This window comes from Staphylococcus simulans, from assembly GCF_047037175.1.
GTDB lineage: Bacteria > Bacillota > Bacilli > Staphylococcales > Staphylococcaceae > Staphylococcus > Staphylococcus simulans_C.
Genome location: NZ_CP178241.1, coordinates 1,034,737 through 1,092,407, shown reverse-complemented (window position 1 = coordinate 1,092,407; position 57,671 = coordinate 1,034,737). Strand labels below are relative to the sequence as shown.

General features: G+C 35.8%; 60 protein-coding genes (1 of these 60 running past the window's edge). 45 read left to right on the top strand and 15 right to left on the bottom strand.

Annotation, left to right across the window (positions count from 1 at the left end; all coding sequences use genetic code 11):
• Positions 1 to 84: 84 nt before the first annotated feature.
• Positions 85 to 1,380 carry an aminotransferase class I/II-fold pyridoxal phosphate-dependent enzyme gene (locus ACFCT9_RS05490; protein WP_412521423.1) on the bottom strand — a complete coding sequence of 432 codons (1,296 nt, stop codon included), beginning with the start codon at positions 1,378 to 1,380 and terminating at the stop codon, positions 85 to 87.
• Positions 1,381 to 1,572: 192 nt separating this feature from the next.
• On the opposite strand from ACFCT9_RS05490, the gene ACFCT9_RS05485 reads away from it, so the two are divergent.
• The 6 genes from ACFCT9_RS05485 to pmtD all read left to right on the top strand — a co-directional run bounded on the left by ACFCT9_RS05485 (position 1,573) and on the right by pmtD (position 5,509).
• Positions 1,573 to 1,764: an SE1626 family protein gene (locus ACFCT9_RS05485; protein WP_412521422.1), complete on the top strand. Its 192-nt coding sequence runs from the start codon at positions 1,573 to 1,575 to the stop codon at positions 1,762 to 1,764.
• A 164-nt stretch (positions 1,765 to 1,928) separates the two neighbouring features.
• Entirely contained in the window at positions 1,929 to 2,309 is a 381-nt protein-coding gene (pmtR, locus tag ACFCT9_RS05480; RefSeq protein ID WP_002481711.1) for a PSM export ABC transporter transcriptional regulator PmtR, read from the top strand.
• Positions 2,306 to 3,196, top strand: a complete 891-nt coding sequence (pmtA, locus tag ACFCT9_RS05475; protein WP_412521421.1) for a phenol-soluble modulin export ABC transporter ATP-binding protein PmtA — start codon at positions 2,306 to 2,308, stop codon at positions 3,194 to 3,196. The genes pmtR and pmtA overlap by 4 nt, the downstream gene beginning before the upstream one ends.
• Positions 3,193 to 3,882 carry a phenol-soluble modulin export ABC transporter permease subunit PmtB gene (pmtB, locus tag ACFCT9_RS05470; RefSeq protein WP_412521420.1) on the top strand — a complete coding sequence of 230 codons (690 nt, stop codon included), beginning with the start codon at positions 3,193 to 3,195 and terminating at the stop codon, positions 3,880 to 3,882. Before pmtA ends, pmtB begins: the two co-directional genes overlap by 4 nt.
• Positions 3,883 to 3,896: 14 nt before the next feature.
• A complete protein-coding gene (gene pmtC, locus ACFCT9_RS05465; RefSeq protein ID WP_412521419.1) occupies positions 3,897 to 4,784 on the top strand; it encodes a phenol-soluble modulin export ABC transporter ATP-binding protein PmtC in 888 nt (295 codons plus the stop codon).
• Positions 4,781 to 5,509 (top strand): phenol-soluble modulin export ABC transporter permease subunit PmtD, encoded by a 729-nt coding sequence (pmtD, locus tag ACFCT9_RS05460; RefSeq protein WP_412521418.1) that lies wholly within the window; start codon positions 4,781 to 4,783, stop codon positions 5,507 to 5,509. The genes pmtC and pmtD overlap by 4 nt, the downstream gene beginning before the upstream one ends.
• A gap of 49 nt (positions 5,510 to 5,558) precedes the next feature.
• On the opposite strand, the gene ACFCT9_RS05455 is transcribed toward pmtD, so the two are convergent.
• Positions 5,559 to 6,122, bottom strand: a complete 564-nt coding sequence (locus ACFCT9_RS05455) for a thioredoxin family protein (protein WP_412521417.1) — start codon at positions 6,120 to 6,122, stop codon at positions 5,559 to 5,561.
• 227 nt (positions 6,123 to 6,349) lie between these two features.
• Here ACFCT9_RS05455 and ACFCT9_RS05450 point away from each other — a divergent pair, with 227 nt between their 5' ends.
• The 3 genes from ACFCT9_RS05450 (at position 6,350) to ACFCT9_RS05440 (ending at position 8,351) form a co-directional block, all read left to right on the top strand.
• Positions 6,350 to 6,826, top strand: a complete 477-nt coding sequence (locus ACFCT9_RS05450; RefSeq protein ID WP_412521416.1) for a hypothetical protein — start codon at positions 6,350 to 6,352, stop codon at positions 6,824 to 6,826.
• A gap of 131 nt (positions 6,827 to 6,957) precedes the next feature.
• Complete coding sequence (locus ACFCT9_RS05445) at positions 6,958 to 7,518, top strand: HAAS signaling domain-containing protein (protein ID WP_412521415.1); 561 nt, start codon at positions 6,958 to 6,960, stop codon at positions 7,516 to 7,518.
• Positions 7,515 to 8,351, top strand: a complete 837-nt coding sequence (locus tag ACFCT9_RS05440) for a DUF4097 family beta strand repeat-containing protein (protein ID WP_412521414.1) — start codon at positions 7,515 to 7,517, stop codon at positions 8,349 to 8,351. Before ACFCT9_RS05445 ends, ACFCT9_RS05440 begins: the two co-directional genes overlap by 4 nt.
• A 390-nt stretch (positions 8,352 to 8,741) precedes the next feature.
• On the opposite strand, the gene ACFCT9_RS05435 is transcribed toward ACFCT9_RS05440, so the two are convergent.
• Entirely contained in the window at positions 8,742 to 9,785 is a 1,044-nt protein-coding gene (locus tag ACFCT9_RS05435) for a C45 family autoproteolytic acyltransferase/hydolase (protein ID WP_412521413.1), read from the bottom strand.
• A 404-nt stretch (positions 9,786 to 10,189) separates the two neighbouring features.
• Between ACFCT9_RS05435 and ACFCT9_RS05430 the strand changes: the two genes are divergently transcribed.
• On the top strand, positions 10,190 to 10,366 hold the full coding sequence (locus ACFCT9_RS05430) for a hypothetical protein (protein WP_096754678.1): 177 nt from the start codon (positions 10,190 to 10,192) through the stop codon (positions 10,364 to 10,366).
• A gap of 64 nt (positions 10,367 to 10,430) precedes the next feature.
• Here the strand turns inward: ACFCT9_RS05430 and ACFCT9_RS05425 are convergent, their stop codons facing one another.
• A complete protein-coding gene (locus ACFCT9_RS05425; protein WP_412521412.1) occupies positions 10,431 to 10,847 on the bottom strand; it encodes a YolD-like family protein in 417 nt (138 codons plus the stop codon).
• 167 nt (positions 10,848 to 11,014) lie between these two features.
• Between ACFCT9_RS05425 and ACFCT9_RS05420 the strand changes: the two genes are divergently transcribed.
• Positions 11,015 to 12,049, top strand: coding sequence for a lactonase family protein (locus ACFCT9_RS05420; RefSeq protein WP_412521411.1), 1,035 nt, complete (start codon positions 11,015 to 11,017; stop codon positions 12,047 to 12,049).
• Positions 12,050 to 12,304: 255 nt separating this feature from the next.
• The gene (locus ACFCT9_RS05415) at positions 12,305 to 13,867 is read left to right on the top strand and encodes an SLC13 family permease (protein ID WP_412521410.1); all 1,563 of its coding nucleotides are present in this window, start codon (positions 12,305 to 12,307) and stop codon (positions 13,865 to 13,867) included.
• Between the two features lie 83 nt (positions 13,868 to 13,950).
• Here the strand turns inward: ACFCT9_RS05415 and ACFCT9_RS05410 are convergent, their stop codons facing one another.
• A complete protein-coding gene (locus tag ACFCT9_RS05410; protein WP_412521409.1) occupies positions 13,951 to 15,069 on the bottom strand; it encodes a glycosyl hydrolase family 28-related protein in 1,119 nt (372 codons plus the stop codon).
• Between the two features lie 119 nt (positions 15,070 to 15,188).
• Here ACFCT9_RS05410 and ACFCT9_RS05405 point away from each other — a divergent pair, with 119 nt between their 5' ends.
• The 3 genes from ACFCT9_RS05405 to ACFCT9_RS05395 all read left to right on the top strand — a co-directional run bounded on the left by ACFCT9_RS05405 (position 15,189) and on the right by ACFCT9_RS05395 (position 18,325).
• Positions 15,189 to 15,740: a cysteine hydrolase family protein gene (locus ACFCT9_RS05405; RefSeq protein ID WP_412521408.1), complete on the top strand. Its 552-nt coding sequence runs from the start codon at positions 15,189 to 15,191 to the stop codon at positions 15,738 to 15,740.
• Between the two features lie 75 nt (positions 15,741 to 15,815).
• The gene (locus ACFCT9_RS05400; protein ID WP_412521407.1) at positions 15,816 to 16,742 is read left to right on the top strand and encodes a manganese-dependent inorganic pyrophosphatase; all 927 of its coding nucleotides are present in this window, start codon (positions 15,816 to 15,818) and stop codon (positions 16,740 to 16,742) included.
• Between the two features lie 206 nt (positions 16,743 to 16,948).
• Positions 16,949 to 18,325: an aldehyde dehydrogenase gene (locus tag ACFCT9_RS05395; RefSeq protein ID WP_412521406.1), complete on the top strand. Its 1,377-nt coding sequence runs from the start codon at positions 16,949 to 16,951 to the stop codon at positions 18,323 to 18,325.
• A 62-nt stretch (positions 18,326 to 18,387) separates the two neighbouring features.
• On the opposite strand, the gene ACFCT9_RS05390 is transcribed toward ACFCT9_RS05395, so the two are convergent.
• Both ACFCT9_RS05390 and ACFCT9_RS05385 read right to left on the bottom strand, forming a co-directional pair.
• A complete protein-coding gene (locus ACFCT9_RS05390; protein WP_412521405.1) occupies positions 18,388 to 19,197 on the bottom strand; it encodes a prephenate dehydratase in 810 nt (269 codons plus the stop codon).
• Between the two features lie 31 nt (positions 19,198 to 19,228).
• Positions 19,229 to 20,308 (bottom strand): nitric oxide synthase oxygenase, encoded by a 1,080-nt coding sequence (locus ACFCT9_RS05385; protein WP_412521404.1) that lies wholly within the window; start codon positions 20,306 to 20,308, stop codon positions 19,229 to 19,231.
• A gap of 249 nt (positions 20,309 to 20,557) precedes the next feature.
• On the opposite strand from ACFCT9_RS05385, the gene ACFCT9_RS05380 reads away from it, so the two are divergent.
• The 10 genes from ACFCT9_RS05380 to ACFCT9_RS05335 all read left to right on the top strand — a co-directional run bounded on the left by ACFCT9_RS05380 (position 20,558) and on the right by ACFCT9_RS05335 (position 31,828).
• Positions 20,558 to 22,027, top strand: coding sequence for a nicotinate phosphoribosyltransferase (locus ACFCT9_RS05380; RefSeq protein WP_412521403.1), 1,470 nt, complete (start codon positions 20,558 to 20,560; stop codon positions 22,025 to 22,027).
• The gene (gene nadE / locus ACFCT9_RS05375; RefSeq protein WP_412521402.1) at positions 22,020 to 22,865 is read left to right on the top strand and encodes an ammonia-dependent NAD(+) synthetase; all 846 of its coding nucleotides are present in this window, start codon (positions 22,020 to 22,022) and stop codon (positions 22,863 to 22,865) included. Before ACFCT9_RS05380 ends, nadE begins: the two co-directional genes overlap by 8 nt.
• A gap of 90 nt (positions 22,866 to 22,955) precedes the next feature.
• Positions 22,956 to 23,495, top strand: a complete 540-nt coding sequence (locus tag ACFCT9_RS05370) for a DUF2179 domain-containing protein (protein ID WP_412521621.1) — start codon at positions 22,956 to 22,958, stop codon at positions 23,493 to 23,495.
• On the top strand, positions 23,485 to 23,658 hold the full coding sequence (locus tag ACFCT9_RS05365; RefSeq protein WP_412521401.1) for an NETI motif-containing protein: 174 nt from the start codon (positions 23,485 to 23,487) through the stop codon (positions 23,656 to 23,658). The genes ACFCT9_RS05370 and ACFCT9_RS05365 overlap by 11 nt, the downstream gene beginning before the upstream one ends.
• 212 nt (positions 23,659 to 23,870) lie before the next feature.
• The gene (gene purB / locus ACFCT9_RS05360; protein WP_412521400.1) at positions 23,871 to 25,169 is read left to right on the top strand and encodes an adenylosuccinate lyase; all 1,299 of its coding nucleotides are present in this window, start codon (positions 23,871 to 23,873) and stop codon (positions 25,167 to 25,169) included.
• 114 nt (positions 25,170 to 25,283) lie between these two features.
• The gene (locus tag ACFCT9_RS05355) at positions 25,284 to 25,586 is read left to right on the top strand and encodes a YerC/YecD family TrpR-related protein (protein WP_023015874.1); all 303 of its coding nucleotides are present in this window, start codon (positions 25,284 to 25,286) and stop codon (positions 25,584 to 25,586) included.
• A 129-nt stretch (positions 25,587 to 25,715) separates the two neighbouring features.
• Positions 25,716 to 26,405 (top strand): heptaprenylglyceryl phosphate synthase, encoded by a 690-nt coding sequence (locus ACFCT9_RS05350; RefSeq protein ID WP_412521399.1) that lies wholly within the window; start codon positions 25,716 to 25,718, stop codon positions 26,403 to 26,405.
• 1 nt (position 26,406) lies between these two features.
• Positions 26,407 to 28,602, top strand: a complete 2,196-nt coding sequence (gene pcrA, locus ACFCT9_RS05345) for a DNA helicase PcrA (RefSeq protein ID WP_412521398.1) — start codon at positions 26,407 to 26,409, stop codon at positions 28,600 to 28,602.
• 3 nt (positions 28,603 to 28,605) lie between these two features.
• Positions 28,606 to 30,609, top strand: coding sequence for an NAD-dependent DNA ligase LigA (gene ligA, locus ACFCT9_RS05340; protein ID WP_412521397.1), 2,004 nt, complete (start codon positions 28,606 to 28,608; stop codon positions 30,607 to 30,609).
• A 19-nt stretch (positions 30,610 to 30,628) separates the two neighbouring features.
• Complete coding sequence (locus tag ACFCT9_RS05335; protein ID WP_412521396.1) at positions 30,629 to 31,828, top strand: CamS family sex pheromone protein; 1,200 nt, start codon at positions 30,629 to 30,631, stop codon at positions 31,826 to 31,828.
• Positions 31,829 to 31,901: 73 nt separating this feature from the next.
• On the opposite strand, the gene putP is transcribed toward ACFCT9_RS05335, so the two are convergent.
• A complete protein-coding gene (gene putP / locus ACFCT9_RS05330) occupies positions 31,902 to 33,440 on the bottom strand; it encodes a sodium/proline symporter PutP (RefSeq protein WP_412521395.1) in 1,539 nt (512 codons plus the stop codon).
• Positions 33,441 to 33,827: 387 nt separating this feature from the next.
• Between putP and gatC the strand changes: the two genes are divergently transcribed.
• From gatC to dinB, 6 genes are all read left to right on the top strand, one after another.
• Positions 33,828 to 34,130, top strand: a complete 303-nt coding sequence (gene gatC, locus ACFCT9_RS05325) for an Asp-tRNA(Asn)/Glu-tRNA(Gln) amidotransferase subunit GatC (RefSeq protein ID WP_412521394.1) — start codon at positions 33,828 to 33,830, stop codon at positions 34,128 to 34,130.
• The gene (gene gatA / locus ACFCT9_RS05320; RefSeq protein WP_412521393.1) at positions 34,130 to 35,587 is read left to right on the top strand and encodes an Asp-tRNA(Asn)/Glu-tRNA(Gln) amidotransferase subunit GatA; all 1,458 of its coding nucleotides are present in this window, start codon (positions 34,130 to 34,132) and stop codon (positions 35,585 to 35,587) included. The genes gatC and gatA overlap by 1 nt, the downstream gene beginning before the upstream one ends.
• Before the next feature lie 12 nt (positions 35,588 to 35,599).
• Positions 35,600 to 37,027: an Asp-tRNA(Asn)/Glu-tRNA(Gln) amidotransferase subunit GatB gene (gatB, locus tag ACFCT9_RS05315; RefSeq protein WP_412521392.1), complete on the top strand. Its 1,428-nt coding sequence runs from the start codon at positions 35,600 to 35,602 to the stop codon at positions 37,025 to 37,027.
• 177 nt (positions 37,028 to 37,204) lie between these two features.
• Positions 37,205 to 38,125 (top strand): diacylglycerol kinase, encoded by a 921-nt coding sequence (locus ACFCT9_RS05310; RefSeq protein WP_412521391.1) that lies wholly within the window; start codon positions 37,205 to 37,207, stop codon positions 38,123 to 38,125.
• Positions 38,126 to 38,192: 67 nt separating this feature from the next.
• The gene (gene rlmD / locus ACFCT9_RS05305; RefSeq protein WP_412521390.1) at positions 38,193 to 39,554 is read left to right on the top strand and encodes a 23S rRNA (uracil(1939)-C(5))-methyltransferase RlmD; all 1,362 of its coding nucleotides are present in this window, start codon (positions 38,193 to 38,195) and stop codon (positions 39,552 to 39,554) included.
• A 160-nt stretch (positions 39,555 to 39,714) separates the two neighbouring features.
• Positions 39,715 to 40,785 carry a DNA polymerase IV gene (gene dinB, locus ACFCT9_RS05300; RefSeq protein ID WP_412521389.1) on the top strand — a complete coding sequence of 357 codons (1,071 nt, stop codon included), beginning with the start codon at positions 39,715 to 39,717 and terminating at the stop codon, positions 40,783 to 40,785.
• A gap of 39 nt (positions 40,786 to 40,824) precedes the next feature.
• Here dinB and ACFCT9_RS05295 read toward each other — a convergent pair whose 3' ends face one another.
• Positions 40,825 to 41,382: a 3'-5' exonuclease gene (locus ACFCT9_RS05295; RefSeq protein ID WP_412521388.1), complete on the bottom strand. Its 558-nt coding sequence runs from the start codon at positions 41,380 to 41,382 to the stop codon at positions 40,825 to 40,827.
• Positions 41,383 to 41,545: 163 nt separating this feature from the next.
• Between ACFCT9_RS05295 and ACFCT9_RS05290 the strand changes: the two genes are divergently transcribed.
• Positions 41,546 to 42,862 carry a MurT ligase domain-containing protein gene (locus ACFCT9_RS05290; RefSeq protein WP_412521387.1) on the top strand — a complete coding sequence of 439 codons (1,317 nt, stop codon included), beginning with the start codon at positions 41,546 to 41,548 and terminating at the stop codon, positions 42,860 to 42,862.
• Positions 42,859 to 43,578 carry a type 1 glutamine amidotransferase gene (locus ACFCT9_RS05285; protein WP_412521386.1) on the top strand — a complete coding sequence of 240 codons (720 nt, stop codon included), beginning with the start codon at positions 42,859 to 42,861 and terminating at the stop codon, positions 43,576 to 43,578. Before ACFCT9_RS05290 ends, ACFCT9_RS05285 begins: the two co-directional genes overlap by 4 nt.
• 79 nt (positions 43,579 to 43,657) lie before the next feature.
• Here the strand turns inward: ACFCT9_RS05285 and ACFCT9_RS05280 are convergent, their stop codons facing one another.
• Positions 43,658 to 44,644 (bottom strand): FUSC family protein, encoded by a 987-nt coding sequence (locus tag ACFCT9_RS05280; RefSeq protein WP_412521385.1) that lies wholly within the window; start codon positions 44,642 to 44,644, stop codon positions 43,658 to 43,660.
• Positions 44,645 to 44,864: 220 nt separating this feature from the next.
• Between ACFCT9_RS05280 and map the strand changes: the two genes are divergently transcribed.
• The 5 genes from map to ACFCT9_RS05255 all read left to right on the top strand — a co-directional run bounded on the left by map (position 44,865) and on the right by ACFCT9_RS05255 (position 48,516).
• A complete protein-coding gene (map, locus tag ACFCT9_RS05275) occupies positions 44,865 to 45,629 on the top strand; it encodes a type I methionyl aminopeptidase (protein ID WP_412521384.1) in 765 nt (254 codons plus the stop codon).
• 115 nt (positions 45,630 to 45,744) lie between these two features.
• On the top strand, positions 45,745 to 46,140 hold the full coding sequence (locus ACFCT9_RS05270) for a hypothetical protein (RefSeq protein WP_412521383.1): 396 nt from the start codon (positions 45,745 to 45,747) through the stop codon (positions 46,138 to 46,140).
• A 15-nt stretch (positions 46,141 to 46,155) separates the two neighbouring features.
• Positions 46,156 to 46,857 carry a cell wall-active antibiotics response protein LiaF gene (liaF, locus tag ACFCT9_RS05265; RefSeq protein WP_412521382.1) on the top strand — a complete coding sequence of 234 codons (702 nt, stop codon included), beginning with the start codon at positions 46,156 to 46,158 and terminating at the stop codon, positions 46,855 to 46,857.
• Positions 46,854 to 47,897, top strand: coding sequence for a sensor histidine kinase (locus tag ACFCT9_RS05260; protein WP_412521381.1), 1,044 nt, complete (start codon positions 46,854 to 46,856; stop codon positions 47,895 to 47,897). Before liaF ends, ACFCT9_RS05260 begins: the two co-directional genes overlap by 4 nt.
• Entirely contained in the window at positions 47,887 to 48,516 is a 630-nt protein-coding gene (locus ACFCT9_RS05255; RefSeq protein WP_002481662.1) for a response regulator transcription factor, read from the top strand. Before ACFCT9_RS05260 ends, ACFCT9_RS05255 begins: the two co-directional genes overlap by 11 nt.
• Positions 48,517 to 48,587: 71 nt before the next feature.
• Here ACFCT9_RS05255 and ACFCT9_RS05250 read toward each other — a convergent pair whose 3' ends face one another.
• From ACFCT9_RS05250 to ACFCT9_RS05235, 4 genes are all read right to left on the bottom strand, one after another.
• On the bottom strand, positions 48,588 to 49,166 hold the full coding sequence (locus tag ACFCT9_RS05250) for a beta-class carbonic anhydrase (RefSeq protein ID WP_412521380.1): 579 nt from the start codon (positions 49,164 to 49,166) through the stop codon (positions 48,588 to 48,590).
• 207 nt (positions 49,167 to 49,373) lie between these two features.
• A complete protein-coding gene (locus ACFCT9_RS05245; RefSeq protein ID WP_412521379.1) occupies positions 49,374 to 50,453 on the bottom strand; it encodes a YihY/virulence factor BrkB family protein in 1,080 nt (359 codons plus the stop codon).
• Between the two features lie 128 nt (positions 50,454 to 50,581).
• On the bottom strand, positions 50,582 to 50,872 hold the full coding sequence (locus ACFCT9_RS05240) for a YtxH domain-containing protein (protein WP_412521378.1): 291 nt from the start codon (positions 50,870 to 50,872) through the stop codon (positions 50,582 to 50,584).
• 7 nt (positions 50,873 to 50,879) lie between these two features.
• The gene (locus ACFCT9_RS05235; RefSeq protein ID WP_412521377.1) at positions 50,880 to 51,344 is read right to left on the bottom strand and encodes a low molecular weight protein-tyrosine-phosphatase; all 465 of its coding nucleotides are present in this window, start codon (positions 51,342 to 51,344) and stop codon (positions 50,880 to 50,882) included.
• Between the two features lie 224 nt (positions 51,345 to 51,568).
• On the opposite strand from ACFCT9_RS05235, the gene ACFCT9_RS05230 reads away from it, so the two are divergent.
• The 3 genes from ACFCT9_RS05230 to ACFCT9_RS05220 are packed head-to-tail and all read left to right on the top strand — an operon-like array spanning position 51,569 to position 53,606.
• Entirely contained in the window at positions 51,569 to 51,775 is a 207-nt protein-coding gene (locus ACFCT9_RS05230) for a DUF1128 family protein (RefSeq protein WP_412521376.1), read from the top strand.
• Between the two features lie 36 nt (positions 51,776 to 51,811).
• Positions 51,812 to 53,050 (top strand): aminopeptidase, encoded by a 1,239-nt coding sequence (locus ACFCT9_RS05225; RefSeq protein ID WP_412521375.1) that lies wholly within the window; start codon positions 51,812 to 51,814, stop codon positions 53,048 to 53,050.
• Between the two features lie 58 nt (positions 53,051 to 53,108).
• The gene (locus ACFCT9_RS05220; RefSeq protein ID WP_412521620.1) at positions 53,109 to 53,606 is read left to right on the top strand and encodes an acyl-CoA thioesterase; all 498 of its coding nucleotides are present in this window, start codon (positions 53,109 to 53,111) and stop codon (positions 53,604 to 53,606) included.
• Between the two features lie 67 nt (positions 53,607 to 53,673).
• Here ACFCT9_RS05220 and yfkAB read toward each other — a convergent pair whose 3' ends face one another.
• Positions 53,674 to 54,825 carry a radical SAM/CxCxxxxC motif protein YfkAB gene (gene yfkAB, locus ACFCT9_RS05215; RefSeq protein WP_412521374.1) on the bottom strand — a complete coding sequence of 384 codons (1,152 nt, stop codon included), beginning with the start codon at positions 54,823 to 54,825 and terminating at the stop codon, positions 53,674 to 53,676.
• A gap of 172 nt (positions 54,826 to 54,997) precedes the next feature.
• Between yfkAB and ACFCT9_RS05210 the strand changes: the two genes are divergently transcribed.
• The 4 genes from ACFCT9_RS05210 to recX form a co-directional block, all read left to right on the top strand.
• Entirely contained in the window at positions 54,998 to 55,165 is a 168-nt protein-coding gene (locus tag ACFCT9_RS05210) for an SE1561 family protein (RefSeq protein ID WP_096754677.1), read from the top strand.
• A gap of 116 nt (positions 55,166 to 55,281) precedes the next feature.
• Entirely contained in the window at positions 55,282 to 55,809 is a 528-nt protein-coding gene (locus tag ACFCT9_RS05205) for a type 1 glutamine amidotransferase domain-containing protein (RefSeq protein WP_412521373.1), read from the top strand.
• A gap of 181 nt (positions 55,810 to 55,990) precedes the next feature.
• The gene (gene sgtB / locus ACFCT9_RS05200) at positions 55,991 to 56,803 is read left to right on the top strand and encodes a monofunctional peptidoglycan glycosyltransferase SgtB (RefSeq protein WP_412521372.1); all 813 of its coding nucleotides are present in this window, start codon (positions 55,991 to 55,993) and stop codon (positions 56,801 to 56,803) included.
• 172 nt (positions 56,804 to 56,975) lie between these two features.
• Positions 56,976 to 57,671 carry the 5' portion of a recombination regulator RecX gene (gene recX / locus ACFCT9_RS05195; RefSeq protein WP_412521371.1) on the top strand. The gene runs 108 nt beyond the window's last position, so only the first 696 of its 804 coding nucleotides appear in the window; the start codon lies at positions 56,976 to 56,978; the stop codon falls past the right edge of the window.

The following is a 57,671-nucleotide window of genomic DNA, read 5'->3' as shown; positions in this document are numbered from 1 at the left end:
ATAGAAAGAGGAAAGGCATGGGTGGTTTTAGATTAAAAAAACTCTGATTGACGCGAGCGCCGATCAGAGTTTGAACAGGTTTGATTATTTTTGTAAGTCTGCGATACCTTTTGCGATAGATTCGAAAACATGAGGAATATCTTCTTTTTCGATACAACTGAATGCAACACGGATATCTGTGCTGTTTAAAGCAATAGTACCAATTGAATAAGCATCAATTAAGTGTTTACGTAATGCTTCAGCATCTACGCCTTTAACTTGAACTGCCATGAAATAACCAGAGTTGAAGTCATAAGGTGTCCAATATGCTTGATATTGCTCATCATATACAACTGATTTTGTGACTTCATAACGTTCACGTAATGTATCAATATGACGTTGAACATCTGCTTCAAATGCTTCACGATGTTCAGGTTGTAATACATATTGCACAGCACTTTGCGATGGCATTGGACCACTTGAGATATTACTACGGATTAAGCCTTTAACTTTGGCTTCTAAGATTGCTTTTGTAACTTCATCTTTAATGCCGAATGTGATAAAGCCGACACGTAAGCCCCAAGCAAAGAACTCTTTTGTAGCACCATCTAATCTTACTGGCAGGATATTTTCAGATTCAATTTGCGTTAATTTTGAGAATAAAGATTGAGTATAAACATCTTCATAGAATAAACCGTAATATGCATCATCTACAATTGTGATGACTTTTGTACCGCGGTCTGCTAAGTCTTTAATCGCTTTTGCGATAACTTCAACTTGAGCTGCAGTTGGTGTATAACCAGTAGGGTTATTTGGGTAATTCAACAATAAGATGACTTTATCGTGATTGTAATTTTCTAACGCTTCAACAAAGCCGTCAGTTGTATAACGGTTATTTTCGTCAAAGATAGAATATGTTTGGATATCAGCACCGTGGCGTGTATTAAAGATTAATTTATAGTTGCCCCAGTTTTGAATAGGTAATAATAATGTGTCACCTGCATTCACAAATAAGTCAGCTAAAATAGATAGGCCATGTGTTAATGCATTCGTTACGATAGGTCTTGAAATTTGTTTTTGTTCTAAATCAGGATTTTCTTTCAAAATCTTTTCTTCCCATAACGCACGTAATGTTTCCAATCCTTGCGGTGGGGCATAAGGGAAAATTTCATCTGGATCTAAATGTTGGTATAGACCGTAGATTGTATCAGAGTAGAGTTTTCCATTATCGTCTGTTGCCATACCGATTGTTGCGTTATATTTTGTTGCTTTAGCTTCTGCTGATTGAGATAAAATGCCTTTAGGATAAAACATATGTTTACCTAAGTCAGACAGCATATCCAATATCACAGGGTTAGTTTGTGTAAGTTGCTCATTTAAATCAAGCGCTAATGGATTCATAATAATTCCGCCTCACTTTTTAATATCTTCATACATTACTATATTATCTTGTATGAGCTTAAATAGAAAGTGCGGAATGAAGATTTTCAGAAAATATAAGCAATTATTATAATCGAGCGCTCAAATTTGTAAAGTATAACCATGAAGGACGGATAATTATTTGATATACTGATTATATTTGAGGTGAAAATATTGAAACATTTGACTAAAATTTTTGTCATCATCGCAATCCTGACATTTTTAGCGGGTGCTTATTTTCAATTTATTGAAGATGAAGGTGCAAGCATAAAGGTGTTTTTAGCGGCCATCATGTTTATGATTTGTGCATTTATCAGTCGTAATAATGATAGGAAGAAACAAGAACGATATAAGAATAAGAAGTAACTGTACAAGGAGATTGTGCAGTTATTTTTTTGTTCCTTCTGTATATATACGATATATACAGATAATGGCGTTTTATTACTTTTTAAGTAAAGAATTTGTAAATTCAGTAGACAATGAGGTCACTTCTGTGTATACTGTGTATATACAGTTAGGGAGGAAGTTAGATGAAAATACTGCTTAAGAATAATAGTGAATATCCGATATATGAACAAATCAAGCAGCAGATAAAAGAGAATATACTGAAAGGCTACATTTCTCCCGGTGATCATCTTCCCTCTATGAGAGAACTTGCGAAGGATTTACGAGTGAGTTTAATCACAACGAAACGTGCTTATGAAGATTTGGAGAAAGATGGATTTGTGACCACGATTAGAGGAAAGGGTACTTATGTTAAAGAACAAGACAACGCGATTTTGAAAGAGAAACAGTTTATCGTCATCGAAGATTTAACAAAATCACTGGTGAAAGAAGCCAAGACAATCGGAATGCCGCTAGAAGAATTAAATGAAATCCTAGCATTAATCTATGAGGAGGAAAATGAATGATAGACAAAGCCGTAGATGTACAGTCACTTACATATCGTCATAAAAACTTCGCGCTCAAAGATATTTCATTTCATGTTCCAAAAGGTTATGTGACAGGTTTCATCGGCGCTAACGGTGCGGGTAAAACAACCATTATTCGCTTGTTGATGAATTTAATCCATCGAGAATCAGGTCATATTGAAATATTAGGACAAGAAATGCCGAAAGACGAAATGCAGATTAAAGAACAAATTGGTTTTATTTATTCAGAGTTGTATCTGAATGAAAAATGGACCGTTGAAAAAGTAGAGCGTTGTGTAGGACCGATGTATCAAAAATGGGATCATGCTATTTTTCAACGCTACATAGAACGCTTTAATTTACCAAGAAAGCGTAAGATTAAAACCTTCTCAACAGGAATGAAGATGAAACTTTCATTTGCGATTGCTTTTAGCCATCATGCGAAGTTGTTTATCTTAGATGAACCTACAGCAGGACTAGACCCTATTGCCAGAAATGAAGTGTTAGAAATCATTCAAGAAGAGTTAGTTAATGAAGATGTTTCAGTATTCTTTTCAACACATATCATTTCAGACATCGAGAAAATTGCGGATCATCTTGTTTACCTTAAAGATGGACAAATTATTTTCAATGAACCTAAACATGTGTTGTTAAATGATTATCAACTCATACGCGGCAGTGTTGAAGATTTAGATGAAGAAATGAAAAGTTATATTATCAACTTGAATATTAAACAAACTGGTTATGTTGGATTAACAAAAGAAGCGGATGCATTCAAAGAAATATTTGGTAATCGCGTAGAAATTTCTAAACCAACCATTGAAGAATTGATGGTTAATGTTGAAAAGGGCGGTCTAGATGAAACGAGGCTAGGTGAGACACTATGAAAACATTACTCAAAAGAAATTTGATGCTAAGGAAATATACATTAATTGTTTATGTTTTGATGGTTCTTGCTGCACCGATTGTATTGCCTTTGTTTCACGGGACGTCAGCATTGAACTTTATTCTTAAAAATATATTCACGACACTGATTATGTTTATTATGATGTTTGATAGTGGTCAAGTGTTCAGATTGCAATTTAAACTCGGTGGTAATAGGGCTTATTATTTCAATCACAGTTTGCCTTTTTCAGCACGGCAACAATTGAATGCACATTATTTAACGACACTTTTGTTAACGCTAGCCGGTGCGCTCGTTTTGATAGTTTTTAACGATGTACCGCAAGGGGCAGAAATTAACAGTATTGAATTGATGACACCTTTAACTTTTGTCGCAATTAACCTGTTTGGTCATGCCATTGCTTTTCCTAAAAGTTCAGAGGTCAGAAGGGATTTTATTCCTTATTGGGGTTATATTGTGGTAGCGAATATAGTTACCCCGATTTTAATTGTAACCTCGTTCTTTTTTGTTGCCTTTCTGACAAGGCAAATTGATAGGTTGTCTGACAAAGTGATAGAAGTATTCATTAATCATTTTGTATTTTGGACTTCATTGTTATGTATCGCGATATTTATAGGAACATATTTTTATCAGCTCAGAAAAATTAAATTAAATCAGCAGTCATTATAAAAGGAGGTCTTTTGATGAAACTCGAACACATTACGAAGCAATATGGTTCTAACAAGGTATTAAACGATATTGATTTCAATTTTGATCAAAGTCGCATTGTCGGCTTGATAGGTAAAAATGGTGTAGGTAAAACAACATTAATGAAAGTGATGAACGGTAATATTATCAACTATTCAGGTAAGGTTAATTTAGGACCTGATGAACGTGTCGGTTATTTAATTGAGCACCCTAAACTTTATGATAATAAATCAGGCTTATATAATTTAAAAATCTTTGCGCAAGTCTTAGGTAAAGGTTATGACAAAGCCTATGCTCAAAATATTATTGATGCATTCGGCATGGCACCTTATATCAAAAAGAAAGTCAAAAAATACTCAATGGGTATGAAACAAAAACTTGCGATAGCAGTGTCATTGATGAATAAGCCAAAATACTTAATTTTAGATGAACCGACCAACGGTATGGATCCAGATGGTTCAATTGATGTGCTTGAAACGATTCAACGTTTGGTTAAAGAATTCGATATGAAAATTTTAATTTCGAGTCATAAATTAGAAGATATCGAGTTGATTTGTGATAGAGCTGTTTTCTTAAGAGATGGTCATTTTGTACAAGATGTTGATATGGCCAAAGGCACGCCAACAGATGTCACTGTCCTTAATTTGGGCACTGATTTATCTGATGAGAAATTTAAAGCAGTGTTAGATTACTTATCAATTCATTTCAGTATTCTGCAAAGTCATAAAGAGTCTGGCGAAATCTCATTGAAATCGATTAAAGCATACAAAGAATTATTAAAAGGATTAGCTGGATTAGACGTTTTCCCTGAATACATTGAAACGCGTAAACAGTCATTACGTGATACGTACTTCGATATTAACCAAAGAGGTGAGAAAAAGTGAATCTATTCCAACTTGTAAAACATGATATTATCAGTATCTTAAGAAGTCCATTAACCTATTTAGCATTACTTTTAACGTTATTGCCAATTATCGGGATGACAGCTTTGATAAATCAACAAATGCATAAAGTGGATGGAGATATTATATTATCTATGGGCAGCTGGTTCTTCTCCATAGTGGGTCTATTATTTATGATTAAAACCATCACAAGAGATATTTCTCAAGGTACGATTCAGTTGTATTTAAATAAAACAAGCAACCGTATTAAGTATTTTATTGCGAAGGTATTGTCTATCACATTTATCGCAATTTTAATTACAGTACTTTTGGATGTCATTGTATTATTAATTCAAGCTGTCACAAAAGGGCCTGATGTGAAAGATGAGAAGATGATACAAATTTTATGGTTCTATTTCATTTTCTTATTGTTCTTTGGTCTCTTATTATTCTTAGTTGCGTTAGTCGTTCCAAAACCAGCATTAATTTATGCATTAGGTATTTTCTTAGTCTTGATTGTGCCATTTGCGGAACCTTTCTTACCGATGATTCCAAAAATCGGTGACGATATTCAAAAATCACTGAAGTATATTCCGTTCAGTTACTTAACTAACAAGACAACGACAGGCAACTACAAATTCAGTAATTGGCAGTGGTTTATTTCATCAGCTAGCATTGTGGTATTCTTTATTGCCAATGCGTTATATATTACAAAAAAAGATATTTAAACAAAAAAGCCGGAATGCTAGTGATGTACTCTAGCTTCCGGCATCTGTATTATGGATTTAATAATTTATTGATGATAGAATTATAAACTTCTTTCCAAAGATTTGAGTCTGTTTTGAAGCGATTGCTGATGACAACATGCGTTTGTTGTACGGCTTCATCATAATTTTCATCATCTTTATCTGGAAGTAATTTTTTTCGTGTTTCTTCTACGAAGACTTGTGCAGCTTTTGCACGAGGTCCCCATACATTTTCTTGTTCATATTGATCGTTTAAGAAAACGAAAATTGGAATTGCTCTTGCTTTACCATTCGTTAAATATTGATCAATCAAGTCTGTGTCTTGGTCTCTATGGAAGACACGTACTTCAAGGTTTAACAATTCGCTGATATGCTTTAGAATCGCAATGTTCATCATGGCATCCCCACACCAATCTTCAGAAATTGCGAGTACTTTTTGATATGACTTCTGTTTAACTTGTTCGATACGTGAATCGTCTTCAGGAACAATGAAATCTTCATAAATTTTAAGCAGTCCATCTTTGTTCTCTTTCATTTGAGAGATATACGTATCTAAATCTTGGCTGTTTTTGTAATATGTTTCTAACTTTGCCATCGATAAAACCCCCTTTGTTAATTGATAATATTATATCAACAATTGATTCAGAATTAAAAGGAAAGGTTGCGAAAATTCTAAAGATTATATAGTGTTGCAAATGTAGTTAATATTGTTTGAAGAAAAAGTAGTATATAAGTGGAATAACACCGTGCAAATTCTAAAATTAGTAGTATGATAAATATGTGCGAAATTACATATGAGAAAGTGAAAAGGAGGGATATCTTTTGAAATATAAATTAGTCGCAGTACTTGTATTTTCAACAATTAGTGTAATAACTTTATTGATTTCAGGGTATATGAGTAGTACAAAATCAGTTGATTTATCAGAGATGTCGATTAACGACATGAAGATGAATCAATCATTTAATCAAAAAGGGTTTAAAGAAAATCATAATATTCAAGTCGATCGATTTAAGTTTTATTATAATGATAAGCATCCTAATTTTGTCGTGAAAGTAGATAAAGCACATCATAAAATCAATGGTATGATTGTCATTAATGATAAAGCTATTGAAACCAACATGGGTTTTAAAGTAGGAGACGATATTAATGATGTCATTCAAGCACTAGGCAGCAGTTATCAGTTAACTGAAGGTAAAAAAGGCTATAAAACATTGAACTATGTTGATAAAGAACATCATTTGAAACTCAAAGTTTTATATCAAGATGACGAAATCAAACGAATTGAATATTTTAAATGATAATTTGGATTAAGGATGGCATACTTGAAAGATAATTTAAGCAGCCATCTTTTTACATAAAACCAAAGGAAATCATTTTAAAAGATAAACAAGATACAGTATAATTCAAGAAGATTTTGGAGGTGGCCATTGTGAATAAAATTACATTTTTAAACGATTTAGAAAGTGAATTGAGATGGTTGCCTAGAGATGAGAAAGATAAAATCATGTATGAATACGAAGACGTGTTCTATGAAGGTGAAAGAGAAGGGCGTTCAGAACATGAAATCTTAAATGGGATGGAAAGTCCTAAAAAGATAGCGAAAGAAATTTATGCGAAAAAAGCAATTAAAAACGCTGAATATGCACCGAACGCACAAAATGTTACTAAAGCCGTTTTAGCGACGCTAGGCTTAGGCCTTTTATCTTTAATCATCATATTAATCCCATTATTTTTTGTAGTGATTTTTATGATTATCTTATTGCTTGCGTCGTTGGTACTTTTATTATCACCTATCATTTTATTGGTAGCGAATGTGATGAGCGGATTTTCACAGTTTATTTTCAGCGATTTCTTATTTGCCTTTAGTTATACAGGACTTGGAATCATCTTTATTGTCTTTATCTTCAAATTGGTTGAATTAATTTATAAATTAATTCTGAAGTACCTACGCTGGAACCTAAAAATGATTAGAGGGAGCATAAGCGCATGAGAAAACTATTATTAATCGGTATGATCACGTTTGTTGCTTTCTTCTCATTAGGCACTTTAGTCTGGTTTGTTCATGATCAAAGTAATTTGCCAGAGGAGCGTGTTGAAAAGACATTTCATAATAAAGGCATTCAAGATATTTCAATCAGCGGCAATCGTGCAGATATTAAAATTGTACAAGGCAAGGAACTCAAGCTGAAATATAAAGGACAACGGCCTATTAATTTCTCTGAACACAATCATATCCTCAAAATTTCTGAAGATAAAAAAGATGAAATTGCGCCTAATATTAATCCATACAAAAGAACGAAACAACAATTGGTTGTTGAAGTACCAAAAAGAAAATTAAATGATATTAATATTTCGACAGACATTGGCGCAGTTGATCTTGATGGTGTACAAGCTTCAACCGCAACAATTTGGAATAATATTTCGGATGTACATATTAAAGATTCAGAGTTGAATAATGTTGATATGAAGTCAGAAAGCAGTAAGCTGACATTTGAAAACAGTACATTAAAAAAGGGCAATTTCAAAATTAAAACGGGTGCTATTCATGGTGATCATTCATTAGCCAAAGAGAGTATATTTATTTTAGGCAGCGGTCCTATTAACTTCTCGCAAATGGCCAATGCGTGTGATATCAAAGCATCAACTAAAAATGGCAATATTACGTTAAGTTATTTACATCCGCCTAAAGATACATTGTTGAGACTCAATCCTACAGAGGGTAAGAAAAATGTAAAAAATCCTCACTTTAAAAATGATAAAGTCGGCAATGGTGACAATGTGCTGGAATTCTACACGAATAACGGCAACATCACAATTGAATAAAGTGATTTCATGCGCTTAAGATGCAATGAGTTTGAGCGTATGTATAAGAAAAAACGATTTTCATCTGATTTAGACGAAAATCGTTTTTTTCATTTTATCTTTCTGTTTCAGCTATTATAGAGGCTCTGTTGTGTTGGATGATGTTTGTTTTAAAATGCCATCTCTGATTTCGTCCTCTTCGAATATTTAATTTTATAACTTGTGCTGATAATTTTTAGTTGAAATTTATCAAATTTATTCATTATCACTTTATAGCGTAACCTTAAAAACTAAAACAAAATGTATTAATAAAGCAAGCATAGCGTTATCTTTTTCTGTGAATTATATTCTACGTTGTATTTACAATAAAAGCGTCGAGACTTGAGAATAGGTCTTGACGCTTTCACGCTGTTATTCAGTTGCGAACGCAATATCTGTATCAATTTCTCCATGAAGTGATGTGATATCTAATTCATGATGGTTGAGCCATTGATTAAAATCAATACATATGGGTGTTTGATTTTCGCCTAAACTTATCCAAGCTTTCATTGTCTCTGGTTGATACATAGAGGTATGAATGGTGCCAGACCAGCTGTTGAAGAGCTTACTGTATATTTCATATTGCGGATCATTAAAAATTTCAAAAGCTTTCATTTTATCCATATGAATTGTTGTTTGTTTTAATGTTTTAGCTAATCGCGCTTTAGATTCTTTAGTGTAGTTACGATTTTCATGTGTAAGCAATTTAAAATGATTGGTACAAGTACGGTCATAACGTACATCTAAACCTCTGGGTGTAACTTCCACAATCGCATGTTGATTCGCTTTATCCATCATGATGTAACTGAATGAACTCCGATGAGGGATTTCTTTTAGTAAACGAATCGCATCATCTGTATCACGGCATAGTTCTAAAATTAAACGTCCAATCATATAACAGACAAAGCCGTCTTGCGGATGTTTACGATGCATAAAATTATAGCCCATTGAAAGACCTGCTGAATTTAGTCCGTCCATTCTTCCTGTGACACGAGAGGTTGGACCGATTTGGGCGAGTCCGCCATCATTGGGTTCATATAATAAATAACGCCCGTCATATGTAGTTGGGTGATAATCGTAGTTGCGTACTAAATAATTGTCGCCAAGAAAGACCGTGCAGCCGCTGTCTTTTTTGATAGGGGTAAAGCGGTAGTGTGCAAAATTAAAAATGATTTGTCTCATCGGTAATTCAAGCACTTCACGCATTCCCATTAATTCTTCCCATATTTGCGGTGCATATTGTTGGAAGATTGCATGTGTTTCATTGACGTCGATATCAAAACGCGGTAAGCGTTTTTTCCATTCTTTTTCTCTATTTTGCATCAATCGTGTGGATTGCATCCATTTACCTGTTTCAACACCTAAATCATAGTGTGAACCTCGAAAGGTCATAATATCTGAGTGTACTTTTTGCATTCAAAATAACCCCTTAATGTTTCTTTTGATAATGTTACAAGAATGTAATTATTTGTTAATAGACTTAAGAAATCAATCCATATTATAATATATATGTAGAGAAAAAACTGTAAATACGGTTTGTAAATGTCACTTGAAACGAAGGTAGATTACGTTTAGAGGTGATTCATATGGTACAAGATTATTATAATAAAGCATATGCCGCTGTTTACAGATGGTGGAGAGGCGCGTAATACTATTCTTGTGATTTTAAGAGGTTAACCTTTTTCGGTTAGCCTCTTTTTAGTATAATAGTTTTAGACATGCTTTAGCTTTTTAAATATAGGGTATATGTTTTAATGACCAAATTAAGTATGCTATGATTAGAGCATGCAGGCGATTATTTATATAGAGGTGAAATCAAAATGTTAGACTTTATTAAAGGCTTTTTTAAATTCTTCTTCAGTTTAGCACTTATCGTATCAGTTGTAGTTGGCGTAGGTGTAGCTGTATTTGCTTTCATCTTCAAAAAAGACTTTGAAGATATCGAAAGAAGAACAAAAGAAATCGTTGCTGATATTGAATCAGGCAACAGTAATTAATTGTAATAGAATTAATGTAAAAGCACTTGCTGAATTTTGTTTCAGCAAGTGCTTTTCTCGTTGATTAAAAGTTAGAAGTATGACGACAAAGTTTAATTTGAATAATATCGAGCAGAGACAATTGAATCTGCTGTTGTTGTTTCAAATTCGTACCGACTAAGACTTGGTCTAAGTAATTAATTTTTTCCGGCAGCATTTTGATTGTCTGAATCCAGCCAGCTTTAAAATAGCGTACACTGATTGGGCATCGCTCTTGAAATGCGATATGAATCTGCTGATTTAATTCATGAATTTGATCTTCAGATAAAATGGGGCGTTCTACCTTTGTTTGATCTACCGCATATTGATGCAGACGTTCAAATTGTTCAGGCAATGTCGCAAAGGGTGCCCATTTTACCATACCTCTGCCCATTGGAATATTGGCATCTAATTCTTCCCTTGGAATCTTCCGATAATCTGTTTCTTCTTGAGATGTATCCATCACTATCACCTGCTTAAGTAAGAGTTGATAGGTTTATTATACGAACAAATGTTCGTATTTTCAACTTTATTATCATATTCATATTAAGAAAACAGTTTCACAATAGAACTATTATCATTTTTCAGAATTATCCCGTACAATAGGAGGTAAGATGAGGAGGTAATAATATGACGAAATCAGGTTATATTGGATCTTACACAAAGAAAGAGGGTAAAGGCATTTATCGCTTTGAATTAGACGAAGACAAAGCTTTAGTGACAGAAGTTTCAACTGCATATGAAATCGAAGCATCTACGTTCATTGCACGCCACAATCAATTTTTATATGCGATTACAAAAGAAGGCGAACGTTGCGGTGTTGCAAGTTTCAGAGTTGAAAATGATGGTACGCTGACTTTATTGAATAAATGTTTAGACTCTGTTGAAGGAACAGGATGTTATATTTCTGTATCAGAAGATGGCAGTTATTTATTTGAAGCGGTTTATGGTGCAGGCTTATTACGTTTATATGAATTAGATGGAGCAACAGGTGAAGTGGTACGTTTAATTGAAGAGTTAGAACATACGTATCCAACAGGTCCGCATGAACGTCAAGAACATGCACATGTGCATTATATTCAACAAACACCAGACAAAAAATATGTAGCAGCATGTGACTTAGGAACAGATAGAGTGGTCAGCTACACATATGATGACGAAGGTTTTCATGAAGCAGCAGTATCACAATTTACTGCAGGTTACGGCCCACGTCATATCGCATTCCATGCAAATCAACCGTATGCCTATGTTGTACATGAACTTTCGAATAAGGTGAGTGTGACTAAGTATGAAGAGGGGCACTTTGAAGAAGTCGGTGCTTATTTAACGATTCCAGAAGATTTCACAGAAGCAACGAAACTTGCGGCGGTTCATTTATCACATGATCAACGTTTCTTATATGTCAGCAACCGTGGTCATGACAGTATCGCAGTCTTTGAAGTCAGCGACAAAGGAGATGCATTAACATTAGTTGAAATTGTGAAAACAGGTGGCGAATTCCCACGTGATTTCAACATTTCAGATGATGATCAGTACATTGTATGTGCACACCAAGAAGGTGACTATCCAGTCACTGTGCTAAAACGCGATAAAGAAACAGGTCAATTAACATTAACTGATGACAAACAACATGCCGCAGAAGGTGTTTGTGTCATTTTTGATTAATGCATACGCTTTATAATTGCTATAAAACTACCAGCATCTTATTAGGTGCTGGTTTTTTTATGCACGCATTATAAATACTATTTATCATATGAATTATAAAAATTAATGTAACCGTTTGCATAAATTGGTTAAATATACGGATTTTTGTGATAAAATTAATAAAACAACATGTGCAAGGGGACTTTAATATTGGGATTAGATTTAATTTGAAACTGATTAAAAGTAAAACATGTTGAATTTTAAGGGGGATTGGCTATGCGACACACACAACAAACAATTTTTCGCATTCCTGGACGTCTGACATTCTTTTCTCAACCCAAGAAACAAAAGCCTTATAATTTAGGCCAACTGATCGGCTTGATTTTAGGGCCTGTACTTTTTGCGTTGATTTTGATGTTTGTACATCCTGAAGGATTATCACATCAAGGGGTTTTTGTTTTAGCAAGTACTGCATGGATTGCAGTGTGGTGGATTACAGAAGCGATTCCTATCCCAGCAACCAGCTTAATGCCGTTAGTGCTGATGCCGATAGGTCACGTGATGGATCCTGCACAAGTAACGTCTGAATATGGTAATGATATTATCTTCTTATTCTTAGGCGGCTTTGTGCTTGCGATTGCAATGGAAAGATGGAACTTACATACACGCGTCGCTTTAATTATTATCAATAGTATCGGAACAAGTACCGGGAAGATTTTATTAGGCTTCATGTTAGCAACCGGCGGCTTATCGATGTTTGTATCGAATACAGCAGCGGTGATGATTATGATTCCAATTGGTTTAGCAATTATCGCAGAAGCGAAAGCTTTAAATGACACAGAGGATCATCAACATAATTTATCAAAATTTGAAAAGTCATTAGTACTTGCGATTGGTTATGCAGGTACAATTGGCGGAATGGGAACATTAATCGGTACACCGCCTTTGATTATTTTAAAAGGGCAATATAATACGGCATTTGGCGAAGAAATCAGTTTTGCTAAATGGATGTTGATAGGTATACCGACAGTGATTATTTTACTATTCTTAGCTTGGGTATATTTACGCTTTATTGCTTTTAAACAAGAGCTGAAACATTTACCAGGTGGAGATGATTTAATTAAGACTAAGTTGAAATCATTAGGCAAAGTGTCTTTTGAAGAGAAGGTCGTTTTTGCAGTCTTCACTACCGCAAGTATTTTATGGATTGTCAGGGAGTTTTTACTTAAGCAATGGGGTCCGACTTCGCTCGTTGAGGATGGAACAATTGCGATGTTCGTGACAATTTTATTATTCATTATTCCAACTAAAAATAATCAAAAATATAAACGTATTATTGACTGGGAAGTTGCGAAAGAATTGCCATGGGGCGTACTGGTTCTGTTTGGCGGCGGTTTAGCTTTAGCAAAAGGTATTTCAGAAAGTGGTTTGGCGAAATGGCTAGGTGCACAATTAACCGCATTAAACGGTGTCAGTCCATTACTGATTGTGATTGTGATTACCATGTTTGTATTATTCTTAACAGAAGTGACATCCAATACCGCAACTGCGACTATGATACTTCCAATTTTAGCGACACTCTCTGTCGCGATTGGTGTGCATCCGTTATTACTAATGGTGCCAGCCGCAATGGCTTCAAACTGTGCGTATATGATGCCGGTCGGAACACCGCCGAACGCAATTGTCTTTGGGACAGGTTTGATTTCTATCAAGAAAATGGCAAGTGTCGGTTTCTGGGTCAATTTAATTAGTGCGATATTGATTATTTTAGTCGTTTATTTCTTAATGCCTTATGCATTAGGCATAGATATCAGTGAACCATTAAAACCGCTTAAATAATAATAAAGGAGATAGGATAAAGCAGCCGCTTCATCTTATCTCCTTATTTTTGCATTTTATTAGGTTGAGTTTTACTAGATTTATCATACTGAATCGGCAAAGTTCTGATAGACATGTGTTAGATTACGATGTTTAATTTGGCTTTGCTTTAATTCTGGCTGATCAAGATACAAACCATCAATATCGTTTAAGGTCAATGAATGATGTGTATCAAAATGATTTTGTACAATTAATACATCTTGGTGCTGTATATTATAGTAACCGCGAATATGAATGGCATCTTTGGTCATGGGTCCTTCAAATTGGTTATTGATAATATTTAGATTACGACCACCTTGTGCACCCATGCGTTGACCGGTAACAATATCAGACGTATGTTTATCATCTTTCGTACCTAAGAAACGAATACCGCCGGCACAATTTAAGAAATGATTATCCATGACATACAATCCATCTGCTTTAAATGGCGTTAGCGCAAAATCTTGAGTTTGGTGGAATGTATTACGATAAATGAATATGTCGTGATAAAACTGATTGTGACGGGTCGCATGTGAACCGATAGCGCGGTTCCAACTGTCGAAACCTGGAGTCTCTGATGGGCCGAAATAGCATTCAGAAATCATGGTGTTGCGTGTAATGGTACCGTCACGTGTACCGAATTTAGGGAAGGCGCCAGGGACTTGAATATCAAGTTGAATGGCTTCTGAAAAACTGCGGTCGCCGTGAATATCTAAGAAGCCTTCAAAACTGCATCGTGTAATTAACGTATCTTCAACGCCGCAAGCATCAATCGCATGACCGCCGACGATGTCTTTGAAGCGGATGTTGTATAATACAAGGCTATGCGCATGACCTAAACACATCGCCGTATTATTGTCTGGGACACGGCTGCCGTTCATATCAAAGGTACCGCCAATAATTGTGATATGACTATTGCCGTTATAACCATGATATAGTCCATTTCGTATACCATTTTTTAGTAATGCATCATTGCCATGACGTTGAATGACCGCTTCTTCATGTAAAAACAATGTCGTCCCTTCATAAATCGTTAAGGCACGTTTAACATGAAATTCTCCTTTCGGCACAAAAATCATACTGCCTGGATGCTGCTTTGCGAGATTTAAAGCCTGTTGCAGCGCTTTAGTATCTTTATGTTTATTTTGACCTGTCAAACCGAACTTAATGGGATTGATGAACATGGTTGTGACCTGCTTTCTTCATTTCATTATTTGTATAAAACGTTGTTAACTCGATAATTTGTCTAAAGTAGGTTATTCTATTAATTAACAAGATATCACAAAATTGGGGGTAACGCATTATGGCAAACAAAGCTTTAATTGTTGTGGATTATTCATATGATTTCGTCGCACCGGATGGAAAGTTGACTTGTGGGGAACCAGGGCAAGCGCTAGACGAATTTATCGCAGAACGTATGGAGACCTATGATAAAGAAGAGGAAGCCATCTTTGTCATGATGGATCTGCATTATGAAAATGATCCATATCATCCAGAAAGTAAATTATTCCCGCCGCATAATATCGAAGGCACATCAGGCAGAGATTTATACGGCAAAGTTAAAGACGTTTATGACAAGATTAAATCACATGAACACGTGCATTATTTAGATAAGCGTCGTTATGATTCTTTCTTTGGTACACCTTTAGATAGTTTATTACGTGAACGCGGAATTACAGAAATCGAAATTGTAGGTGTATGTACTGACATTTGTGTACTGCATACTGCGATTTCCGGTTATAATAAAGGGTATGCGATTACTATACCGACGAAAGGTGTCGCATCATTTAATCCAGAAGGTCATAACTTTGCGTTAGAACATTTTAAAAATGTCTTAGGTGCAAAGGTAGAATAACAGAATAGAGTCGTGATAAAATAGGATTAAATAGGTATGAATTACAATAATTAATGACAAGGAGTGTCTCAGGACATGGAAAGTACTTATATTTTCGGGCATAAAAGTCCAGATACAGACGCAATTAACTCTGCCATCATCATGGCTGAATTTGAACAATTAAACGGCAATACTTCAGCGAAAGCATACCGCTTAGGTGAAGTAGGCCCTGAAACGCAATATGCTTTAGATTATTTCAAAGCAGAAGCACCAGAACTATTATCAGATGACTTATCAGGTAAAGACGTTATCTTAGTAGACCATAACGAATTCCAACAAAGTGCAGATTCAATTGAAAGTGCAACAATCCGCCACGTTGTGGATCATCACAGAATCGCAAACTTCCACACAGCAGGTCCGTTATGCTACCGTGCAGAACCACTTGGCTGTACAGCAACAATTTTATACAAAATGTTTAATGAAAAAGGCTTTGACATCAAACCGCAAATTGCTGGTTTAATGTTATCAGCAATCATTTCTGACAGCTTATTATTCAAATCACCAACATGCACAGAGCAAGATAAAAATGCTGCTAAAGCATTAGAAAAAATTGCAGGTGTAGATGCACAAGAATATGGTTTAGAAATGTTGAAAGCAGGCGCTTCTACATTAAATAAAACAGCTGTCGAATTAATCAATGCAGACGCAAAATCATTCAACATGGGTGATCACACAGTACGTATCGGCCAAGTCAACACAGTAGATTTAAATGAAATTTTAGGCCGTCAAGCTGAATTAGAACAAGCAATCACTGAAACATTGAACAATGCGGAATATGATATCTTTGTTTTAGTAGCAACTGACATTTTAAACAGTGACTCAGCAATCTTAGTTTTAGGTGAAGACAAAGATAAAATCGCTGAAGCATTCGGTGTTGAATTAGACAACAACACAGCATTCTTACCAGGTGTCGTATCTCGTAAGAAACAAATTGTACCGCCAATCACAGAAGTATTATCATAATCAAAGTGTAAGGGCTGTACAATGTTAATAGATTAAACTGGAATGGGCTAAGATGATAAACATACAAGCATTCATGATGTCATCTTGCTTTTTCCAGTTTTTTTGTACATAACACATTATTAAGTTCATGAAAGCGATTATAAAAACATGAATTTAGGGTAAAATTAAGTAAACATTCAACCTGTACGAAAGGAGATAGAGTATCTTTGAGAACCACTGAAGAAAAATTTAAAGATTGCCATGGGTATTTTAAAACGCATATTACTAAAGATGTTAAATACCGCAGAAAACAACTCAAATCACTGAAACGGGCGATTAATAAATATGAAAATCAACTTTTAGCAGCGTTACATTTAGATTTGGGGAAAAACAAAGTAGAAGCATATGCGACAGAGATTGGGGTCGTGTTAAAAAGTATCAGCGCCGCTCGTAAAGATATACATAAATGGGCGAAAACGAAACAAGTCAACACACCACTCTATTTATTCCCGGCCAAGAGTTATATTGAAAAAGAACCCTATGGCACGATTTTAATTATCGGACCTTTCAATTATCCTGTTCAATTAGTATTTGAACCTTTAATTGGTGCGATTGCGGCAGGCAACACAGCAATCGTTAAGCCTTCAGAATTGACGCCGAATGTTGCTTCGGTGATTACAAAAGTGATTGAAGAAGCCTTTGAACCTGCGTATATTTCGACAGTTGAAGGCGGTATTGAAGAGACGCAAACCTTGTTAGAACAGCCTTTTGATTATATATTCTTTACTGGCAGTGAACACGTTGGCCGAATTGTATATGAAGCAGCTAGTCGTCATTTGACACCTGTTACATTAGAACTTGGCGGCAAATCTCCAGTGATTGTTGATGAAACTGCGAATTTAAAAGTAGCCAGTGAACGTATTGCATTCGGTAAATTTATTAATGCAGGTCAAACGTGTGTAGCGCCTGACTATATTTTAGTTCATGAATCCGTTAAAGATGATTTAATCACTGCGTTACAAGGGACAATCAAAGAATTTTATGGTAAAGAACCGGATAAAAGTGATGATTTTGGTCGTATTGTAAATGAACGTCATTTTGAGCGCTTACAAAAACTCATGGATGAACATCGTGATAAGATCGTTATCGGCGGAGAAACACACGCACCTTCACGTTATATTGCACCGACTGTATTAGATCATGTGACGGCACAAGATGCTGTGATGGAAGAAGAAATATTCGGACCGATTTTACCATTACTAACGTATGAAACGTTTGATGAAGCAATTGAATTTATTCAAGCACGCAAACGTCCGTTATCACTGTATTTGTTTAGCGAAGATGAAAATAATACAGATCGTGTAATCAAAGAGTTATCGTTTGGCGGCGGTGCCATTAATGATACGTTAATGCATCTTGCTAATCCTAATTTGCCATTCGGTGGAGTAGGGGCTTCTGGTTTCGGTAAGTATCACGGCAAATATTCGTTCTATACCTTTACGCATGAAAAATCTTATATTTATAAAACAACACGCTTAGAATCGGGTATTATTTTCCCGCCGTATAAAGGGAAATTCTCTTATATTAAAAATTTATTTAAATAGAGTCACAATAAAAAACGGGGGCGAACTTTGTATGAAGGTTCGCTCCCGTTTTTTTCATATATTTAAGATTTGGTTTGTTTTGCAAAAGAACCAATAATTTTAACTTGATACTCCAATGTTTCAAGTATCTTAATGACTTTGTCTAATTCAGAATCAAGTGTCGCATCTGCTTGGACAAAGAATCGATATCTGCCCAGCTGTGTTTTTAATGGGCGTGATTCAATCCAAGATAAGTTGATATTGAAGATTGCAAATGTATTTAAGATATTCGCAAGTAGCCCGGCTTTATCATGCTTCGGTGTAATCATTAGTACAGTGTCTGTCGCATCTTCAGAGATGGTTAAGTGATTGCCGATGATTAAGAAGCGGGTCACATTATGTGGAAAATCTTCGATGTTTTGTTCGATTGCTTCTATGCGTGTATCTTCATTGATGCCGAGCGGCGCAATCGCACCAGTGTGCGCATCGATATAATCTAAGCTTTGAACCGTACTTTCTGAATAACCGATATGGAAGTTGTGACGTTGAATAAATTGATTGGTTTGACTGATTGCTGGGGCAATAGAATAAACGGTATCAATTTGTTCAATATGTGTACCAGCTAATGCATATAAGCCGAATTGAATATTTAAATGGATTTCTCCGATAGCATAAATATTTTGATGTGTCAGACCATCTGCGATGATATTGATGGTACCTTCAATTGAGTTTTCAATCGGCACAATACCGATGCTGTCAGAGTCATTTTGAACAGCCTGAACGACTTCATACAAATTAGATTTTGGATGATAAGCTGCTTCTGCTTCTGAAAGATATTTTTTAGAAGCAAGATATGAAAATGTACCCTTCGGACCTAAGTAATATAAATTCATTTTTGCATTTCCCCTTTGATGTCACGCACAGTTAATGGAAAGGGCACGCTGATGTTTCTTCTGATTTCTTATAAAAGAAATTAGGGTCTTTCATCACATTTTTATATCCATGATGATAGTTTGAAACCAGTGTCGGTGAAAGTGATGGGACTAACCAAGACCATTTTCCAGTAACTTCACGATTGGCTTTTGCTTCATTGCATTCAAAGTGTTCGAATTGTTTAGCGGCTGTTAAATGATCCACAATAGATGCACCTGCATTTTTAAATGAATGATAGACTGCATCGTTTAGTTCCACCATAATACGATCTTTATTGAATGAAGTATTTTTAAGTGTATCAAATTCAAACGCTTCTGCAACTTTTTCTATTAAGTTATAGCGGTAAGTGTCTGTAAAGTTACGTACCGCAATTTCATTGACCATGTACCAGCCATTGAATGGTACGGTTGGATACGTAATGCCGCCGATTTTTAAATCCATACTAGAAATAATCGGTACCGCATACCATTTTAAACCGAGTTCAGCTAATTTAGGATAATGACGGTGTTCAATTGGTACTTCCAATACAAGTTCTTCTGGTAAATCATGCATGCGCGGGAAGCGTTCCCCTGGAAGTTTATAAATCAACGGTAACACATCGAAATCAGTCCCTGCACCTTGCCATCCTAAATGTTGTGCCATTTGCGTCACTTCTTTTTCAGCTGGATCCCCCGCATTTTCATAACCTGCATAACGAATTAATTGGTTATTGTAGATGATTGGCGGATGGTCTTCTTCTTGAGCGTAAATGGTAATATAAGATTGAATTTTCCCATCGTTTGTTGCCTCATCTAAATGTTTGTGAATGGTTTCAATAAATCCGTCATTGTCTTTGACGTCACGTGCATCTTGAACAATTAACGTTTCCCAAAATAATCGTCCGATACAGCGATTGGAGTTACGCCAGGCCATGCGTGCACCATAAGTCAATTCTTCAGTCGTATGGTGATACGTCCCAGTTTCGTTAATTTCCTTTTCAATTGCTTCTAATCTGTCTTGAATGGTTGTTTCGTCATAATTCAACTCTCGATACATTGTGTGAATAAATTCAGTCGCTTTCTCTATTAACATTTTCTTCACCTCATTATTATTATAGAAGTTATAAGGGAAAAGCCCTAGTAAAGATGTCATACAAAATTCGGAAATTTATCTAAATCTGACAATATTCTTACATTAAGAAAAAAGTGTTTACAAATTTAATTGGTTTATATTCAATTTCCTTACAATTGTGAGAAGAAACATATCAGGCGAGTGGGGGATTGTATAAAAGCCTATTAGAATGTGATAAACTAAACAAAAAGGTTGATTGGGGAGAAAGTTATGTATCAATTTAAAGATGACAGCTTAATGCTTCATAATGACTTATACCAAATTAATATGGCTGAAAGTTATTGGTATGATAATGTTCATGAAAGAAAGGCAGTCTTTGATTTATATTTCCGCAAGATGCCATTCGACAGCGGTTATGCTGTATTTAATGGATTACGCAGAATCATTCAATTTATCGAAAACTTCCATTTTACAGAAACGGATTTAACATATTTAAAATCTATCGGTTATCAAGATGACTTTTTAGATTATTTGAAAGACTTACGTTTTACTGGAAATATTCGCGCGATGGAAGAAGGCGAAGTATGTTTTAATAATGAGCCTTTAGTAAGGGTAGAGGCACCATTAATTCAAGCGCAATTGATTGAAACAATTTTACTGAATATTGTTAACTTCCATACATTGATTGCGACGAAAGCCAGCAGAATTAAACAAGTTGCGCCGAATGACTTATTAATGGAATTTGGAACGAGACGTGCGCAAGAGCAAGATGCAGCATTGTGGGGAGCAAGAGCGGCGATTATTGGCGGTTTTGATTCTACAAGTAACGTCAGAGCTGGTAAATTATTCGGTATTCCAGTTTCTGGTACACATGCACATGCATTCGTACAAACTTATGGCGATGAATATGTCGCATTTAAAAAATATGCAGAACGTCATAAAGACTGTGTCTTTTTAGTAGACACATTCCATACATTAAAATCCGGTGTGCCAACTGCGATTAAAGTTGCACAAGAATTAGGAGATAAAATCAACTTTATCGGTATTCGTTTAGATTCTGGCGATATTGCTTATCTATCTAAAGAAGCACGTAAAATGTTAGATGAAGCAGGATTTACAGATGCGAAGATTATCGCATCTAATGATTTAGACGAAGAAACCATTATGAGTTTGAAAGCACAAGGTGCGAAAGTCGACTCTTGGGGCGTTGGTACGAAATTGATTACAGGTTATGATCAACCTGCATTAGGTGCGGTATACAAATTGGTTGCGGTGGAAGATGAAAACGGCAATTATCAAGACCGTATTAAATTATCAAATAATGCAGAAAAAGTAACGACACCAGGTAAAAAGAATGTGTACCGCATTATCAACAAAGCGACAGGTAAAGCAGAAGGGGATTATATCACACTTGCGCATGAAGACCCTTATGCAGAACAACCATTGAAATTGTTCCACCCTGTGCACACGTATAAGAGTAAAAAAGTAAAATCATTCGATGCGATTGATTTGCATAAAGACATCTATACAGAAGGTAAATTAGTATATGAATTACCGCATGAAAAAACAGCACAAGCATTTTTACAAACCAATTTAGAACATCTATGGGAAGAAAATAAACGTTTCTTGAATCCTCAAGAATACCCTGTTGATTTAAGTAAAGCATGTTGGGATAACAAGCAACAAAAAATCTTTGAAGTCGCGGAAGATGTTAAAGAGATGGAGGAACGACATGAGTAGTGAATTACAGGATATCGTAGTTAAAGAAATGAAAGTGAAAACGGCGATTGATAGTGAACAAGAAGTCCATGACATTGTGCATTTTATTAAGCATTATGTCCAAAGTCATGGCTTTATCCAATCTTTAGTGTTAGGTATTTCAGGCGGTCAAGATTCAACCTTAGCGGGCCGTTTATGCCAAATCGCAGTTGAACAATTGCGTGAAGAAGGCAGAAATGTACGCTTTATCGCAGTCAAGTTGCCTTATGGTGTACAAAAAGATGCTGATGAAGTTGAAGAAGCGTTAAAGTTCATCCAACCAGATGAAACAGTGACTGTTAATATTAAACCTGCAGTTGATCAAAGTGTGCAAGCTTTAAAAGAAGCAGGTTTTGAATTAACAGATTTCCAACGCGGTAATGAAAAAGCGCGTGAACGTATGAAAGTCCAATTTGCGATTGCGGCGAACCAAAGCGGTATTGTTATCGGTACGGATCACTCGGCTGAAAATATCACAGGCTTCTTCACTAAATATGGTGATGGTGCTGCAGATATTGCGCCATTATTCGGTTTAAATAAGCGACAAGGCCGTCAATTATTAGCTTATTTAAATGCGCCGAAAGCACTTTATGAAAAAGTGCCGACTGCTGATTTAGAAGACGATAAACCACAACTTCCAGATGAAGATGCTTTAGGTGTCACGTACGAAGCGATAGATGATTATTTAGAAGGAAAGCCCGTATCTGAACACGACCAAAAAGTTATTGAAGGACACTACTTAAGAAATGCGCATAAGCGTGAGTTAGCCTATACGCGTTATACTTGGCCGAAATCAGAATCACAGACAGAAAAAGAGTGACAAATTATCAGTCGACTGATAAAATAGGCTAGATTTCAATTTGAAAAGAGGTAATTTATTTTGTCAGTAATTTCAGCAAATCCATGGCTGATGCTGCTCGCAATCTTTGTCATCAACGTTGCTTATGTCACATGTCTGACAGTCCGTACGATTCTTACCTTGAAAGGTTACCGTTATGTTGCGGCAGCTGTGAGTTTTATTGAAGTGTTGATTTATATTATCGGGTTAGGTCTGGTAATGGCTAACTTAGACAAATTCCAAAACATAGTTGCTTATGCTTTTGGTTTCTCTGTCGGTATTATTGTCGGCATGAAAATAGAAGAGAAACTTGCCTTAGGTTATTCCGTAGTCAATGTAACAACAGCAAACTACGAATTAGATTTGCCTGCACAGCTTAGAAACTTAGGTTACGGTGTTACACACTTCCCAGCTTATGGTCGTGACGGTGAACGTTTAGTTATGCAAATTCTGACACCAAGACGCTTTGAACTTAAGTTGATGGATACCATCAAACAACTTGATGAGAAAGCATTCGTCATTGCCTATGAAGCACGAACATTACACGGCGGCTTCTGGGTTAAAGGAATTAGAAGTAAACGATTGAAAGCGTATGATACAGATGAAATTTGAAGTAGCAGAAAATGAAACCATTCAAGAGTGTTTAGCACGTATGCGTGAGGCAGGCTATATGCCGGTCAAACGTTTTGAGAAACCTGTTTATCGTGAAAACAAAGACGGCAGTATAGAAGTAGAACGCCAACATATTCAATTTGTCGGTAAGAAAATTAAATAAAAGTGCAGAAAGCCCAATTTGTATTTTGAAATGAAGTACGAATTGGGCTTTTCTGTAAAAAGTTTGGAAAGTCTTATACATTTGAAAAATATTCTGTTAAAATAGAGAGTATAAGAGTAAAAAGTCGAACGTTTCACAGAATATTTCGATGAACGTACATATTCTATGAGCGTCAACAATTTAAAATCAAACCTTAGATAGGAGTTTATGAAATGATTGAACGTTATTCTCGTGAAGAAATGTCACAAATCTGGACAGACCAAAATCGTTATGAAGCATGGTTAGAGGTTGAAATCCTTGCATGTGAAGCTTGGAGTGAATTAGGTTTTATCCCGAAAGAAGACGTTAAAAAAATCCGTGAAAATGCACGTGTTGATGTAGATCGTGCAAAAGAAATTGAATTAGAAACACGTCATGATGTCGTAGCATTTACACGTCAAGTTTCTGAAACATTAGGAGAAGAACGTAAGTGGGTCCACTATGGTTTAACTTCAACAGACGTTGTAGATACAGCGTTAAGCTACCAAATTAAACAAGCAAACGAAATTTTGGAAAAAGACATTGAACGTTTTATCGAAGTATTAGCTGCAAAAGCGAAAAAATATAAATACACATTAATGATGGGCCGTACGCATGGTGTTCATGCAGAACCGACAACTTTCGGTGTGAAAATGGCATTATGGTACCAAGAAATGGTACGTAACTTAAAACGTTTTAAAGAAGTTCGTAAAGAAATCGAAGTAGGAAAAATGAGTGGTGCAGTAGGAACATTCGCAAACATTCCGCCTGAAATCGAAGCTTATGTTACAAAACATTTAGGCCTTGGTTTTGCACCGGTTTCAACACAAACATTACAACGTGACCGTCATGCATATTACATCGCTACATTAGCATTAATCGCAACTTCTATGGAGAAATTTGCAGTTGAAGTACGTGGCTTACAAAAAACAGAAACACGAGAAGTAGAAGAAGCTTTCGCAAAAGGCCAAAAAGGTTCTTCAGCAATGCCGCATAAACGTAATCCAATCGGTTCTGAAAACATTACAGGTATCTCACGTGTTATCCGTGGTTACATTACAACAGCATACGAAAACGTTCCGTTATGGCATGAACGTGATATTTCACATTCATCAGCAGAACGTATTATGTTACCAGATGTAACTATCGCATTAGACTATGCGTTAAATCGTTTCACAAATATCATTGACCGTTTAACTGTCTTTGAAGATAATATGATGGCAAACATCAACAAAACATTTGGTTTAATTTATTCACAACGTGTGTTATTATCTTTAATTAATAAAGGTATGGTTCGTGAACAAGCTTATGACTTAGTTCAACCAAAAGCAATGGAATCTTGGGAAACTAAAACACCTTTCAGAGAATTACTTGAACAAGATTCACAAATTACAGATGTATTATCAAAAGAAGACTTAGATAAAGCCTTCGATCCTAAACATCACTTAAATCAAGTGGACACTATTTTCGAACGTGCCGGCTTAGCTGAGTAATCTATTCGCTTAATTTGATTTATCTTACAATTTCTTATGGGTCTGACTACACTTTAATGTATTAATACGTTAAAATAGGATAAAGATGAACACAAAGAACAGGAGTTGTTGGATATGCAAATTGAGAAGTTACGCGGTAAAGCATTAGATGAGTTGTTTGATGCGATTCTAACGCTTGAAAATAGAGAAGAGTGTTATCAGTTTTTCGATGACTTATGTACTGTAAATGAAATTCAATCGTTATCACAAAGACTTCAAGTTGCGAAGATGATTAAGCAAGGTTATACGTACGCGACGATTGAAAAAGAAACAGGTGCTTCTACAGCTACAATTTCTAGAGTAAAACGCTCCTTACAATGGGGTAACGACGCTTATACCGTCGTATTAGATCGTATGAATATTGAAACAAATGACTAGTTCAAACAGAACCTGCACATCAGAAGATGTGAGAGGTTCTGTTTTTCTTTGTTTGAATATATCCATTTAGAATCTAAGGGGCAAAAATGATATAATCAAATGTATGTTTAAAAGAAGGGAAACGGTAAAATGTACGACATAAAAAAGTGGCAACATGTATTTAAATTAGATCCTGCAAAGACAATTAATGATGAAGATTTAGATAAAATCTGTATGTCTGATACAGATGCGATTGTAATTGGCGGAACTGATAATGTGACTGAAGATAATGTGATTCAATTAATGAGTCGTGTCCGTCGTTATCCGCTTCCACTCGTCCTTGAAATTTCCAACTTAGAAAGTATTATGCCTGGATTTGACTTCTACTTTGTTCCGATGGTCTTAAACAGCCCGGATGTCCAATACCAAAACGGCTTATTGCTTGAAGCATTGAAAGAATATGGCCATATGATGGATTTTGATGAAATCAAGTTCCAAGGGTATATCATTTTAAATCCAGATTCAAAAGCGGCGGTAAAAACAAAAGCAAAAACAGATTTAGAACCATCAGATATTGAAGCTTATGCCTTAATGACGGACAAAGTTTATCAATTTCCGATTATGTACATAGAATATAGCGGCACATTCGGAGACATGGAAATGGTCCGTACCGCAAAACAAAATGTTGAACAAGCACATGTATTTTATGGCGGCGGTATCAGCTCGTTAAGTGACGCACAAGCAGCTGCCAAAGAAGCAGATACGATTGTTGTCGGCAATTTAGTCTATACCGATATCAAACAAGCATTGAAAACAGTTAAAATAAAGGAGTTATCTTAAGATGAATGCGTTATTAGATCATATGAATACTGAACAAAGCGAAGCAGTACGTACTACAGAAGGACCACTGTTGATTATGGCCGGAGCAGGCTCAGGGAAAACGCGTGTTCTAACGCATCGTATCGCGTATTTATTAGATGAAAAAGGCGTTTCTCCATATAACGTCTTAGCGATTACCTTTACGAATAAAGCAGCGCGAGAAATGAAAGAGCGTGTTGAAAAGTTAGTGGGAGAAGAAGCGCAAGTCATTTGGATGTCAACGTTCCACTCAATGTGTGTACGTATTTTAAGAAGAGATGCAGACCGCATCGGTATTGAACGCAACTTTACAATCTTAGATCCGACAGACCAAAAATCAGTGATTAAAGATGTATTGAAAACAGAAAACATTGATAGTAAGCGTTATGATCCGCGTATGTTCTTATCTGCAATCAGTAATATGAAAAATGAATTAAAGACCGTTGAAGATGCTGAAACAGAAGCGACTGATTTTATGTCTGACATGGTGGCACGTGTGTATGCCGGTTATCAACGCCAGTTATCACGAAATGAAGCATTAGATTTCGATGATTTAATCATGACAACAATTAATCTCTTTAAACGTGTACCAGATGTTTTAGAATACTATCAAAATAAATTCCAGTATATTCATGTCGATGAGTATCAAGATACTAACAGAGCCCAATATACATTAGTAAAATTATTGGCTGATAAATTTAAAAATCTATGTGTTGTAGGGGACTCTGACCAATCCATTTATGGTTGGCGCGGGGCTGATATTCAAAATATCTTGTCATTTGAAGAAGATTATCCGAATGCGAGAACAATCTTCCTTGAACAGAACTACCGTTCAACGAAAGTTATTTTAAATGCGGCCAATGAAGTCATTAAAAACAATACAGAGCGTAAACCTAAAGGGTTATGGACTGCGAACCAAGAAGGTAAAAAAATCAACTATTATCAAGCACAAAGTGAAAGTGATGAGGCGCAATACGTTGTTAAAGAAATTATGCGTCAACAACGTGAAAATCATAAATCATACAATGATATGGCGATTTTATATCGTACTAATGCGCAATCTCGTGTGCTTGAGGAAACATTTATGAAGTCGAATATCCCATATACGATGGTCGGCGGTCACAAGTTCTATGACCGTAAAGAAATTAAAGACTTATTAAGTTATTTACGTTTAATCGCAAACAGCAATGATGATATCAGCTTACAACGTATTATTAATGTACCCAAACGCGGTGTCGGTCCTTCATCTGTCGAAAAAATCCAAGCTTATGCAAGACAAAATGATTTGAGTATGTTTGATGCCTTAGCAGAAGCAGACTTTATCGGATTAACGAAAAAGGTAACGAAACAAGTGATTGATTTCTATACATTGATCTCTAATTTAATCCAAGAACAAGAGTTCTTAGAAGTCAGTGAAATTGTAGAAGAAGTTTTAAATAAATCCGGGTATAAAGAAATGTTGGAACGTGACCAAACGTTAGAAGCGCGCAGTCGTTTAGAGAACATTGAAGAATTTATGTCAGTGCCTATGGATTATGAGAAAAATACACCACTTGAAGAACAGTCTTTAATTAACTTCTTAACCGATTTATCATTAGTTGCGGATATTGATGAAGCGGACATTGAAAATGGTGTGACATTGATGACAATGCACTCTGCGAAAGGTTTAGAGTTCCCAGTTGTCTTTATTATGGGAATGGAAGAATCTATCTTCCCGCATATTCGTTCAATCTTAAGTGATGATGATCATGAAATGGAAGAAGAACGCAGAATTTGTTATGTGGCGATTACACGTGCTGAAGAAGAATTGTATTTAACACACGCATCTAGCAGAACGTTATTCGGTAAAACACAATCTAACGCACCTTCAAGATTCTTAAGAGAGATTCCTGAGGACTTATTGAATAAACCGACAAGAACAGAAAGTCGTTATGCGGGTGCGTCAAGCAGTCAACAACCAACGAAACGTGGTCCAAGCAGACGTACGACGAAACGTTCTGAAGTGGCTTCAGGGACTTGGCATGTTGGTGACAAAGTGGTCCATAAAGCATGGGGTGAAGGTATGGTCAGCAACGTGAACGAGAAAAATGGCACAGTGGAATTGGATATTATCTTCAAATCTCAAGGACCCAAACGTTTACTTGCGAACTTTGCGCCGATTACTAAGAAGGAGGACTAAGGGATGAATGATTTAGCTAATAGAGTTGAAACGCTGCATCGCTTATTGAATCAATATAATCATGAGTACTATGTGATGGATAATCCATCTGTACCAGATAGTGAATACGATAAGTTACTGCATGAATTGATTCATATTGAAGAAGAACATCCTGAATTTAAAACAGAAGATTCTCCAACCGTACGCGTTGGCGGTGAAGCACAAGCGACGTTTAACAAAGTACGCCATGATACACCTATGTTAAGTTTAGCCAATGCGTTCAGTGAAGAAGACTTGCGTCGTTTTGATGCACGTGTACGTGAAAATGCGGGCAAAGTTGAATATATGTGTGAGTTGAAAATAGATGGTTTAGCGGTCTCTTTAAAATATGAAGATGGCAGATTTGTGCAAGGATTAACACGTGGTGATGGAACAATCGGTGAAGATATTACTGAGAACTTGCGTACCATTCGTGCAATTCCGTTAAAAATCAAAAAGCCATTGACGTTTGAAGTACGTGGTGAAGCATTTATGCCGAAATCATCGTTTGAACGTTTAAATCAAGAGAAGGAAGAAGCGGGTGAACAAGCCTTTGCGAACCCCCGTAACGCAGCTGCTGGCTCTTTACGCCAATTAGATTCTAAATTAGCAGCGAAACGTCGTTTAAGTATCTTCTTATATAGTGTCAATGATTTTACAAACTTCCATGCGACGTCACAAAGTGAAGCGTTAGATGAACTGGATGAATTAGGCTTTAAAACCAATCAGAATAGAAAGCGTGTCACTGATATAGAAGGCGTGCTGGACTACATTCAATATTGGACAGAAAAGCGCCAAGACTTATCTTATGATATCGACGGCATTGTGATTAAAGTCAATGACCTAGAAGCTCAAGATGAGTTAGGTTATACACAAAAATCTCCAAGATGGGCGATTGCTTATAAATTCCCAGCAGAAGAAGTTGTGACGACTTTAACGGATATTGAATTAAGTGTTGGACGTACTGGGGTTGTAACACCAACAGCAGTATTGGATCCCGTTCGTGTCGCAGGAACAACCGTTTCTCGCGCTTCCTTGCATAATGAAGATTTAATTCATGAGAAAGATATTCGTATCGGGGATAGTGTTGTGATTAAAAAAGCAGGCGACATAATTCCTGAAGTGGTACGCAGTTTACCTGACCGCAGACCTGAAGGGACAGAAACGTATCACATGCCGACACACTGTCCAAGTTGCGGTCATGAATTAGTGCGCTTAGATGGTGAAGTTGCGTTACGTTGTATTAACCCGAAATGTCCTGCACAGCTGGTTGAAGGCATGATTCACTTTGTGTCACGCCAAGCAATGAATATTGATGGTTTAGGTACGAAATTAATCATGCAGTTGTATGAAAATGAAATTATTAAAGATGTGGCAGATTTATATTATCTGACAAAAGATGACTTATTACCGTTAGAACGTATGGGTGAGAAGAAAGCAGATAATTTACTCAAAGCGATTGAGGCATCTAAAGCTAATTCGTTTGAGCATTTATTATTTGGTTTAGGTATTAGACACTTAGGTGTTAAAGCTAGTCAAGTGATTGCAGAACGCTTTGAAAATATGGACCGTTTATTTGAAGTAACAGAAGATGAGTTACTAGAAATTCACGATATTGGTGATAAACTTGCGACTTCATTAATGACTTACTTAAATAATGAAGATATCATTGCATTAATTGATAAACTTCGCGCAAAAAATGTTAATATGAAGTATAAGGGTATCAGAACTTCAGAGATAGAATCTGATTCAGAATTTAATGGGCTAACAGTTGTATTGACTGGTAAACTGCAAAATATGACACGCACAGAAGCATCGAAGTGGTTAGAAGCACATGGTGCGAAAACAACGAGCAGTGTGACTAAGAATACTGATTTAGTCATTGCAGGTGAAGATGCGGGTTCTAAATTAACGAAAGCAGAAAAACTAGGCACAGAAATTTGGTCTGAAGCAGACTTTATCCAAAAACAAAATGAAGTTGACCAATAAACAATAGAGGAGATAGGGCATGAAGAAAACAAGTGTATTACTCATCTCTCTCTTATTGATTCTCACGGCGTGTGGCAATAAGGATGAGCAACAAAAATCAACAAAAGAACAAGAAGCGAAATCAGATTCGAGTACGGTTAAGCATATTGCGACTGATAAAAATGTTCAAGGTGATAACTATCGAACAATTTTACCGTTTAAAGAAAGCCAAGCGAGAGGCATGTTGCAGCAAACAATGGCGAACGGCTATAACGGTGATGATTTTGAAGATGGTTTATTAGAACAAAGTAAGAAAGTCTTTCCAACTGATGAATACTTATATCAAGATGGTCAGTTCCTAGATAAAAAGACAATCAATGCTTACCTTGGACCTAAATATACAAAGTCTGAAATCGAAAAAATGGATAAAGACGAAAAAGAAGAAAAAAATGCGAATGAAAATCTTGGTTTAAATCCATCACGTCATGGTGAAAAAGATGAAGAGAAAATCGCAGAACATTCACCGGCTTATCTTTCTAATATCCTAGAACAAGATTTCTACGGGAATAGTGATACGAAAGGTAAAAAGCTGAAAGGCATGACAATAGGCCTTGCGATGAACGGTGAATATTATTACCAAAAAGAAAAAGACGGTCCAACCTTCAGTAAGAAATTAGATCATGCGAAAGTTGAAAAAGAAGGTAAGAAAATGGCCGATGAAATGCTGTCGCGTTTACGTGAAAATAAAGCGTTGAAAGATGTGCCAATTCACTTTGCGATTTATATTCAATCTGGAGAAAATGATATTATTCCTGGAGAATTTGTGGCCGGCGCAACTGCAGATGATGGTCAAACACGTATCAACAGTTGGAGTGAAATCAATGAAAAATCAGTGTTATTACCTTCATCAGAAGCAGCAGATTTAAATGAGAACTTAAACAATAACTTCAAACAATTCAATGATAATTTACAGTCATATTTCCCTAACTTTACACAAGCAGTAGGTAAAGCAAAATTTGATGGCAAGAGCCCTAAAAATCTAACGGTTGAAGTACCGATTGATTATTATGGCAAAGCAGAATTAACAGGTATTACTCAGTTTATTGCACAACAATCTGATAAATACTTCAGCAACATTGATGCTTATGAAATTCACATTAAAGACGGCAATCAAGCACGTGCTTTAATCACAAAAGGTAAAGATGATAAAAAACAAAATGTTCATATCTATAAAAGATAAAGGACATCAATAAAACATAAAGAGGGCAGGAACAAAAGTTCCTGCCCTTAGTTTATGCTTAATATGATGATTTTTAACTATGCAAAATGTGTTTAACTTCATCTAATTCATTAACGGTACGTATACTTGGTTTTTTCGTAAATTTGCTGACAAGGTATGTGACAATGACACTCATAATAAAGCCTGGAATAATTTCATACATGCCGAAGAACTCTGAAATATCAGCCATTGGTTTAATAAAGACAATCCAAATAATGACTGTAACTGCACCGGCAATCATACCGCTCACTGCACCGGCTCTTGTTAAACCTTTCCAGTATAGTGAGAACAAGACAAGTGGACTAAATGATGCCCCAAATCCTGCCCAAGCGTTACCGACTAAGTTCAAAATTGTGTCGTTAGGAGACCATGCAATCCAAATAGCGACAATTGCCACAGCCATAACACTTAAACGACCGACTAATACGAACTCTTTCTCATGCTTTTCAGCATTGGCTTTTTTACCGCGGATGAGTTTGTAGAAGTCTTCAGTTAATGAACTTGATGTTACTAACAATTGTGATGAAATCGTGCTCATAATTGCTGCTAGAATAGCTGCGAGTAGAAAGCCACCAACTAATGGATGGAATAAAATCTGACTCATAATAATAAATAATGTTTCTGGATCATGAATTGTGATGTGATAATCAGGCACAAATGCGATACCAGTTAAACCGACTAAACATGCACCCGCGAGTCCAACAGCCATCCATAAGATGCCGACACGACGTGCGATAGGTAATAACTTAAATGATTTGATAGACATAAAACGTACGATAATGTGAGGTTGTCCAAAATAACCTAAGCCCCATGAGAAGAGTGAAATAATCCCTAATACAGTTGTCCCTCTGAACAAGTCCAAGTTCGTAGGTTTCATATCTGCGATTTGGTTGAAGGTATCCCAACCATTCAATTTTAATAAAGCGACGATTGGAACCATAACCATCGCAACCAACATAATGACACCTTGAAAGAAGTCAGTGATTGAGACAGCTAAGTAACCGCCTAAAAAAGTGTAAAAAATAACGATAACAGCTACCATAATCAAGCCGTATCGATAGTTCAATCCGAATGCGGTTTCAAATAATTTACCTCCAGATACAAATCCGGAATGTGTATATAACGTAAAGAAAACAACAATAATCAGACCAGAAATAATCTTAATGATATTGGAATGATCGTCTAATCTGTTTTTGAAAAAGTCTGGCAAGGTAATCGCATTGCCTGCAATTTCTGTGTAAACACGTAATCTTGGTGCAACAATAAAGTAATTTAAATATGCTCCCAGTGTTAAACCGATAGTAATCCAAATTGCTGATAATCCTGTCTCATAGACAGAACCAGGCAATCCCATAATCATCCAGCCGCTCATATCAGAAGCTCCGGCTGACAGCGCTGTAATGTACGGGCCGATGTTTCGGCCTCCCAACATGTATTCGCTTAAATTTCCCGTTGACTGTTTGTAACCGTAGATACCAATGATGACTAGAATTAAAAAGTATACACCAATCATGATGTACGTCTGCCAGTCAGCATCGATTTGGTTACTCACTGAAGTACCTATAATAAACATCGTGGTTTCCCCCTTTTTCTCATTGATGGTTCAATGTATACGCATTATTATACAACAATTCTGAAAAAAGGGAATACTTATTTTATAACATTCTTAAATAAAAAATCGCATAACAGTGGGATTTTTAGTGGGTTTTAGGTTGTAAGGGGTTTCAATGCTTTAAAGTGTATCAGTAGTATTTTTATAACGGTAAATGAATAAAGCTACACAATACATTAAACTATTCATTAATTTAAAGGGAATGATTTGCAATTGAAGTTCAGAATGATTAAGTTAAAGGGGAGTCATTACCTGATATATAGGTATTTTGGACTAAAAAATTTAGATTTTTGACAGTTTTTTTGATACAATTTTATGATGAAGTATTAATAAGGAGGCAGTTCATTAATGGCTAGAGTATCACGTGAAGAAGTTGAACATATTGCAAATTTGTCTAGACTTCATATTTCACCAGAGGAAACAACAGAAATGCAAGACACATTAGAAACAATCCTAAACTTTGCCCAACAAATCGATACAGCTGATACAAGCGATGTAGAACCAACGTATCACGTATTAGATTTACAAAATGTATTAAGAGAGGATAAAGCAGTTAAAGGCATTCCTCAAGAGCTTGCGCTCAAAAATGCAAAAGAAACAGAAGATGGTCAATTCAAAGTACCATCAGTTATCAACGGGGAGGATGCGTAATGTCTATTCGTTATGAATCAGTTGAAAAGTTAAGCGAAATGATTAAGAACAAAGAAATTAAACCTTCTGAAGTTGTAAAAGATATTTATGATGCAATTGAAGAAACAGATCCGACAATTAAATCATTCTTAGCTTTAGATAAAGAGAATGCAATGAAGAAAGCTGAAGAGCTGGATGAATTGCAAGCGAAAGACCAAATGGAAGGTAAACTCTTCGGTATCCCAATGGGTATCAAAGATAACATTATCACTGAAGGTCTTGAAACAACATGTGCAAGTAAAATGTTAGAAGGCTTTGTACCGATTTATGAATCAACAGTTATGAAAAAATTACATGATGAAAATGCAGTTTTAATCGGTAAATTAAACATGGACGAATTTGCAATGGGTGGTTCAACTGAAACTTCTTACTTCAAGAAAACAGTTAACCCATTCGATCATAAAGCTGTTCCTGGCGGATCATCAGGCGGTTCAGCAGCAGCAGTTGCAGCTGGTTTAGTACCGTTCTCATTAGGTTCAGATACTGGCGGATCAATTCGTCAACCAGCAGCATATTGCGGTATTGTTGGTATGAAACCGACATATGGCCGTGTATCTCGTTTTGGTTTAGTTGCGTTCGCATCATCATTAGACCAAATCGGACCTTTAACACGTACTGTTAAAGATAACGCAATTGTTTTAGAAACAATTGTAGGTGTAGATAAACATGATTCTACAAGTGCACCAGTTGAAGATAATGACTTTACTTCAGATATCGGTAAAGATATCAAAGGTATGAAAATTGCTTTACCTAAAGAATACTTAGGTGAAGGTGTATCTGATGAAGTAAAAGCAGCTGTACGTAACGCTGTTGAAATTTTAGAAGGTGAAGGTGCGATTGTAGAAGAAGTATCATTACCAAACACTGGTTATGGTATTCCATCTTACTATGTTATCGCATCATCTGAAGCATCTTCTAACTTATCTCGTTTCGATGGTATTCGTTATGGTTATCATTCAAAAGAAGCAAAAACATTAGAAGAACTATATAAATTCTCACGTAGTGAAGGCTTCGGTAAAGAAGTAAAACGTCGTATTTTACTTGGTACTTTCGCATTAAGTTCAGGTTATTACGATGCATACTACAAAAAATCACAAAAAGTCAGAACGTTGATTCGTCAAGACTTCGACAAAGTATTCGAAAACTATGACGTAGTCGTTGGTCCTACAACACCAACTGCTGCCTTCAACTTAGGTGAAGAAATCAATGATCCGTTGACAATGTATGCAAACGACTTATTAACTACTCCAGTTAACCTTGCCGGCTTACCAGGTATTTCAATACCTTGCGGACAAACTAATAACAGACCGATCGGATTACAGTTTATCGGCAAACCATTTGATGAGAAAACACTTTACCGTGTCGCACATCAATTCGAACAACAATACAACTTACATGATGCATATCAAAATTTATAAGGAGTGTTAATGATGCATTTTGAAACAGTCATTGGACTAGAGGTCCACGTTGAACTGAAAACAGATTCTAAAATGTTCTCTCCATCACCAGCACATTTCGGAGCAGAACCAAACACAAATACGAATGTGATCGACTTAGCATACCCTGGTGTGCTTCCAGTTGTTAATGAACGTGCCGTTGACTGGGCAATGCGTGCTGCAATGGCTTTAAACATGGAAATTGCGACTGAATCTAAATTCGATCGTAAAAACTATTTCTATCCAGATAACCCGAAAGCTTACCAGATTTCACAATTTGACCAACCTATCGGGGAACATGGTTACATTGATATCGAAGTAGACGGCGAAACAAAACGTATTGGTATTACACGTCTTCACATGGAAGAAGATGCGGGTAAATCAACACATAAAGACGGTTATTCATTAGTAGACTTAAACCGTCAAGGTACGCCGTTAATCGAAATCGTATCTGAACCAGATATCCGTTCACCTCAAGAAGCATATGCTTACCTTGAAAAATTACGCTCAATTATCCAATATACTGGCGTATCTGACGGTAAAATGGAAGAAGGTTCATTACGTTGTGATGCCAACATTTCATTACGTCCATATGGTCAAGAAGAATTCGGTACGAAAGCTGAATTGAAAAACTTGAACTCATTCAACTATGTACGTAAAGGTTTAGAATATGAAGAAAAACGCCAAGAAGAAGAATTATTAAATGGCGGTGAAGTACTTCAAGAAACACGTCGTTTTGATGAATCAACGGGTAAAACTATCTTAATGCGTGTCAAAGAAGGTTCAGATGATTATCGTTACTTCCCAGAGCCAGACATCGTACCTTTATACGTTGACGAAGCTTGGAAAGAACGTGTACGTCAAACAATCCCAGAATTACCAGACGTACGTAAGAAAAAATATGTAGAAGAATTCGGATTACCTGCGTATGATGCGCATGTTTTAACATTGACTAAAGAAATGTCTGATTTCTTCGAAGAAGCGGTTGAACAAGGTGCAGACGTTAAATTAACTTCTAACTGGTTAATGGGCGGCGTTAACGAGTACTTGAACAAAAACCAAGTTGAACTTCAAGATACGAAATTAACACCAGAAAACTTAGCGGGTATGATTAAGTTAATTGAAGACGGCACAATGAGCAGTAAAATCGCGAAAAAAGTCTTCCCAGAATTAGCTGAAAACGGTGGAGATGCGAAACAAATCATGGAAGATAAAGGTTTGGTTCAAATCTCAGATGAGTCAGTATTATTAAACTTCGTAACTGAAGCATTAGATAATAACCCGCAATCTGTTGAAGACTTCAAAAACGGTAAAGGTCGTGCGAAAGGCTTCTTAGTCGGTCAAATTATGAAAGCGTCTAAAGGTCAAGCGAACCCACAAATCGTTAATAAATTATTACAACAAGAATTAGATAAACGCTAATTTTTGAGATGAATTTGCAGTGAGTACAGATCGTGTATTCACTGCATTTTTATATGTGCAGAAAAGCGTGAGGGAAGCCTATAGAAACGAATTTCATTGATTTCAACCATTAATACTTTCAACTGAAGCGGAAATCATTTAAAATTGAAAATGAGTAAAAATGATGAGGGATTATTTATGAGAAAACGAGCTAGAATTATTTATAATCCGACTTCAGGCAAGGAATTGTTTAAAAAAATGCTTCCAGAAGTCTTGATTAAAATGGAACAAGCAGGATTTGAAACAAGCGCATATGCTACACAAAAAGCAGGAGATGCGACGATAGAAGCAAAACGTGCACTGCATGAAGAATATGAAATGCTCATCGTTGCTGGTGGTGACGGTACATTAAACGAAGTCATTAATGGTATCGCAGAACATCCGAATCGTCCAAAAATCGGTGTCATCCCAATGGGAACGGTCAATGATTTTGGTCGTGCCTTGCACTTGCCGACTGATATTTTAAGTGCGGTTGATGTGATTATTAAAGGACATACGGTTAAAGTTGATATCGGCAAGATGAATAGCCGTTACTTTATTAATCTAGCTGCTGGCGGACGTATTACTGAAGTCTCTTATGAAACTTCAAGTAAATTAAAAACATTTGTTGGACCCTTTGCGTATTACATCAAAGGGATGGAAATGTTGCCGCAAATGAAAAATGTGGATGTTCGCATTGAATATGATCAAAAAGTCTTCCAAGGTGAAATTTTGTTATTCTTACTTGGACTGACAAATTCTATGGCAGGTTTTGAAAAATTAGTGCCAGATGCGAAATTAGATGATGGTTATTTCACATTGATTATCGTAGAAAAAGCGAATTTGGCAGAATTAGGTCATATTATGACTTTAGCTTCAAGAGGGGAACATATTAAACATCCAAAAGTCACATATGAAATAGCAAAATCTGTCAATGTATCATCTTTTGAACAAATGCCTTTAAACGTAGATGGTGAATATGGCGGACAATTGCCAGCCAATTTCTTAAATTTAAAGCAGCATATTGAAGTTTATACACCAGCCAATGTCGATAATAAAGAATTAATTGAACAAGATTAGAGAAGTAAGCTGAAGAAAGGTTAGGACTTAATCACAAGCCTGACCTTTTTTCTATGGAGGTTAAAGCGTGGAAACATTAAAGAAAAATCAAATCTTTACAAGTGAGGTTATAGATTTAACACATGAAGGACACGGTGTCGTGAAAATTGAGCGTTATCCCGTATTTGTGCCCAATGCCCTGCCTAGTGAGGAAATCAAATACAAATTAATCAAGGTAAACAAGAACTTTGCGATTGGTAAACTCTTAGAGATTCATAAAGAAAGTGCTGAACGTGTGATGCCTCCATGTGTTTACTATGACAAATGCGGGGGGTGTCAACTTCAACATTTGGATTACAACGCACAATTAACAATGAAACGTAATCAAGTGGTAAATTTATTCCATCGTAAAGGCAAATTTGAAGACACAGTTATCAATGACACAATTGGCATGATGAATCCATGGAACTATCGTAATAAATCTCAAATACCTGTTGGTTTAAACAAAGAAAGTGAACCGATGATGGGCTTCTATCGCCAACGCAGTCACGATATTATTGATATGGATGAATGTATTATTCAAGACAGTATACAAAATCAATTAATGCGTTCAATCCGTGCATTACTCAATGACTATAACGTTTCTATTTATGATGAAAAACAAAAAAGCGGTTTATTACGTCATGTGATTATTCGTGTAGGTCATTTTTCACGTGAAGTCATGATTATTTTTGTGACGAATGGTAAGAAATTCAAACAAGCAAAACCCATCATTGAAAAATTGGTTAATGCGATGCCGAATATTAAGAGTGTCATTCAAAATATCAATGAAACGCATTCTAATGTGATTATGGGTAAAACTTCTAAAACACTGTATGGTAAAGATGAAATTATCGATGCGTTGGATACAGTTGAATTTGAAATCAGCGATCAATCATTCTATCAAATCAATTCATCACAAACGATTAAGCTATATGATCAAGCGATGAATTATGCACAATTAACAGGCGAAGAAGTCGTACTTGATACATATTGCGGTATCGGTACGATTGGACTATATATGGCAGATAAAGCGAAACATGTCTATGGTGTTGAAGTCGTACCTGCGGCGATTGAAGATGCGAAGAAAAATGCGCAATTAAATGGTTATGACAATACAACTTTCGTTTGCGGTAAAGCTGAATCTGTGATTCTCGACTGGAAACAACAAGGTATTCAGCCAGATGTTGTGATGGTCGATCCACCACGTAAGGGTTGTGATGAAACATTTTTAAATACATTACTAGAACTCAATCCTAAACGTATTGTCTACATTTCTTGTAACCCAGCAACACAACAACGCGATGCCCAAATTCTTGCCCAAAACTATGACTTAAAAGAAATCACACCTGTCGATATGTTCCCGCAAACAACACATATTGAGACAGTGGCATTGTTTGAAAGAACATAAACAAAAAATATAAATTAAAGAGAACGAGGTGCCTTTAATAAGATGCCTCGTTTTGCTTGTTAAAAAATAGAGTTAAATCTGTCTGAAACAGCACTACCGAAAACCTAGACAAGATGCTTTATAATAGAGTAAAACATACATACAAAGCGAGGTGAGGAAAATGGATGAACGACGAATCGTGCATATTGATATGGATTATTTCTATGCGCAAGTAGAAGTGAGAGATAATCCTAAATTGAGGGGGAAGCCTGTTATTGTCGGAGGAAAGGCCAGTGGACGTGGTGTGGTGTCGACAGCATCTTATGAGGCTAGAAAATATGGCGTCCATTCAGCAATGCCGATGGCTCAAGCCCATAAACTCTGTCCCAATGGTTATTATATTCAGCCGCGCTTTGAAGCTTACAAAGCAACCTCTAAAGAAATTATGGATATCTTTAAGAGTTATACAGAAGTGGTAGAACCTTTATCACTAGATGAAGCCTATTTGGATATTACACATCTTGTTCGTCCTGATTTGCCAGCCTCAACAATCGCGCAATATATTCGAAATGATATTTGGGAGAAGACAGGATTAACTGCTTCCGCCGGTATCTCCTACAACAAATTCCTCGCCAAACTCGCAAGTGGTATGAATAAACCAAACGGCATGATGATTATTAATTACCAAAACGTTCATGACATCCTCATGAACTTAGATATTGGTGGTTTCCCCGGAGTCGGCAAAGCAACTAAAGCAATTATGCATGAACATGATATCTATAACGGTAAAGATTTATATGATAAAGATGAACGTGAATTGGTACGGATTTTTGGCAAAAGGGGTCACGGTTTATATGAAAAGGCCAGAGGTCGCGGTACCAATATAGTGAAGGCGCATCGTATACGAAAATCTGTGGGAACGGAAAGAACATTTTCGACTGATGTAAATGATGATGATGAAATTTTATTGAAAGTGAGAGAGTTAAGTGAGAAGACTGCAGAACGTTTAAACCGTATACAAAAGTCTGGCAAAACAGTAACTGTTAAAATTAAAACCTATCAATTTGAAACATTATCTAAACAACGTAGTTTAAGAGATCCGATTCGAAATGAGATAGATATATATAACATTGCTTATGCACTTTATAATGAGCTGAAAGATCCTGAAGTACCGATACGACTGATTGGTGTGACAGTCGGAAATCTAGAGAAAACGGAATATCAAAATATGTCGATATATGATTTCATATAAAGCAATAACCGATTGAATAGGTTGTTTTAGTTCAATCGGTTATCCTTTATCTATTAAATTTTTGCCATAAACTGCTAACATATCCGATAAACTATTATAGTGCTTCAACAATCTGAATGTAATCATGGCACAGGCTTTCGCATCATTTAATGCATCATGGTGGCCATGAAAATCAAGATGATAATAGTCCATCATATATTTTAATCCATAGCGTTGATTATTAATTGTTCTACGTGCTAATTGTAAAGAACAGAAATATGTCATATTTGGCGTTTGTAAACCTAAGGCCTGAATGCTGGCATGCATGGCGGTCATATCGAATGCCGCATTATGCGCAACAACTGGTAAATTATCAATAAATTGCATCATATAAGGCAAGACAAAGTTGAAGTCAGGTGCGGTTTCAACGTCTTCAGGTTTAATCCCGTGGACATTAATATTTTGTTGTGAAAAGTAATCTTTAGGATTTACCAATGTATAGAACGTTTCAACGATTTCATTTTCAACCACTTTAACCATGCCGACAGAACAAATACTTGTTCGCTTACCGTTTGCGGTTTCAAAGTCCAACGCAACAAATGAATTGCTTGTGTTCAAAAGTTATACGACCTTTCTTAGTGTTTTGAATAAGTAGTAAAATCTTAATGGATTGGTGCACGTGAGTCAAGTGTTTGCTTTAATAACGAGATATAGTTTATTTTTAATTAAAGTCTGAGACATGTTATAATTATTCAGGTTGATATTTAGAGGAGTGAAGCGAATGAGACAATGGACGGCGATCAACTTAGCCAAATTAGCGCGTAAAGCCAGCAGAGCTGCAGGTAAACGCGGTACAGATCTGCCAGGTCAAGTAGCCAGAAGAATTGATAAAAACATATTAAGAAATTTAGCAGAACAAGTCGATGATGTTGTATTTATTAGTGGTACGAATGGTAAAACAACAACTTCGAATTTAATCGGCCATACATTAAAGGCCAACAATATACAAATCATCCATAATAATGAAGGTGCGAATATGGCTGCAGGGATTACTTCTGCATTCATCGTTCAATCTAAACCAGATACTAAAATTGCGATTATTGAAATTGATGAAGGTTCTATTCCTAGAGTGCTCAAAGAAATGACGCCGACAATGATGGTCTTCACAAACTTCTTCCGTGATCAAATGGATCGTTTTGGAGAAATTGATATTATGGTGAACAACATCGCAGATGCCATCAGTCATAAAGGAATTAAACTTTTATTGAACGCTGATGACCCATTTGTCAGCCGATTGAAAATTGCGAGTGAATCTAATGTATATTATGGGATGAAAGCACATGTCCATGAGTTTGAGCAAAGTACAATGAATGAAAGTAAATATTGCCCGAACTGTGGTCGCTTATTAGTGTATGATTATATTCACTATAACCAAATCGGTCATTATCATTGTGAATGTGGCTTTAAGCGTGAACAACCGAAATATGAAGTTTCAAAATTTACGGTATCACCTTTTATTCATTTAACGATTGGCGATACAACGTTTGATATGAAAATTGCGGGAGATTTCAATGCTTATAACGCGATTGCGGCGTATAGTGTATTACGTGAATTAGGTTTAAATGATGAATCTATCCGTAAAGGTTTTGAAACTTATACATCTGATAACGGACGTATGCAGTATTTCAAATCTGGTGCGAAAGAAGCGATGATTAACTTAGCTAAGAACCCAGCAGGTATGAATGCCAGTCTTTCTATGGGTGAACAACTTGAAGGGAAAAAAGTTTATGTCATCAGTTTAAATGACAATGCGGCAGATGGCCGAGATATTTCATGGATTTATGATGCAGACTTTGAAAAATTAAGTGAGCAAGATATCGAAGCTATTGTTGTAACAGGTAACCGAGCGGAAGAATTACAATTACGATTAAAACTTGCAGAAGTTAACGTACCAGTTATCGTAGAACGTGATATTTATAAAGCAACAGCTAAAACAATGGATTATCCAAGTAAGACTGTTGCGATTCCAAACTATACATCACTTGCGCCGATGTTAGAGCAATTAAACCGTTCGTTTGAAATGAGGGAACAAAGATGAATGAATTAACGTTATATCATTTTATGACAGATAAATTAAACTTATATAGCGATATCGGTAATATCATCGCTTTAAAACAACGTGCAAAATGGCGCAATATTAAATTGAATGTTGTAGAAGTCAATGAAACAGAAGGTGTAACATTTGATGATTGCGATATCTTCTTTATCGGTGGCGGCAGTGACCGTGAACAAGCACTTGCGACTAAAGAATTAAGCAAAATCAAAAGTAAATTGAAAGCTGCGATTGAAGCGGGTATGCCTGGTTTAACGATTTGCGGCGGTTATCAATTCTTAGGCAACAAATATATTACGCCAGATGGTACTGAACTTGAAGGTTTAGGTATCTTAGATTTTTACACGCAATCTAAAAAAGAACGTTTGACGGGTGACATTGTCATTGAAAGCGACACGTTTGGCACGATTGTCGGCTTTGAAAATCATGGCGGCAGAACGTATCATAATTTTGATACCTTAGGCAAAGTGACACATGGATTTGGTAATAACGAGGAAGATGGTAAAGAAGGCATTCATTACAAAAACTTATTAGGTACTTATCTCCATGGACCGATTTTGCCTAAGAACCACGAGATTACAGATTACTTGTTAGAACAAGCTTGTGTACGTAAAGGCATTCCATTTGAACCGCGTCAATTGGATAATACAGAAGAAGAAGCGGCTAAACAAGCCATTGTCGATCGCTTTGAAAATAAATAATAAGGTGCATAGTTAGAAAACAAGCACATCAATAAAAAGGTCATTTTTTGAATTGGTTTTCAAAAAATGACCTTTTCTGTTAAGCATAACGTTCATCTAAAATGCGGTACGTCATGAGTATCTCGTAAATGATATGGCTTTTGACTTGTTGTTTTTCAAATTCATCTAAACGAATAACACTGCGTTTTAATATTTCAGCATCTTCATCCACACGTTCAAATCCGCCAGTCTCAATAATTTCATCGATGCTTTCTGCGATATTTAAAATAGCTGTCTGTTCAGCTTTGGTAAAGTGAAACTTTGTGTTTTTAGGCAGATATACAATATTAGATAAATGTGTGATAAACAGGCGGTCTGTATGCGCACGATTAGAGAGTGCTTTCAGTTTCATCCAGTCTTCTTGATCTTTATGATATTCTAGCTCATCTTTTTGATAGCGAATTAATGTATCTACGCGCAAGATGGCTGAGAGTAATTTTTCTAGTTTTTGATTGGTTTTAGGTGAATTGAATTTTTCATTTACTATTTCTTTTAAGCGTTGGCTATAGAGATGATACATATCTTTCTCAACCGTTTGCGCATTTTGCGCAACTTGATGGTAATATTTAGGTGGCAGCACAATTAAGTTTACTAATCCAGCTGTTACCAATCCAATCACAGCAGTTAATAAGCGCGAGAAGAAATTGAAGAAATAATGGTCTCCAATACCAGGTATCATCGCCATTGCGGTTAAAGTAGCGACTGTAATCCCATCGTGCAACTTTAATTTAGCACAAATAAAAATCGTACAGGTCGCACTCATCGCATATGCGAGCGCTGATTTATCACTGAAGATATACGTAAAAAGTACCGCTAAGAGTGCACCAATGACAGTAGCAGGCAAACGTTTATAGCCTTTTTTGAGTGATGCTTTGGCAGTTGGTTCAATGGTGACAATGGCGGTTAAAGTGGCATAAATCGGGTTAAGATTGAGTGCCATACAAAAGAAGGCTGTCAAAAAGGTGGCAAGGCCAGTTTTAATTGTTCTTGCGCCTATAATTTTGCGATACCATTTGTCTTGTGTCATAAAAAAATTTACCTCACTTGATGTCGGCAACATCGTTGCAACATAGTTCCATTTGCAGTTATAAAGTTATGAACTGCTTCTTACAAATTTAGTATAACAAACATTTTTTGCTATAATAAGAAAGAATGAGTGTTAATTATGATAATTTGGTATCATAATGAGACATGTAGAGCGCATATGCGCTGCATTAATAATTATTGAATAAGGAAAGGGATCTCACATGATTGTAAAAACAGAAGAAGAATTAAATGGTTTAAAAGAAATCGGATATATTTGCGCATTAGTCAGAGACACAATGCAAGAAGCAACAAAACCAGGTGTGACAACTAAAGAATTAGATAATATTGCTAAAGATTTATTTGAGGAACATGGCGCATTATCTGCACCTATCCATGATGAAAACTTCCCTGGTCAAACTTGTATCAGTGTTAATGAAGAAGTAGCACATGGTATTCCAAGTAAACGTAAAATTCGCGAAGGGGATTTAGTCAATATTGACGTTTCAGCATTGAAAAATGGTTACTATGCAGATACAGGTATTTCATTTGTAGTGGGTGAACCAAGTGACCCAATGAAACAAAAAGTTTGCGAAGTAGCTGAAGAAGCATTTGATAACGCGATGAAAAAAATCAAACCAGGCAGCAAATTAAGCCAAATCGGTAAAGCAGTACATGCGACTGCACGTAAAAATGACTTGAAAGTTATTCGCAACTTAACTGGCCATGGGGTAGGCAGCTCATTACATGAAGCACCTAATTATGTTTTAAACTATTATGACCCTAAAGATAAAACGTTGTTAAAAGAAGGGACTGTTATCGCGGTAGAACCTTTCATTTCATCTAATGCGACGTTTGTAACTGAAGGTAAAAATGAATGGGCATTTGAAACAAGTGATAAAAGCTATGTTGCACAAATCGAACATACTGTTATTGTGACGAAAGATGGCCCATTATTAACAACTAAAATCGACGATTCAGATAAATAGTTCCTGGGTATAAGAGGGATTAGGACTAAAGTATGAAAGTAAAATGGTTCCAGAGCCTATCGTGAGGCCTCTGGAATTATTTTATAATGGAATTAATCATAAATGAGGTGATTCCATGAATATCATAGCAATTTATTTAGACAAACTTTATCATAATACAGTTAAATACAGTATTACGAACTGCCAAGTGCATTTAAACAGAAAGTTATATTCAACTAAACAATACATCACATATTTAAACCGTAAAAGACAAAACATCGTTGCATATATTGAACAATTGACAGCTGAAGTAGAAAATAAATACATCGATTTGATGGATCAATATCAAATCAGTAATGTACAACGCATGGAAAACATTAATAATGCAGAGTTATCTGCGTTGATGCATGACTTAAATGAAGCAGAGTCAGATTGTGCAAGAATTGAAGCAGATTTATCTGAGCAAAATAAAACACGAATTACACTTGAAAGAGAATGTGATATGATTGCACAAATGAGTTTAGTTGCATAGAAAAGGTGGCGAAACATGACCAATAAATATATCTCGACCGAGATGTTGATTATCTTTACAGCATTAATGATTATAGCCAATTTTTACTATATCTTTTTTGAGAAAATCGGCTTTATCCTCGTATTATTATTAGGGATTATCTTAATGTATATCGGTTATCTTTATTTCCACAAAGTCAGAGGGCTTCTAGCCTTTTGGATTGGGGTATTGATGATTGCCTTTACATTGCTCTCTAACAAATATACGATTATTATTCTGTTTATTTTCTTAGTGCTGATTATTATTCGTTATATCGTCTTTAAATTTAAACCGATGAAGATTATTGCTTCTGACGAAGAAGTCACGTCTCCACAATTTATTAAACAAAAATGGTTCGGTAACCAAAGAACACCTGTTTATGTTTATAAATGGGAAGACTTGCAAATTCAACACGGTATCGGCGATGTCCATATTGATTTAACGAAGGCAGCAAATATCAAAGAAAATAACACGATTGTGATTAGACATTTCATTGGTAAAATTCAAATTATTGTGCCGATGAATTACAACATCAATCTGCATGCAGCCGCATTTTACGGCAATGCGACCGTGAATCATAATACGGTGAAGATTGAGAATAACCATATTCAAATGACAGAAGAAACGAAAGAAGAAAATTATAATATCAATATTTATACTTCAACATTTATTGGTGATGTTGAGGTGGTTTATCGATGAACCACTATATCAGAGCCATCGGTTCAATGCTGATATTGAACTATAGTATTTTAGCGGTTTTCTTTTTTATAGACAAAGTATTTGTTAATATTATCTATTTCCAGGGAATGTTTTACACGCAAATTTTCGGCATTCCTGTTTTCTTGTTTTTAAATATTATAGTCATTTTGATGAGTATTATTGTCGGTTCTGTGTTAGCTTATAAAGTGAACGAACAAAATGATTGGATTAAGACACAAATTGAACATTCCATTGAAGGTGAAGTTGTCGGTATTAATGACCAAAACATCGAACTTTATCAAGAAACATTGGATATTTATCATACACTCGTTCCTTTAAACCAAGAATTACATCGTTTACGTATTAAGACACAAGATTTGACCAATGAAACTTATAATTTAAATGATGTTAAAGTTAAGAAAATAATTGAAGATGAACGCCAACGTTTAGCAAGGGAACTGCATGACTCAGTCAGCCAACAATTATTTGCGGCCAGTATGATGTTATCGGCGATTAAGGAATCACCCCTCGAACCGCCGCTTGATCAGCAGATTCCGACACTAGAAAAAATGGTTCAAGATTCACAATTAGAAATGCGTGCACTCTTACTGCATTTAAGACCACTTGGGTTAAAAGACCGTTCATTAGGTGAAGGGATTAAAGACCTTGTTGTGGATTTACAAAAGAAAGTGCCGATGAAAGTGGTATATGAAATTGAGGATTTTGAAGTGCCAAAAGGGATTGAGGATCATTTATTCCGTATTACGCAAGAAGGTATTTCAAATACTTTGCGACATGCAGAAGGCACAAAATTAACTATTGATTTATATAATAAAGATGATTATCTGTTATTGCGTATTCAAGATGATGGTAAAGGCTTTGATGTAGATGAAAAAATGGAGAAAAGCTATGGATTGAAGAATATGCGAGAGCGAGCATTAGAAATTGGAGCAACACTGCATATTGTATCTTTGCCAGGTGCAGGGACAAGAATAGAAGTGAAGGCTCCATTGAATAAGGAGGATAAAGATGGCGATTAAAGTATTGTTTGTCGACGACCACGAAATGGTTCGTATCGGCATCTCAAGTTATTTATCTACACAACCTGATATCGAAGTCGTCGGGGAAGGCAAATCAGGTAAAGAAGCAATTGAAAAAGCGCATGAATTGCAACCTGATTTAATCTTGATGGATTTATTAATGGAGGATATGGATGGCGTAGAAGCGACCATGCAAATCAAAAAAGATTTACCTCAGATTAAAGTACTGATGCTGACAAGCTATATTGAAGATAATGAAGTGTATCGTGCTTTAGACGCTGGGGTAGATAGTTATATCTTAAAAACAACGAGTGCGAGTGATATCGCAGAAGCAATACGTAAAACGTATCGAAATGAAGCGGTGTTTGAAGCGGAAGTACTCGTTAAAATGCGTAATCGCATGAATCAACGTGCTGAGTTATATGAATTATTAACGGATAGAGAAATGGAAATTCTATTGCTTATCGCAAAAGGATATTCTAATCAAGAAATCGCCAGTGCGTCACATATTACGATTAAAACAGTTAAGACGCATGTGAGTAATATTTTAAGCAAACTTGAAGTTCAAGATAGAACGCAAGCTGTAATTTATGCTTTCCAACATGATTTAATTCAATAAATAGAAAAGGCAAGATTGAAAATAAATGTTTTCAATCTTGCCTTTTTGCTGTTTCAAATGGATGTTATGTACTACTTATTTTGTTCTGCGAGTTCATAACCATCTTGAATTAATTCTAATTCACCTGTATGCGGATCAATTACAAGTCCATGAATAGGTACCTTTTTATCAAATAATGGGTGATGATAAAGCATATCGATATTATGTTTAACATTGTCACTCGCGTTCTCAAATCCTTCTAAGAAGTTATCAACATCAACGCCAGAGTGTTTGATAATATCAAAGGTTTCATCTGTTACACCGCGTTCTTTCATAGCTTCTTTAACCGTATCAACATCTAAGCTGCCCATACCGCAGTCTTTATGTGCCATAATAATAATTTCTTCAGCACCTAAAGCATAAATACCAACTAATAAACTTTTAATTGTTGAACCATAAGGATGCGTAATAATCGCACCTGCATTTTTAACTACTTTTAAATCGCCGTTATTAAAACCTAAAGCTTTTGTGCCTAAGTCTTGTAAACGTGTATCCATACAAGTGAATAATACTGCTTTTTTGTTTGGTTTTTTACTTGTGGAATAGTTTTCGTAATCTTTGTTTTCCACAAATTCTTTATTGTAAGATAAAATACTGTCTAATAATGTCATCTCATTTACACTTCCTGTATCCTGAATTTAGTTGTTTTGTTATATCAAGATGAATTGACTTCATAAAATTAGTTCACAAAAATGTCACTAACCAAATATTACCATACCCTAAATAAATCACATAATAACATGAATTTAACAAAATAAAAGAAAAAGAGCAAAATCAACTTTGAATTAAGACAAAGTTGATTGCTCTTTAAGTAAGTTCTAATCTCTGTCAGCGTGAGGATTTTGCATGTCAGAAATTTCGAATTCACGTTCCTCTAGAGAATCTTCATGTTTTAATGTTCTGCGTTGGTTAATGATTGCGTTGATTTCTGCACCTACAATGATGATGAAACCAGTGATATATAACCATAACATTAATACGATGATACCACCGATACTGCCGTATGTTTTAGAATAGTTTGCGAAGTTTGAAACATAAAAACCAAACGCTGCAGTACCAAGAATCCATACTACTGATGCGAAGAGTGCACCTGGTAATACTGATTTGAATTTAATTTTGATATTTGGTGCTAGGGCATAGAGTGTCGTGAATAAAATGAAAATCACGATAAATGGTAATAAGAATCGTAAAATACTAAATACCCATTTGACTTGGCTATCTAGTCCGAGCGGACCAAATAGTAAATGACCGATTTGTTGACCGAATACGGGTAAGATTAAAGCGACAATGAAGACGACACCCATAATGACAGTGAATAACACACTGATTAATTTTAATACAATTGGGTTTCTGCCATCTTCAACATCATATGCGACGTTAAATGCATTCATTAATGCAGTCATACCATTAGAGGCAGACCATAGTGCTAAAATCAAGCCAACAGATAAAATACTGCCGCTGGCATTTTTCATAATATCTTCTATGATGCCTGTTAGTAAATCTGCTGTAGAAGCAGGCGCATTTTTGGCGATCATGCCGACGATTTTATTTCTGTCAATTTGGAATAATGGCAATAATGAAAGCAAGAACAGCAACATAGGGAATAGTGATAACATAAAGTAATATGAAAGCTGTGCTGCTAAACCTGCCGCATCGTCTTTACCAATTCGGTAAATTAAAAATGAAAAGAAATTAGAATCTTTCGTATATTTAGCCGGCTTGTTGTTTCTGGCTACAAAGAAAGTCTGATTCGGTTTCTTAGGTGATTTTGACTTAAATTCTTGTGGCGATACGTAGTTGTTGTGTCCTTCGTGTGTGATTCCTTCAGACTTTTCTTTTACTTTTTGAAGGATTCCTTCTTTTTTGCTATTTTTGTCATTTTCATGAGAATGAGACATTACATGAACTCCTTTATTACTATAATTAAATGGGCCAATAAGTTGAAAAAAGGGGGATAGAACTTAAATGAATGTCACTTAAGTTTATCCCTATAGTCAACTCATCTTAAGATACTTAAAACCTTCAATTAGTTTAAGTGCTTGTCGTTTTGTTTACGTTCTTGTAACGTATTTTTCGCATTTTTTAAAGCACGTTCTAATTCTGGGTTGTTGCGACGGATTTCTTCAATCGCATCTTTCCAGTAAAGCACTTCTTCTTTGATAACACTGAATTTAGAAGGTCCTCTATCTGAACGTTTACCTTCTTTTAAGTTTTGGATGCTGCTTTGTAAAGCGTTACGTGTGTTTTTGTCAGCTAATGTAATTGCGCCGCCAACTAATGCGCCTAATAAAATGCCTGGTACTAATTTGTTATTCATAATATATCTACTCCTCTTTAGAATTTGTGTCTTTAAGAATGTAATCAATTAAATTATCACATGATGATTGTACCATATCGAAAACACCCTCAAAATTATTTGTGTAGTAAGGATCAGGTACATCTTGTTCTTCCATATCGCTGAATTCCAATAATTTGAATAATTGGCCCTTCAACTCAGGATTAATACGCTTAATATTATCTACATTACTTTGATCCATCGCAATGATGTAGTCAAAGTCATCTGTAGGTTCAAATAGTTCACTAATCATACCGTCGAAAGGTATATTGTGAGTATTTAAAATGCGTTGTGTTCCTTCGTGAGGTGTTTGGCCTAAATTCCAACTGCCTGTGCCGCGTGAATATACTTCTATACCTTTGATACCACGGTCTTTCAGACGTTGCTTCATGATTGCTTCAGCCATTGGAGAACGACAAATATTGCCTAAACAGACAAATGCAACTGTAGTCATATTTTACCTCCAAAACATTTTTCAGTCAGGTAAATAAAGCGTATGATTGAACATAGATAGAAAGAATACCTAACGTTCCATAGATAATATTTACCCGAACTCAGATGAAATAACCCATATAATATAATCTTATCGGTTTTCAAGCAACTTCTAAAGAGGAAATTATCAAAAGTTTTCAGGAATTGTTGAATTTGATAATATATAACCATAAAGAGGTGATTTAAATGTCAGAAAAGAATAAAGATATGATTATTGAAATCAGAGAAAAATTAAACGTGGTCAATGTCAATCTAATTGATCCTGATAAATTTGAAGATGCAGACGAAGCTAAAATCGAAGAAATTCATAGTTTTGTTACTTCTAAGGATAAATTTTCACCGAGTGAAGTTACTGCCATTGCATCTGAATTAGGTGAATTAAGACAATCTTAAGAACAAACAGCAGTCAGAATAAGGAGGAACTTAGTTATGTCTCAATTACAAGAAAAGCTAAAACAATATGCGCAACTTATCGTCAATGTCGGTATGAATGTGCAAGAGGGGCAACCGGTATTTATTCGTTCATCTGTAGATGCATTAGAATTAACGCATGATATCGTTGAAGCAGCATATCAACGCGGTGCTTCTGATGTAAGAGTAAAATATGCAGATGATACGTTAAGACGTTTACAGTTCGAACATGAATCTGCAGACTACTTCTCAGAAAATGATGTAAAAGCTTATGATGTTGAAGAACGTATGGACTATGTCAAACGCGGTGCTGCCAACTTAGCTTTAATCAGTTCTGATCCTGATTTATTAAGTGATGCAGATAGTGCTAAAAAAGCGGCTTTCGGCAAAGCTTATTCAAAAGGATTTAAAGGTTATATGGAAGCCATTCAAAATAATGACTTGCCATGGTGTGTGGTCGTATATCCAAATAAAGCATGGGCACAACGTGTCTATCCTGAATTAGATGCCGAAGCTGCATATGAAAAATTCATCGATGAATTATTAGATATTGTCCGTGTCGACGGCAATGATCCGATTGAAAATTGGAATCAACATATCCAAAATCTTAGTGAACATGCGACATATTTACAAAACAAACAATACACAGCACTTCACTATATTTCAGAAGGTACAGATTTAACAATTGGCTTGCCTAAAAATCATTTATGGCAAGATGCGACAAGTTTCACAAATAGTGGACAAGAATTCATTGCTAATATACCGACTGAAGAAGTATTTACAGCACCAGATCGTAACCGTGTCAATGGTTATGTTACAAATAAACTTCCGCTTAGTTACAACGGCACATTGATTGATGGCTTTAAACTTACATTCAAAGAAGGTAAAGTCGTTGAGTTTTCTGCTGAAAAAGGGGAAGAAGTATTACGTGACTTGCTAGATACCGATGAAGGCTCAAGATATTTAGGGGAAGTCGCATTAGTTCCAGACGATTCACCGATTTCAAATCGCAATCGTGTCTTTTATAACACATTATTAGATGAAAATGCTTCTTGTCATATCGCATTAGGTGCCGGTTATCCATTTACGATTATTGGCGGCACAGATATGACGCGTGAACAATTAAGTGAAGAAGGGTTAAATGATGCGTTTATTCATGAAGATTTCATGATTGGCAGCGCTGATTTAACAATTTACGGTATCACGCAAGATGGGGGAGAAGAAATTGTGTTTAAAGACGGTAACTGGGCTTATTAATTAAAATAAAATCAATTTATAAAGGAGATTCATCGTGGAACAAAGAGAAAGTAAACCTATGTCAGCTTCAAAAACTGTTAAAGATCGTCAAGTCTATCCGCAAGATACTAACCACCACCATACAATGTTCGGGGGCTTATTAATGGCGAACATTGATGAAATTGCGGCAATCTGTGCTATGAAACATAGTAGTACACCTGTTGTTACAGCATCTACGGATTCAGTAGACTTTTTATTACCTATTCGTAACGGAGACATTATTTCATACGAAGCAATGGTTTCATATGCAGGGAATAGTTCAATGGAAGTATGTGTACAAATTATTCTGCAAGATATTATTAATGACAAAAAACACATGGCAGCACTCAGCTTCTTAACATTTGTCGCATTAGATGAAAACGGCAAACCGACAGAAGTACCTGGTGTTTATCCTGAAGGGGAAATCCAAGAGTGGTTCCATAGTACTGCACCTGCGCGTGTTAAACGTAGAAAAGAACGTCGTCAAGAAAGTAAGGATACATTAGAATTCTTAACAAGAAGACGTCATATTGAATAAATGAAGCATTTAAAAATGGCATCTCCACACAGTACTTTGTGTCGGGATGCCATTTTTTTGACTTTAATTATTGTTGTTGAAAGATGCGGTGCATCATTTTTTCTTTTTCACGGAAATCTGTATTTGGATAATACATATTTTTAACGAGCAAGTTGGGTCCTAAGCAATGAACAGGTGCGCAATGGCAATTTAGACTTTGTGCTAAGTCGGAAGCTAACCATTTATCAAAAACATCCGTTAGACGATCAGTTTGAATGTTAGAAATAGAGCCTGTTTCATCACCAAAGTCTGTTACAATTACATCGCCTGTAAAGACGTTGACATTCAAGCGACTGCGACCATCTGGATCATTACGTAAGCTGACATTCTTCGCTGAGCGCAGTTGGTTGAATAATTGTGCGTCATCTTCATCTTGGATACAAGGATACATAGGCAGCGTACCGAATAGCATCCAGATAGATTCATCGCGAATTTCTAATAAGTGACGAATTGTTTCTTTGATTTCTTTTAAACTTAATACATTTAATTGGCTTGCAAAATCAGAAGGGTACATCGGATGGATTTCGTGACGGCTGCATTTCATATCGTTAACTACTTCACGATGGATTTTTTCTAAATAAGGTTTGGTGCTTTGGTTCAACATCGTTTCAGCTGAAACAAACATGCCTTGTTCTGATAACGTTCTGGAATTTTCAATCATTTGTTCATAAAGTTTGAGTTTTGCTTTAAGCGGAGGCTGCTTTTCCATTGCGCCGAATCCAACTGTAGCAAATTCATCTGTCGTTCCCCAGTTGTGTGAAATGTGCATCACATCTATGTATTCAGCAATATCTAAATAACGATCTTGCGGCAATGTTAAATTAGAGTTCATTTGTGTATAAATACCGCGATCATAAGCGTATTTCAAAAGTGGTTTAACGACATTTCGAATCGATTTCTTAGAAAACATCGGTTCGCCGCCTGTGATAGATAAAGTACGCAAGTTTGGAATTTCATCTAGACGCTTAAACATTAAATCCATAGGAAGCGGTTCTGGATCTTTTGTTTGCAAGGTATAACCAACAGCACAGTGACTGCAACGCATATTACATAAATTCGTAGTTGTGAATTCAATGTTGCTTAACTGCAAACCGCCAGTTGCCTCAACGTCGTTATATGCCTCCCAAGGATCATTTGCTATTGTAATCGGCTTTTTAATATTCGTAGATTGGCCAATCATTATTTTGCCTTCTTTCTGTACAATGTATTTCTTGAATAAAATTCGGGTAATGTGAACTGAAAGGTTCAAATCACAAAAGTAATTCATTCCATATTATTAATATTCTAGTGAATTTTGTCAATCGCATGTTAAGATAAGAATATATTTTTTATAAAGGAGCCTTATCATGAAAATGAGCGAAAATGAATTAATCACAAACATTAAAACGAGATTATCTGAATTTGTAGATGAAATTGACCATGTGGATCCAGATAAAGTCAGTGTTGAAGACGTAGATGAATGGATTGGTTTACTCGATCAACTAGAAGAGAAAGTAAAATTGTATCAACGTGAGAAGTAATTGTTAATACTTTCTATGTTTAAGTTAGCGCTTTTTGGTCTATACAATTAGTACAAACAAAGACAAAAGCAATTCAAAATACAATGTATTGTATAGAATAGAAAGGTGATAAATCAATGGCACAAACAGTAGCAATTATTTTAGGTAATGACTTTGAGGATATTGAATTAACAAGTCCAAAAGAAGCAATTGAAGAAGCTGGCTATAAAACAGTGATTATTGGTTCTGAAGCTGGAGAAGAAGTAGTCGGTAAACATGGTACAAAAGCTAAAGTTGATGTAGATATCGGTTCAGCACAACCAAGCGACTACGCAGGCTTATTAATTCCTGGCGGATTTTCACCAGACCACTTACGTGGAGACGTAGAAGGCAGATATGGTACATTCGCAAAAGCATTCATCAAAGAAGATGACCCTATCTTTGCGATTTGCCATGGTCCACAAGTTTTAATTGATACAGATGATTTAAAAGGCCGTACGTTAACAGCAGTCTTAAACGTACGTAAAGATTTAGAAAATGCAGGTGCTGATGTTAAAGATGAATCAGTAGTAGTGGATAAAAATCTTGTAACAAGCCGTACACCTGATGATTTAGATGACTTCAACAAAGCAATTGTTGACACTTTAAAAAATAATGAAGCATAAGCTTAATCAGCTTAGCCGGAGTATCTGAGAGATATTCCGGCTTTTTTACATAGATGGGTGTATCAACGTGTACTACTCAAGACTGATTTTGTGTTAAAACGTATAATTCTTATTTCATATCAAACGGTTCTCAATTATAATTATGTGTGAAATACTAAAAAAAGATTGAGGAGATCTGTGTATGAAAAGAAGCGAAAGGCTATCAAGGTCTCAACGTGAGACAAGTAGAGCCACACAGAATACACCCCATTATAATACTTATTACCAACCCGTAGGTACACCGCCAAGAAAAAGAAAAAGCAAAGGCTTATTTTTAAAATTACTTATTGGACTCATCATTGTGATAGCACTCTTCTTTGGTGTGATGTATGCATTGTCATCACGTGCCAATGTCGAGGACTTAAAAACAATTGAAAATAAATCTACATTTGTTCCAATCAATGATATGCCAGAATACACGAAAGGTGCTTTTATAGCCATGGAGGATGAACGATTCTATGATCATGGCGCATTCGATGTTAAAGGGATATTCAGAGCGTTATTTACGACATTAAGCGACCAATCGGTCCAAGGCGGCAGTACAATCAGCCAACAAGTTGTTAAAAACTATTATTATGGAAACGAACAAAGTTTTACGCGTAAAGTGAAAGAAATTTTGGTCGCATCGCGCATGGAAAGAGAATATTCTAAAGAAGAAATATTGAGTTTTTACGTAAATAATATTTATTTTGGCGACAATCAATATACAATTGAAAGTGCTGCAAATCATTACTTCGGCACAACGACGGTGGCACATAGTCAAAACATGCCAACGATTTCTGTGCTGCAAAGTGCAATTTTAGCAAGTAAAATTAATGCGCCAAGTGTCTATGACGTTAATAATATGTCGCAGAATTATATCAATCGTGTCAAAATCAATTTAGAGAAAATGAAACAACAAGGCTATATAAATGATCAACAATATAAAACTGCATTAGCACAGTTAGGTGTTTAATGCACATTTAGGCAATCAGTAGTTGAAACTGAATTGCCTTTTTCTATATCTGTTTATTTAGTGACGAACAATCATGATTACTCTGAAGGTAAAAGTTGATAATGCTATAAAAGTACTTGTATTTGTTTTACAATAAAGTACGACTACTGATATTAAGAGAAGAGGTGAGACCATGCCTAAAATTACAATGATTGAAGTACAAAAGAAAAATAAAGAACGCTTTAATTTATACTTAGATGGTGCATTTGAAATGGGTATCGATATGGATACTCTCGTACACTTTAATTTGAAAAAGGGCGATGTGCTCACTGCTGAAGATATGATGCATATTCAAAAGTATGAACACTATCGTTTAGGACTGCATTACGCAGTTCAATATCTGTCCTATCGTAAAAGAACAGAACAAGAAGTCATCACGCATTTACAGAAACATGAAATCAATGAAACAGCGATAGCCGAAGTGATTGCGTATTGTCATCAAGAAGGCTATATTGATCATCAAGATTATGCGGAAAGTTTAAAAAATACAATGATTCGTACGACGGATAAAGGTCCGGAAATTTATAAACAAAAACTCTATAAAGCGGGAATAGAAAAGAATATTATAGAGGACTATGGTGAACGTTACGAACAAGAACAACCACTAGATGATATCATTGCGCTGGCTGATAAACTCATGCATCAGAAGAAAGGGCCAATGAAGAAGCGGACGGATAAAGTCAAACAATCATTACTTCAAAAAGGTTATTCATTTGAAATGATAAATGAAGCCATGCAGGCTTTAGATTTTGAACCGGATACTGATGAAATTGATGCACTATTGCAAAAGGAATTGGAAAAAGTGTATCGTAAAAATGAACGTAAATAT

Bases quoted from the DNA above. Each gene is read 5' to 3' on its own strand.
- ACFCT9_RS05490 (WP_412521423.1), bottom strand. From the start codon at position 1,380: ATGAATCCATTAGCGCTTGATTTAAATGAGCAACTTACACAAACTAAC.
- pmtR (WP_002481711.1), top strand. From the start codon at position 1,929: ATGAAAATACTGCTTAAGAATAATAGTGAATATCCGATATATGAACAA.
- pmtA (WP_412521421.1), top strand. From the start codon at position 2,306: ATGATAGACAAAGCCGTAGATGTACAGTCACTTACATATCGTCATAAA.
- pmtB (WP_412521420.1), top strand. From the start codon at position 3,193: ATGAAAACATTACTCAAAAGAAATTTGATGCTAAGGAAATATACATTA.
- pmtC (WP_412521419.1), top strand. From the start codon at position 3,897: ATGAAACTCGAACACATTACGAAGCAATATGGTTCTAACAAGGTATTA.
- ACFCT9_RS05455 (WP_412521417.1), bottom strand. From the start codon at position 6,122: ATGGCAAAGTTAGAAACATATTACAAAAACAGCCAAGATTTAGATACG.
- ACFCT9_RS05440 (WP_412521414.1), top strand. From the start codon at position 7,515: ATGAGAAAACTATTATTAATCGGTATGATCACGTTTGTTGCTTTCTTC.
- ACFCT9_RS05435 (WP_412521413.1), bottom strand. From the start codon at position 9,785: ATGCAAAAAGTACACTCAGATATTATGACCTTTCGAGGTTCACACTAT.
- ACFCT9_RS05430 (WP_096754678.1), top strand. From the start codon at position 10,190: ATGTTAGACTTTATTAAAGGCTTTTTTAAATTCTTCTTCAGTTTAGCA.
- ACFCT9_RS05425 (WP_412521412.1), bottom strand. From the start codon at position 10,847: ATGGATACATCTCAAGAAGAAACAGATTATCGGAAGATTCCAAGGGAA.
- ACFCT9_RS05420 (WP_412521411.1), top strand. From the start codon at position 11,015: ATGACGAAATCAGGTTATATTGGATCTTACACAAAGAAAGAGGGTAAA.
- ACFCT9_RS05415 (WP_412521410.1), top strand. From the start codon at position 12,305: ATGCGACACACACAACAAACAATTTTTCGCATTCCTGGACGTCTGACA.
- ACFCT9_RS05410 (WP_412521409.1), bottom strand. From the start codon at position 15,069: ATGTTCATCAATCCCATTAAGTTCGGTTTGACAGGTCAAAATAAACAT.
- ACFCT9_RS05405 (WP_412521408.1), top strand. From the start codon at position 15,189: ATGGCAAACAAAGCTTTAATTGTTGTGGATTATTCATATGATTTCGTC.
- ACFCT9_RS05400 (WP_412521407.1), top strand. From the start codon at position 15,816: ATGGAAAGTACTTATATTTTCGGGCATAAAAGTCCAGATACAGACGCA.
- ACFCT9_RS05390 (WP_412521405.1), bottom strand. From the start codon at position 19,197: ATGAATTTATATTACTTAGGTCCGAAGGGTACATTTTCATATCTTGCT.
- ACFCT9_RS05385 (WP_412521404.1), bottom strand. From the start codon at position 20,308: ATGTTAATAGAGAAAGCGACTGAATTTATTCACACAATGTATCGAGAG.
- ACFCT9_RS05380 (WP_412521403.1), top strand. From the start codon at position 20,558: ATGTATCAATTTAAAGATGACAGCTTAATGCTTCATAATGACTTATAC.
- nadE (WP_412521402.1), top strand. From the start codon at position 22,020: ATGAGTAGTGAATTACAGGATATCGTAGTTAAAGAAATGAAAGTGAAA.
- ACFCT9_RS05370 (WP_412521621.1), top strand. From the start codon at position 22,956: ATGCTGCTCGCAATCTTTGTCATCAACGTTGCTTATGTCACATGTCTG.
- ACFCT9_RS05365 (WP_412521401.1), top strand. From the start codon at position 23,485: ATGAAATTTGAAGTAGCAGAAAATGAAACCATTCAAGAGTGTTTAGCA.
- purB (WP_412521400.1), top strand. From the start codon at position 23,871: ATGATTGAACGTTATTCTCGTGAAGAAATGTCACAAATCTGGACAGAC.
- ACFCT9_RS05355 (WP_023015874.1), top strand. From the start codon at position 25,284: ATGCAAATTGAGAAGTTACGCGGTAAAGCATTAGATGAGTTGTTTGAT.
- ACFCT9_RS05350 (WP_412521399.1), top strand. From the start codon at position 25,716: ATGTACGACATAAAAAAGTGGCAACATGTATTTAAATTAGATCCTGCA.
- pcrA (WP_412521398.1), top strand. From the start codon at position 26,407: ATGAATGCGTTATTAGATCATATGAATACTGAACAAAGCGAAGCAGTA.
- ligA (WP_412521397.1), top strand. From the start codon at position 28,606: ATGAATGATTTAGCTAATAGAGTTGAAACGCTGCATCGCTTATTGAAT.
- ACFCT9_RS05335 (WP_412521396.1), top strand. From the start codon at position 30,629: ATGAAGAAAACAAGTGTATTACTCATCTCTCTCTTATTGATTCTCACG.
- putP (WP_412521395.1), bottom strand. From the start codon at position 33,440: ATGTTTATTATAGGTACTTCAGTGAGTAACCAAATCGATGCTGACTGG.
- gatC (WP_412521394.1), top strand. From the start codon at position 33,828: ATGGCTAGAGTATCACGTGAAGAAGTTGAACATATTGCAAATTTGTCT.
- gatA (WP_412521393.1), top strand. From the start codon at position 34,130: ATGTCTATTCGTTATGAATCAGTTGAAAAGTTAAGCGAAATGATTAAG.
- gatB (WP_412521392.1), top strand. From the start codon at position 35,600: ATGCATTTTGAAACAGTCATTGGACTAGAGGTCCACGTTGAACTGAAA.
- ACFCT9_RS05310 (WP_412521391.1), top strand. From the start codon at position 37,205: ATGAGAAAACGAGCTAGAATTATTTATAATCCGACTTCAGGCAAGGAA.
- dinB (WP_412521389.1), top strand. From the start codon at position 39,715: ATGGATGAACGACGAATCGTGCATATTGATATGGATTATTTCTATGCG.
- ACFCT9_RS05290 (WP_412521387.1), top strand. From the start codon at position 41,546: ATGAGACAATGGACGGCGATCAACTTAGCCAAATTAGCGCGTAAAGCC.
- ACFCT9_RS05285 (WP_412521386.1), top strand. From the start codon at position 42,859: ATGAATGAATTAACGTTATATCATTTTATGACAGATAAATTAAACTTA.
- ACFCT9_RS05280 (WP_412521385.1), bottom strand. From the start codon at position 44,644: ATGACACAAGACAAATGGTATCGCAAAATTATAGGCGCAAGAACAATT.
- map (WP_412521384.1), top strand. From the start codon at position 44,865: ATGATTGTAAAAACAGAAGAAGAATTAAATGGTTTAAAAGAAATCGGA.
- ACFCT9_RS05270 (WP_412521383.1), top strand. From the start codon at position 45,745: ATGAATATCATAGCAATTTATTTAGACAAACTTTATCATAATACAGTT.
- liaF (WP_412521382.1), top strand. From the start codon at position 46,156: ATGACCAATAAATATATCTCGACCGAGATGTTGATTATCTTTACAGCA.
- ACFCT9_RS05260 (WP_412521381.1), top strand. From the start codon at position 46,854: ATGAACCACTATATCAGAGCCATCGGTTCAATGCTGATATTGAACTAT.
- ACFCT9_RS05255 (WP_002481662.1), top strand. From the start codon at position 47,887: ATGGCGATTAAAGTATTGTTTGTCGACGACCACGAAATGGTTCGTATC.
- ACFCT9_RS05250 (WP_412521380.1), bottom strand. From the start codon at position 49,166: ATGACATTATTAGACAGTATTTTATCTTACAATAAAGAATTTGTGGAA.
- ACFCT9_RS05245 (WP_412521379.1), bottom strand. From the start codon at position 50,453: ATGTCTCATTCTCATGAAAATGACAAAAATAGCAAAAAAGAAGGAATC.
- ACFCT9_RS05240 (WP_412521378.1), bottom strand. From the start codon at position 50,872: ATGAATAACAAATTAGTACCAGGCATTTTATTAGGCGCATTAGTTGGC.
- ACFCT9_RS05235 (WP_412521377.1), bottom strand. From the start codon at position 51,344: ATGACTACAGTTGCATTTGTCTGTTTAGGCAATATTTGTCGTTCTCCA.
- ACFCT9_RS05230 (WP_412521376.1), top strand. From the start codon at position 51,569: ATGTCAGAAAAGAATAAAGATATGATTATTGAAATCAGAGAAAAATTA.
- ACFCT9_RS05225 (WP_412521375.1), top strand. From the start codon at position 51,812: ATGTCTCAATTACAAGAAAAGCTAAAACAATATGCGCAACTTATCGTC.
- ACFCT9_RS05220 (WP_412521620.1), top strand. From the start codon at position 53,109: ATGTCAGCTTCAAAAACTGTTAAAGATCGTCAAGTCTATCCGCAAGAT.
- yfkAB (WP_412521374.1), bottom strand. From the start codon at position 54,825: ATGATTGGCCAATCTACGAATATTAAAAAGCCGATTACAATAGCAAAT.
- ACFCT9_RS05210 (WP_096754677.1), top strand. From the start codon at position 54,998: ATGAGCGAAAATGAATTAATCACAAACATTAAAACGAGATTATCTGAA.
- ACFCT9_RS05205 (WP_412521373.1), top strand. From the start codon at position 55,282: ATGGCACAAACAGTAGCAATTATTTTAGGTAATGACTTTGAGGATATT.
- sgtB (WP_412521372.1), top strand. From the start codon at position 55,991: ATGAAAAGAAGCGAAAGGCTATCAAGGTCTCAACGTGAGACAAGTAGA.